This window comes from Rhodococcus sp. 1163 (assembly GCF_002091985.1).
Classification (GTDB): Bacteria; Actinomycetota; Actinomycetes; order Mycobacteriales; family Mycobacteriaceae; genus Rhodococcoides.
In genome coordinates, this window is record NZ_MKKX01000007.1 from 1 (window position 1) to 47,282 (window position 47,282).

Here is a 47,282-nt window from a genome sequence, read left to right on the forward strand (position 1 = left end):
GAAAGTGGTGTGGGCTATGGATTTCCAGTTCGACTCGACCGTCGATGGGAAGGCCATCAAGATCGCGTCGATGATCGACGAACACACGAGACTGTCGGTGCTCAACATCGTGGAGCGCTCGATCACCGCCCAGCGGCTGACCGAGGAGTTGGGTAAGGCGTTCGCGCTGTGGGGAGGGCCGCCTCAAGTGCTGCGAATGGACAACGGACCGGAGTTCATTTCCTATGTGCTGCAACAGTTCTGCCGGGACAGGATCGGTATCGCCTACATCCCGCCGGGCACACCGTGGAACAACGGACACATCGAGTCCTTCAATAATCGACTACGGAAGGAATGTCTCAACCGCAATTACTGGACCAGCCTGCTCGAAGCGAGGGTCGTGATCGAGGACTTCAAGGACGACCACAATAATCGACATCGCCACTCATCGCTGGGCTACCTAACCCCGGCTGAGTATGCTGCCCAATGCACTCACACGCACCAACCCGTGGACTGCGAGATCGACTGACACCAATCACACCGTGGCTCTAGAACGCGGTGGTCCGACTATCGGGGACCTGCCAGGATCGCCACCACAGTTGCTAGGGGAGAACGCGTTGCAGTGAGACGGACTGGCCGCCGTCCGGTCGAGGTGATCTTTAACGACGGTTCACTCTCGTACTATTTCTGTGGCGATTGGAGAGCGTGCGAAGTTGCGATGCATAAAGGACTCTACAATCCGACCCGCCCCTTTCCCGGCGAACCACCACAGCTTGTGTGACCGCGTCCAGGGACCCGGGGCGACGAGAACTTAGGAGGCACACCCGCCTGCCTGTAAGAATCGTGCCTACGAAGTCGGCGATCACTCGCCGTCGTCAACCTTATCGAGCAAGTCAGCAGATTCGGTCGTGAGAGGCCCCTTGGGCGGCGGTCTGATACCGGGCGACCACCGCGGTCGATGGCGGGACGTTCGTAGATCGTCTTGGAAGGCTAAACCGGGCAGGCGTCCCGCCAGCAGCTGGGAACAGGTAGCAATCTCACATTGCCCGTACCTGTCCAACAGCTGTAACGACATGCATTTCGTCTAGAATATGGACGTGGCTAACGTTCAAATACTCAAAGGCGCCGAGATTGCAGACGATACCATTCTCTGGCGCTACATGAACATGACAAAACTTGTTGATCTACTTTCTACGTCCCAGCTCGCCATGCCGCTTGCGTCTATGATGGAAGATCCCTACGAGAGGGATGTGGGACTCGCAAGTGCGGCGCAGCGGTGGCATGATCAAAAAAGTCGTGGCGCGCCTTCCTACTGGCTGGCGGCTGACCAGGATATGCACCTCAAGACGGCAGCAAGACTGCGCTCCGCCACCTACATCACCTGCTGGAATGCTCTCGATACCGAGTCCGCCGCAATGTGGAAGATTTACGGCGAAAGCGGAGGGATCGCAATCCAAACAACCTGGTCTGGGTTGCGAGACAGTTTGGTTAGCGAGAAACATTTTTACGGAGGCAAAGTCATCTACCTCGACTACAACAAAGATGCTTTGCCCACAACCACCCATACTGACGACTACTTCTATAAACGCTCCAGCTTCAGTTTCGAACACGAAGTACGGTTGATATCCCACGCCCCCGATTGCGAGAGATTCCTTTCAGGAAAGGACGAGAAAATTCGATGGCCGAAAGTCGACAAGATCAACATTGACCTCGGCCAACTGGCTCCATCGGTGTACGTCGCCCCCCAGCTTCCAGAGTGGGTACGCGACGCGGTGCAAGCACTCACTCTAAAATTCGGGCACGGGTGGGAAATCAATCAGTCAACGCTATACACACCTCGGGAACCGAACTATTGGCCAGAAGCTCTTAACGCGCGAGGAGAAAACTGATTAATACAGATAGACGGCTGATGCCGGGAGCTCGGGCGAACCGATTCGGACACTGCGTCAACCTCCAGTCCACAAACCGCGTCCGTAACTGTAGATCGAATTTTGGTCGGTTCGGCAAAAACTACCCGAGACAATGCATCTACGATCAGAACCAGCAACGCCTCCGGGGAATAGGAGCTCGGCACCCTGGTAGCGACACGGTATATGCGCGCGGCGCTCAAACGCGTTCGGCCAACTCGGCGGCCTACCGGACAGCGGAGTGCTGCGCACTCTTACCCGGTCGGAACAAACGTCTCGGGTCATTCTGTGTTCATAACTACAGAAGCACTCGATTTTCATGGATGATGCACCCGCGCATGCCTCTCCGCAATGCGGAAATAGGCCCCCTTGGACGGTCGCTCACTCACGCATGCGCAGCGTCTCGCCCGCATTCGAGACAAGACGCGGACACGTGAACCTGCTGAACGGAGTGGCGCCACAGTGACCGTCGATATAAGTAAGAGCCAAGGCAAGACAGTCGAGCCGGTCAACCCGCATGCCGTGATCGCACTCGTTGCAGCGCTTCTGGGACTATTCCCCGTCGCGATCGTGTTCGGCATCCTGGCATTCTGGCGGCCCGCCGCGCGCGGACTAGCCATCGCCGCTCTCGTGCTCGGCGCGATCGAAGCCATCGCGGTAGCGACCGTCGTCTACGGCCTCGGAACCGGACTGACCGCCGACGACTCGACGAACGCAACGGTTTATCAAGACTATTCACTTCCTGCGACACCGCTGGAGGCGCCGCCCACCTCTGTGATCGTTCCATCCCTGACGACTCCCCCACCGGCAGAAACGACCGTCGAGGTGACCGAGGAACCTCCCCTCACCCTCCCTGCCGTCGACGAATCCTGCGATCCAGCAGTCGACAATCACGCCACATCAGCGGACGGCACCTTCCTCAAATGCGCCTACGCAGGACGAAGCACAGCACGGTGGGTGCGCTCGGCACCGATCATCGCCTATGCCGAACAGGGTGAGTCGTGCGATCCATCGGCACGTGGAATCGCAGTCTCCCCGGACGGGCTCGACATGATGTGCATATCCAACGGCACCGGCGACGCCGGCTACTGGGTACCCGGACCGTAATCCCCGCCCGAATCGTGACCCGCCAAGCACCAACCGAGCAGATCGCCCACGAATCAAGCCCCGACCCTGCGTTCGGACTTTTCTCACTCCTTCGCTAGACGAACAACCATTCGGGCCAATACGTTTGTAAATCGTTGACTCGTCGTTGAACTGCGAAGGACACACGCCCGTGCACAAGCCCGCCCGCCTGCCTGCATCACCTCGCCCGCAGCGTCGCTTCGCTCGCCTAGCCGTCGTACCGGTCCTGGCAGCCGCCGTTCTCGCCACAGTCCAGGTAGCCACTGCGAGCGCTGCGCCGGCATCGGCGTGGCATGTCTCGTCCACCATCTCTGTCGGCGACGTCCCGAACCAATTCGCCCTCAGCCCCGACGCCGCGCACCTGTACGTCACCGCAGGCGACGGGATCGACATCATCGACACCGCAACCAACACCGTCATTGCGAGCGCAGCAACCGCGACATCCGTCACAGGGATCGCGGTTGCCCCCACCGGCGATATCTACGCCGTGAGCAGTGTCGGCACTGTCTACGTCATCGACCCGCAAACAAACACCGTCGTCGACGACATCGCCGTCGAGCCGAACTCGATCGGCATGACCGCCTCCGGCGACGCCGTTTACGTCGCCAGCCCCACATCCGGAACGATCTCGGTCATCGACACCGCCACCAACACCGTCGAGTCGACAGTGCCCGTCGGAAAGAACCCAGTCCTGGCAACAGCACTCGATGGCACCGTCTACGTCACCAACGCAGGATCGGGCACCGTCACCGCGATCGACTCCGCCACCGACACCGTTGTCGCGACGATTCCGATCGGAGGGATCCCAGTAGGAATCGCTTCGGCTGCCGGCCGGGTGTATGCCGTCGAAGGCACCAGCCAATCCGTCGTCGTCATCGACACCGCGACCAACACCGTCATCGACACGATCGCGGTCGGCGGCGGCACACTGACCGGAATCGCCGTCACCCCCGACGGATCCACGGTTTTCGTGAACCAATCCGACACCGACACCACCGCAATCATCGATACCGCCGATCCCAGCTCGCGTGACACAGTCCCCGTCGGCGCACGACCCGGCGGCGCCATCGCACTCCCCGACAACACCACTACCTACGTCACCAACGGCGAAGGCGCCTCGGTCAGCGTGCTGACCACCACCGGACAGCCATGCACCGCAATAGCGTGCATCCCAACCGGATCGTTCGGCGGATAGCGTCACACAAACAAAGATTTGAGCACTGGCAATCGCACCCGCTCGTGGGCACCGCAGTCGGTGAGTGCGGCCCGCAAATGTCAGGCCTGATGTCTTGACGCACAGTCGCCCACCGTGACACACGGGGTACTCCGTGCCACCTGCGGTTTCTGCTCGAGGCAGCGAAGTCGACGCGAGGCGTACGGCCAAAAGCCTGATGTCCGCACCGTCCGTTGTTCGCGGCGACCGCTCACCGACACGGTGCTTCAACGCCCTGTCAGCACTGTGCACGTGCCTCCGCCTAAAGTTCGCGTCCGCGAGGCGACTGGACAGTCCCCGGCGCGCACCGTTGTAAAGCGCGCGATCGCCTCCCCGCCAACGGTCCGGGTCACTCGATCACAACGGCAGCCGGCGCATCGACATCTTCCCAATGCTGCGAAGCCCGGATGGCTCAATAGTGAGTCTGGCGGGTAAGCACCGACAGCCAGCTTGCCCGGCAGATCCGTGACGAACCATCAGCGTTCAGGTGAGGCCACGTCTTCAAAATGATGAGTAAGTGATGAGTGGAGCGTCCACAGCCGTCCTTCAGCGAACCGATCGTGGATTCGAGCGCGCAATTACGCAGGTCAGCAGCAAGGCTTCTCGAACTTGACTCCCCGAATAACGCGATTGGGAGTCAAGTCTCCGAAACGCCCTACGCGGCAGAAGAACCCGCAGGTCAGAGCGTCGACCATTTCTGAGAACTTCGCAGACACCCGGGCGACCGCAAACAACAAAAAGTACCCCTGACCAGCTCGAACGCTGCTCAGGGGCACTTGGTGTGCGCCATCAGGGATTCGAACCCCGGACCCGCTGATTAAGAGTCAGCTGCTCTAACCAACTGAGCTAATGGCGCCGATCAGCACCACCGTCGTTCTCTGTGGTGCCGGGGAAAACTTTAACAGGATCGCTGACCGGATGTGAAATCGGCTGGTCAGGGGCGCTTTTTAGCTGAAAATCTTGCGGATGACGAGTACTGCGACTACTGCGCCGACTCCGATGAGGGTGTATTTCACCGGCGGTTCGTTGAGCTTGGCGATCACGGTCTGCTTTGTGCTTTCGACGATGCGCTTGGGGCTGGCGCGGACGCTCAGCTCGTCGAGTGTGCTGGCGAGCTGATTGCGAGCGGCCTCGATCTCGCGTTCGATCCGGTCGGTGTCCTTGGCCACGTGTCCTCCAACTTGTCGCAAAATCGTTCGTCTGTCGTTGTCGAGCGTAGAGCACTGTTGAATTTGGATACTCTTCTCCTGTGACCGACAACAAGAAGCTCGAGCCCGGCGACACTGCACCGGCCTTCACTTTGCCCGATGCAGACGGAAACGACGTCTCTCTGTCCGATTACGCGGGCAAGAAGGTCGTCGTCTACTTCTACCCCGCTGCCAGTACGCCTGGCTGCACCAAGCAGGCGTGCGATTTCCGCGACAGTCTGGCCGAACTCAATGGTGCAGGCCTCGAGGTCATCGGCATCTCCCCCGACAAGCCGGCGAAGCTCGCGAAGTTCCGCGACGCCGAGGGCTTGAACTTCCCGTTGCTCTCAGACCCGGAGAAGTCGACGCTTCTGGCGTGGGGCGCTTTCGGCGAGAAGAAGATGTACGGCAAGACGGTGCAGGGCGTCATTCGTTCGACATTCCTAGTCGACGAGGCAGGCAAGATCGAGGTAGCGCAGTACAACGTCCGCGCTACCGGACATGTTGCGAAGCTCCGCCGAGACCTATCGGTCTGACCGTCCCAGCTTCTGCAGAAACAGGGCTTCGGCGACGGCGATGTTCTCGATTTCCCTTGGGTCGACACTTTCGTTGGGCGCATGGATGCGGCACAGCGGTTCTTCGACGCCCATGAGCACGATCTCGGCCTTCGGAAACGTCTGTGCGAGAACGTTGCACAGCGGGATCGAGCCGCCTTGCCCTGCTGAGGACACCTCCGTGCCGAATGCTTCCTTCATCGCGTCGCTGAGAGCTGCGTAGCCGGGGCCGTCGGTTCGCGCTCGGAACGGCGACCCGATGGCCTCGCGCTCGATACTCACGCGCGCACTCCACGGCACGTGCGCCCGTAGATGCGCCTCGAGTGCATCCTGAGCGGTCTGTGGATCGATACCGGGCGGCACCCTCAGATTGAGGCGTGCGGACGCCGTCGGCGAAATTGCGGCCGCCGAACCGACGACGGGCGGGCAGTCGATCCCCAGGACCGTGAGAGCCGGGCGGGCCCACACGGCATCGGCAACCGAGGCCGAGCCGGCAAGGTCCACCCCGTCCAGGACCCCTGCGTCAGCGCGAAACCGATCCGCTGGATAGTCGATGCCGTCCCACACCTGGCTCGTGTCCAACCCGTCCACGACGGTATTGCCGTGCTCGTCTCGCAGTGTGGACAGCAACTGGATCAGTGCAGCGAGGGCGTCGGGGGCTGGGCCGCCGTACATTCCGGAATGGACTTCGCCATTCAATGTGTCAACTCGGACAACCACATTGGCAATTCCGCGCAATGTCGTCGTCACCGTCGGCCGACCCACCGCAGCATTGCCGGTGTCGGCGATGATGATGACGTCGGATTCGAACAGTTCGGGCCTCGCCTGCACGAGTGCCTCAAGTCCACCGGTGCCCATTTCCTCCGAACCTTCCGAAACCACGGTGACTCCGACGGCGAGGTCGTCGCCGAGTGCGCGCAGCGCCAGCAGATGCATGACCACGTTGCCCTTGCAGTCCGCTGCACCGCGGCCGAACCAGCGGCCTCGAGACTCGGTGAGTTCGAACGGCTCACTGTCCCACAATGATCGGTCCCCCGGCGGTTGGACGTCGTAGTGCGAATACAGCAGCACTGTCGGCGCACCTGCAGGCGCAGGCCGGTGCCCCACGACAGCCAGCGAATCGTCGTCGGTCTCGATCAGCTCCACCGAGTCCATTCCGGCGTCCAGGAATGCGCTGCGGACCCAGTTGGCCGCTGCCACACACTCTTCACGCGGAAACTGACGTTCGTCGTGAACCGATCGGAACGCCACCAACTCTCGTAGTTCGCGCTGAGCCCGCGGCATGTCTGCGGAAATCGCCGATCGAACATCCGACATCGTCACTCCTGACATTCTTACCGACCGTATCTACCCTTGACGATCATTGTGTCATCGTGCAAGGAGGTCGGGCAGAGCGTCAGTTTTCGTGGATCTCCTGTTCGACCCACTGTGCAGTGTGCTGCCAGTGCCGGTCCCAAGCCTCTTGTTCGAGCTGTTCCTGGGATTTCCCTGGCTCGGGAATGATGACCGGGACGGCGAACTCCGGAGGAGCCACCTCACTTTGCGGCACCACAGCGGCCGCCGGGGGGATCGACTGAGCCGGTATCGGGGTGAAAGTTTCTCGTGGCGTCGCGACACCGGTGGTGGGATCGACCGTCCAATTTTCGACTACGGGCGCAGGCAAGAACACCGGTTCCGGCGCCCACGAAGCGGGTGGTGCGGGCGGGGCCGGCTCCGGCGTCAGGGCCGGGGGCTGCTCCGCAACGTTTTCGATCGTACCCAAGTCGGTATCGATTACCGTCGACCTCGGTTTCGCTACCTCCGTGGGGGTTTGGCTCTTCGGCGAATCCGCAGGCAACGTGGATGCCAGCGCAACTCCACCGGACAGGATTCCCACCAACAGCGCTCCGGCCAGCACGAGCTTCTTGCGGGGCGTGGAACGGCGCGCCTGCGGCTGGTGCACCTCCGCGGCGACGACGGGAGGTTGCGACATCAACAACGCGGGAGCAGCAGGTGCTACCGCCGATACCGTCTCGGATTCGTCTTCGGTGTCCGTCACCGGGATGACAACGTCGACAGCGCCATCGGGCGCACCGTCGTCATCGAGGACCGGCGGCTCCTTCCGAACCACGTTCCGTTCCGCGAGCAGTCCCGCACCGCTGGCCGCGATCAGATTGGCGTCGCCGACTCGAATCACCGGCACGCCGAGCCCGAGGGAAAGGATATCGACCACATCTCTGTTGCCCGAGAGGTCTCCGAACAGCGCGACAGACTCGGCCTCGGCACCTGCCTCGTCGAGAACTTCCCACGCCAGCGCCACCGTGCCGCCGATACGCTCGGGGGTCGGCGAATCGAATGCCACCGCCTTGGCGGGCGACAGGGTTTCTTTCGCCACGTCGGCGAGCGAAATCGATACCCCCGACGGGCCCATGTAATAAAGAAGGACTCGCTCGGCGGAGGTGAACTCGGGCGATCTCGCCAGCCACCCCAGCAACGCAGAGGATGCGGAGATCATCGACACCGAATCGACGTCCGACTCCTCGAGCGCCGACTCGAACAGCGCACGCTCTTCATCCGAGCGATACACCACTCCGATGCCGTCCACCGCGACTTCAGCGGCCGCGGCAAGTTCACGCATGCTCTCTACGGCAGCGGTCAGCGATGCTGCGACGCCATCGTCCAGCGCGGTCACCTGGCTTACCGCTACCGAATCTTCCACCCCATCGAAAAGGACGGAGTGCAGGGCACCCGACTCGATGGAAAGACCAATAGTGGCCACGTAAATACTCCTGTGCCTAAGGGTGAGGCTCCCGACATGAGCATCTCCGAGACGAAATCGGCGACGTCACCCTCCACGACGATGAAACTGATACCCGAACCATACCTAAAGATGGTTTTGTTGGCCAGAAAGCAACTCCGGATCTGTCAAAGTATTTTTGGAGAGCAGCACGGTGAGGTGGACTGGGGTTTCTCTGGCTGAAGCCGCCACTCGGTGTCTGTAACTCCGCGTAGTGGAGTAGATGGCGCTCGGGCCGCTAGCCTGGACGCGTGGAGTCCTCTGCTAGCGCCCAGGCTGCGAGACGAATAGACGCAGCGCTCGAATCGACGGTAGAGACACAGGAGCTGATGCCGCGGCGGCGTCCTACCCAAGAACGCAGCCAACGCAAGTTCGACGCATTGCTTGCCGCATCACGGGACGTGCTGAGCGACGCCGGATTCGAATCGTTCACCTGTGAGGAAGTTGCCGCTCGCGCCGAGCTGCCGATCGGCACCCTCTACCAGTTCTTCGCCAACAAGTACGTGATCGTGTGCGAGCTCAACCGGCAGGACGTCGTCGGTGTTCAACAAGAGCTAGCCGACTTCAACGGCGAGGTGCCGTCCTTGGATTGGCTTCGATTCCTCAATAAATTCGTCGACCACATGGCCAATATGTGGATGTCCGATCCCTCGCGTCGGGAGGTGTGGCTCGCCATGCAGTCCACTCCGTCAACGCGCGCCACCGGCGTCATCCACGAACGCGAATTCGCAGACCAGGTCGCCCGCATGCTCGGCCCCCTCACCCCGCGGACACCGAGAGTGCGACGCAACCTGATGGCACAGGTCCTCGTCCACATCGTGTACTCGATGCTGAACTTTTCCGTTCAGGACGGACAGAGCCATGAGGATGCCGTCACCGAACTCAAACGCATCATGACCGCGTACCTTCTCGGCGCCGAGAGGGACAGCAGGCGTTCGGGCGCCTCCACCGAATAGGTCTGCGCTCGGCTCCGCCAGGCTACCGCCTGAAACACGAACGCCGGCCCACTCGTAGCGAGCGGACCGGCGTCGTACTTCTACAAACCTATTCTTCCAAGATCGCCACGGCTGCAGCGATATCACCGTCGTGGGTCAGGGACAGATGAATCTTGACGGTCGGCAGAAACTCGAGAGCCATGCCGTGCAGCTTGATCGACGGCCGCCCCCAGGCGTCGTTGACGACCTCGATGAGCGGGTACGGATTGTCACCGATCTGCGGCGGCCTGGCGAAACGTGAAGTCGCCCAGGCCTTGAGAACGGCCTCCTTCGCGGCCCACCGTGCTGCGTAGTGGCGAGCCGGGTCGGAACTCTTCGTTGCCGAGTGCCGACGCTCCCCCGCGGTGAAGCTGTCGCGGATCATCGTCGTGCCGGCCTTGTCCATCTGCTCGGCGAAGTCGGACACGGTCACCAGGTCGAAACCTACTCCGAGAATAGCCATTACTTGCACCCCGGCAGACCCGAGCGGTAGACATCGTCGTCGCCGAGGCGTGCTGCCTCGGTGAGCAGCATGTCGGCTTCGAGTTCGCGGGACGCCTTCGCCGGCGTCCCGTCATGTCCGAGTCTTCGGTCTTCGGGCCGTTCGTACAGGGCGTCACCTCCGACCATCGCGGAGATCAGCCTGCGCTGACCGGCGATGCGTCGCTCGTTGGCGCGAGCGATGTAGTCGGCGCGACGGCTTGCAGGCACGGCCTCGAGGAAGGCCTGCGGGTGAACCACGGCGATGAGACCGGACACGTGACCGAAGCCGAGGCTGGTCAGCAGTCCTGCCTTCAGCGGTACCGAGTCACCGAAGCGCAGCGGCTCGCGAGCCCACACGAGGTGTTCGAACTCGGTCATCTTGTCGTCGACGCAATCGAGGCTGCGGTTCGGCGGGATGACTCCGTTGCTGAGCACCTGGCAGAGGCCGATCAGCTGGAATGCTGCGGCTCCACCCTTCGAGTGGCCGGTCAGGCTCTTCTGCGAGACGACGAACAGTGGTGCTCCGTCGGTGCGTCCGATCGCCTTGGCCAGGCGGGTGTGCAGTTCGGCCTCGTTCGGGTCGTTCGCCGCAGTCGAGGTGTCGTGCTTGGAGATCACGGCCACATCGTCGGCACTGACGCCGAGTGCGTTGAGTGACAACGCGAAGGACGAATCCTTGCCCCCACGACCGGCGCTGAGCGCACCGAGTCCCGGAGCCGGGATGGAGGTGTGCACGCCGTCGCCGAACGACTGCGCGTACGCAACGACACCGAGGACCGGAAGTCCCATTTCCAGCGCCAGGTCACCGCGAGCGAGCAGAACCGTTCCGCCGCCCTGCGACTCGACGAACCCGCCGCGCCTACGGTCGTTGGCCCGGGAGAATCGACGATCGCTGATTCCCTTCGCGGACATGGCAGCCGAATCGGCGGTCGCGGACATGTCACCGAAGCCGATGATGCCTTCGGTGCTCAGGTCGTCGAAACCACCGGCGACGACGAGTTGCGCCTTGCCCAGCTTGATCTTGTCGACGCCTTCCTCGACGGAGACGGCGGCGGTTGCACACGCTGCGACGGGGTGAACCATCGCGCCGTAGCTGCCGATGTACGACTGAACCACGTGCGCTGCAACGACATTCGGCAGCGCTTCCTGCAAGATGTCGTTCGCACGAGCGTCACCGAGCAAAGTGTCGATGTAGAGCGAGCGCATGGATTCCATCCCGCCCATGCCGGTGCCCTGTGTGTTGGCGACCAGCGTGGGGTGCACCCAGCGCATCAGTTCCGACGGGTTGAAGCCCGAGGAGATGAACGCATCGACGGTGGTCACGATGTTCCACAGTGCGACGCGGTCGATCGAGCTCGCCATGTCCGGCGAAATGCCCCACTTGGTCGGATCGAAGCCGGTCGGAATTTGCCCACCGACGGTGCGGGTGAGCTTCATCTTGCGCGGCACCCGAATCTCGGTTCCGGCCTTGCGAGTGACCTGCCAGTCACCGGACTCCGGGACCGGTGCGATGACGGTGTGCTCGGGATCGGCCGCAGCGAACGAACGTGCGTCGATCTCGGTGCCGACCACGAAGGTCAGATCGTTGTCGAGGAAGACCGAGGTCATCAGCGGCGCAGTGTTGCCGACCATGGCGCCGTCGTCGACGTAGGTGCGGATACCGCACTTCTCGACGACGATGTCGTGGTACTTGTCGGCGATCTCGGCCTCGGGCACGAGGTCACCTGATTCGATGTCGTACCAGCCCGGCTTGGGATCGTTCTCCCACGTGATCAGGCCGGTGTTCCATGCGAGTTCGAGAACGCCTGCGGCGGAGAGCTCCTCGTCGACCTCCATCTCGAAGCGCGTACGCGCACTTCCGTACGGTCCGAGCTCGCCGGCGCCGACGATGACGATCAGGTCCTTCGGATCGACATCGAGCGCAGGCCATGCCGGTGCAGTGGTCGAGGTGGACAAACGCGGCGGAGCGGGCAGAGCCGCAATCACCGAGCTGTCGAGCACTTCCTCTACCTTCTCGCCGGCCGCGTCGGCTGCGGCACGGGAAAGCTCGACGAGGTCGAGCTTCGTGTTCGCCAGTCCACCGGTCAGGTCGGCAAGCAGAGGAGCCTGCGTGGCCTGGCGACGAGCAGCAGGCTCGCACAGCTTCAGCAGCTCGGTTGCCATCTCACTGGTCGACCACGTCCGCACGCCTTCGGCCTCGACGGCCTCGACGATCGGATCGTTTCCGCCCATGAGTCCGGTTCCGCGAACCCACCCGATGTGCGCGTGGGCAATGGACACACGTTCGGCCCAGTTCTTCTCCGAGCCCCACTTGGTCGCGATGGCGTCGAGGGCTGCCTTCGATTCACCGTAGGCACCGTCGCCGCCGAACATGCCGCGGTTCGGCGAACCTGGCAGTACGACGTGCAGGTGGGTGTCGATGTCGTTGTCGTAACCGATCTTCGACAGTCCACCGATGAGACGCTCGACCGACCAGAGCAGAACCCGCATCTCCATCTCGGCGCGGGCGCCGGCGTCGGACAGTTCGCCGACGACGCGAGGAGCAGCGAACGGGAACAGCATGGTGGGTGTGACGCCTGCCTTGACGAGAGTCTTTGCCCCGCCTGCATTGTCGACCTGATCGGAACCGATCCACTCGATGAGTGCGTCTACGTCGGTGTACGAGGCGATGTTGGCCGGAACGACCCACAGTGCTGCACCGGCGCGAGCATTCGCCCGGTAGAGCTCTCGGTAGAACTTCAGGCGCTCGTCGTTGAGCTTGGAGGTGGTGATGAAGACGGTTGCACCGCCCCCGAGCAACTTGGCGGCGATCGCCGCGGCGATCGACCCCTTGCTACCTCCGGTGACGACGGCAACTTCGTCGGACCATTCGCCCTTGTCTTCGGAAGACTGTGCGATGTCCGCGATCCGGCCGTAGAACTCGGCCAGTGTGGTCTTGCGTTCGGCCTGCGCCTTCGACTTCCACCACTGAGCCTGAGCTGCAACAGCTTTACCCGATCCGGCGAAGCTTTCGACGGCGATGTCGCCTGCGGTACCGAGCCACAAGCGGGCCAGGTCCTCACGCGCCGTCGCCCAACGATCATCGACCAGAACGGCCTTGCGCTCGTCGAATGCCGGGGCAACCAGTCGTGGCCAGTCCGAACCCAGTTCTGCGGCAACCAGATCCACCAACGCGGCGTCCGGATCGTCGACAGCCAGGGCGTTCGGAGCATCGGCGAAGCCGAGCTGTTCGAGAACGAGCCGCGCCGCCGAAGCCAGAACCCCGTCGCGTCCGGTGATGTGCTCGGTGAACTCACCGAGAGCAGCCGCATCGACTGTTCCTCCGCCTCCGCCACCGGTCTGCGGCAGCGAGACTGCAACACCGCGACGAGCGGCGACAGCGGCTACCGCCGAATCGATGACGGTGTCGACTGCAGTGCCGTCGGCGAGTGCACCGTCGGCCAGGCCACCGAGTGCGCCGCCGCGGACCGAGGAGCCGTCGCGGGTTCCGAGAGCGACCTCAGCGGTGACGTGATGCGCCCAGCCGTCGCCCAGTTCCCAGACCTTCTTGACGCGATCGGCGATGGAAGCCGGACGACGTCCCGAGGGTCCGAAGACCTTGCGAAGGTGGTCGTTGATCGAATCGCTCAGTACCGGGCCGAAGGGCTTGTAGGTACGGGCGAGCTTGTTGACCGTGCCGGAGAGCGCGCCCATGTCGGCATCGGCTGCGCCGTCGATCGCACCGAGTGAAAGCTCGGAACCGAGGTCGACGAGCAACTGGTTACGACGCGAGGAGACGCCGTCGCACAGTGCCTCGATGGTGTCGGCAGGTCCGATCTGATCGAGCTGCAGTTTGGTCCACAGTCCGATCAAGATCTTGGTTGCGTCCGAAGCGCTGAAGGAGATGTCCTCGGGCCGCGGGCCGCCGGATGGAGCCGACGGTGCGGCCGCAGGAGCCGGCGCAGCGGAAGCGGCAGGTGCAGAGGCGGTCTCGACCGGAGCGGACTCCTCTTCCTCCACCGGCGCGGGGTCGGTGTCGGTGCCGTAGACGATCGCGGCCTCACGTTCGAGGTTGAGCACCTCGACCGGGAATCCGAAGCGGCCCGGCAATTTCAGTGTCTGCGAAGCCAGGTTGGCGACCGTCGGCGTTGCGCCGAGACCGATTTCCACGAAACGCTCCACACCGAGTCCACCGTCTGCCTCTTCGGCGAACAGCAGATCCTGTGTCTCGATCCAACGGACCGGGCTGGCGAACTGCCACGCCAGCAGTTCCGTCAGCACGACGCGGCACAGATCATGCGGGCGTGCGGCCCATGAATCGAAGTCGGCGAGGACGTTGTTCAGGGGCTCGGAAGGAACGAGGTCCGCGATTTCCTGAATGAACGAACGCTCGAGCGAGAACGGCCTGGGCACCAGGTTCGGCACGTAGCGTCCGAGCAGGATCTCCGGGTCGAGATCAGCAGGCAGCAACGTTTCGAGCCGGGTGCGGAAGTCGTCGACTCCCCCACGCAGCACAGTCGAGTGGAACGGTACATCGATGCCGGGCACCACGATGAAGGCGCGCTTGCCGCCGAATTCGGCGACACGGACGTCGATCTCCTTCTCGAGTGCGGCCAGACCGGCAACCGTGCCGGCAATGGCGTACTGCGATCCACGCAGGTTCAGGTTCACGATCTCGAGGAACTCACCGGAAGCCTCGGCGACACCGGCGACGAAAGCGTGCACTTCGGTGTCGGCGACACCCATCTGCGACGGCCGGATAGCTGCCATGCGGTAGTCGCTTCGACCGGAAGCGTCACGCGGAACGAGCGCATGCATGGCCGATCCACGTTGGAAGACAACCTCGAGGACTGCTTCGAGCGGGAGAACACCGGCGACGGCAGCGAGTGCGTTGTACTCACCGACCGAGTGTCCCGCGAGAATCGAGTTCTCGACGAAGACACCGGATTCGCGCATTTCGGCGACCTGTGCGACACCGAGAACAGCCATCGCGACCTGGGTGAACTGGGTCAGGTGGATGACGCCGTCGGGATGGCGGTGAACGGTGCCACGTGCTTTCAGCGTGGTCGGGTTGTCGCGGACGACCGCGAGGATCGAGAATCCGAGAGCCTTACGAGTGTGCTTGTCGGCGCGCTCCCAGACCTCACGGGCGGCCTTCGAGCGCGACCGTGCGTCCAGCCCCATTCCCTGACGCTGAATACCCTGTCCGGGGAAGGCGTAGACGGTCTTCGGCGCCGCAGTGCGAGCCGAGGCAACCATGACGAGTTCGCCTGCGACACGGCAGGACACCTCGATGAGTTCGGCACCATGATCGAATCCGGTGCGGTCGACGCGAATGTCGATTTCGGCTCCGGGGCGGACCATCCCGAGGAAGCGAGCGGTCCATGCGGTCAGGCGACGGGGCGGAGTCTTGGTGTCGGCGTAGTCGATTGCGGTGACGGCCTGCTGCGCTGCGGCGGAGAGCCACATGCCGTGCACGATCGGGGAACCGAGACCGGCGAGTAGCGCAGCCGCATCGGAGGTGTGGATCGGGTTGTGATCGCCCGAGACCTGGGCAAAGGCTGCCATGTTGCGCGGCGCGAGAATGGTGGCCTGACGGCGACGACGACGCGGTGTGTCCTTGGCGTCGGCACTGACCGAGCCTCCGGCGGGAGCCGGATCGGACAGTTCACCCTTGCCGGTGCGTCCGCGGATGGCGAAGCGTTCGACGAGAGTTGCCACGGCAGGCGCGTCGAGACCCTCGCCGAGCATCGCACCGATGGTGGTGGTGACCTCGACTACGCGACCGAGATCGGTGTCGAGTACCTCCCCTGCCTCAGCCTTGACAACGAGAATCGATGCATCACTGGGCAGTTCACCTACCAGGTTGACGCTGTGGTCGAGGTGGACCAGATCCAACATGCCCTCGATGACGTCGACACCCTCAGCCGTGCGAGTGGCGCCGAGGACCGCGAAGACGGCGGGCCAGCATGCTCCGACGAGCACGTCGGGAACAGCCTTGCCACTGACGGTCAGCGAATCGGGCAGGCCCGATCCGGTCACGCCGCCGTGGTCTGCCACGAGATCAGGGATCCACGCCAGGTTGAGACGTGCAACACCGTTCTTCACCTTGGGAAGGTCTTGTCCCGCAGCAATTCCGAGTAGCGAGGACATCGAAGCCTGCGCATCCTCGGCCGTGACGACGGGGGCGCCGCCGTCGACCGTGGAAACGGGAACGGTCAAGCGGATGCGCACCTCCTTGCCGGGGGCGAGCGGAACGGTCAGCTCGACGTGAGTCGAATCCTGCACGGTGAGTGAGGATCCGGTCTGCGGGTGTGATGCGACGGTGTCGGATTCGACGATCCAGTCCGCGGTGTCACCGAGACGCGCAACAGGGTTCTGCGTCATCCGTGACGCCCAGTCGACGTCGGGGGCAGCAAGAACGATGCCGAGCAGACCGGGCGCAATACCTGCGTAACGACGGCTCACAGCGGGGGCCGGTGCACTGCCGTCGGCTACCAACTCGTCGGCGGTGGCTTTTTCGAAGCGATCGAGTAGATCCCCGACCGGCTCGTCGACGCGGGTGATTCCGGCGACGGCAACGGTGCCGGGAATGACGCAGACCTGATCGGCGGAGTACCGCGGATCGTGCGCCTGCCACAGCGAGTCACTGCGCCACCAACGCCGAACGTCACCGTCGACGACGGGAACGAAGTTGATCGGCTTGCCCGGCAGTTTGCAGAGCGAGGTGAAGAAGGTGATGTCCGCCGGGTGCAGAACGACGTCGCCTGCATCGGGGAACTGAGCGAGCAACGAGCGGAGTGCAGCACGCGGACGTTCGAGCGTGTCGACGTCGGCGAAGAGCGTCGGGATCGGGCCGCGGTCGACGGGGTGCAGACGGGCTTCGGTGCGCTGGAGCATCTCGAGGAAGCGGGTGCGCCAAGTGACGTCGAGCCATACCGAATCGGTGGCCTCGGCGAGCGCGTCGGTGAACTCGCCGCCGCAATCGAAATCCTTGCGCTTGTCCGTGCCGATGGCCAGGTCGAGGTAGCGAGTGAGCCACTGCTGGTAGGTCATCGATTCCACGTCGCCGAAGTACGGCTTGGCGGTTCCGTCGAGTGCCGCGATGATCTCCTCGCGACGCTCGGCCACAGCATCGGCGTTACCGGCGACCTCGTCGAGGAGGCGCCCGCAGCGTGAGGCCGCGTTGTCGATCTCGTGGATGTCCGCCCCGAGCTGGCTACGGCCGGAGGCCATTCCGCCGGATGCGGTGCCTGCACCGACCCAGTCCGGGGTTCCCGGTGTGTCGACGAGAAGCTGCTTGACCTCGGGCGAGGTCGTCGCTTCGAGTGTTGCCATGGCGGCGGTACCGACGAGGATTCCGTCGAGCGGCATCTTCGGGTAGCCGGCGCCGAGGGACCAACGGCCCGTGAGGTATTCGGCTGCACGCTCGGGTGTGCCGATTCCGCCACCGACGCAGATCACCAGGTTGGGACGTGCGCGCAGCTCTGCGTAGGTTGCGAGCAGCAGATCGTCGAGGTCTTCCCACGAGTGGTGGCCACCTGCGCGGCCGCCCTCGATGTGGACGATGACGGGGTAGGACGGAACCTCGTTCGCGATCCGGATGACGGCGCGAATCTGCGCGACGGTGCCGGGCTTGAAGCACACGTGCGAAATGCCCGCGTCGGAAAGCTCCTCGATCAGCGCGACGGCTTCTTCGAGTTCAGGGATACCTGCGGTGACGACGACGCCGTCGATGGCGGCGCCTGCCGCTCGGGCGCGCTGCACGAGGCGACGGCCGCCGAGCTGCAGCTTCCAGAGGTAGGGATCGAGGAAGAGCGAGTTGAACTGGATCGCGCGACCGGGCTCGAGGAGCTGCGAGAGTTCGGCGACGCGGTCGGTGAAGATGTCCTCGGTGACCTGGCCGCCACCGGCGAGCTCGGCCCAGTGGCCTGCGTTGGCTGCTGCGGCAACGATTTTCGCGTCGACCGTCGTCGGGGTCATGCCGGCAAGGAGGATAGGTGAACGGCCGGTGAGCTTGGTGAAGGTGGTCTCGACAACTACGCGACCGTTGGGCAAGGTGATCGGCTTCGGTGCGAACTCCGACCACGCCGGTGCAACCTCGGGGGCAGCGCCCGGCGTCAGCAGGTTGCGGTGTCCTCCGCGCGTGGAGGCAGCTACGATGCCCACGCCCTGTCCGCGCAGAGCCGGGGTCGTCATGCGAGTCAGAAGGTCACCTGGACCGAGATCGAGGATCCAGTCGGCACCTGCGTCGACGACGCCGTCGATGGCGTCGACCCAGTCCACGGGTGCAACGAGAATGCTGTGGGCAAGAGTGCGCGCAATGTCCACGTCGAGGCCACAGCGCTGTGCCCATGCAGAGACGAGTTCGACGGCATCGCCCAGTGCGGGGTGGTGGAAGCCGACCTCGACGGGGAGCTGCTCGAAGACCGGCGCGAATACCGAACCGCCACGCTTCTTGGAATCGCGCTCACGCTCTTCCTCGGCAGCGATCTGCTCGCTGCGCTCCTGCACACGAGCGAGCTGAGCAGGCGGGCCTGCGAGCACGACGCGACGGCGTCCGTTGCGGATTGCGAGGACCGCGGAACGTTCCGGTGCGCCGGGGATTGCGAGTTCGTCGATGATCGACGCGAGCCGTTCCGGTTCTACGTTCGAGACCGAAACCATGGGCGCCCGATCGGCAGCTCCGATGATTCCCCTACGACGTGCGACCAGGCCTGCGGCAGCACCGATCAGCTGTGCGACGGCAAGGAGACGTGCGTCCTCGGCACCATCACTCTTGACCGACTCGGCGGCGATGAGGCCCTGTGAATGCCCGATGACGGCGACCGGCGGCGTCTGGGCGGGGTCGAGTCCTTGCAGCTTCAGCGCACGCAGCGCAGCGACCTGGGTCAGGAATACCCCTGGAAGCGATACGGCCGCGGAGGTAAGTGCGGCTTCGGAGGGACCGTAGGTGGAGGCGGCGTCGTCCTCGTCTGCGAGATCTTGTTCGAGCATCCAGCCGATGGGATCGAAGCCGACCGAGCGCACGACGAGGAGTTCGTCTGCAACCGGCGCGAGGATGGCTACGGATTCGTTGACCAGGTCCGTGAGCTCGGGCTCGAGTGCCGAGTCGCGGGCGAGCTCTTCGAGCGAGCTGAGCCATGGGGCACCCTGTCCACCGAAAGCCAGCGCGTAGGGCTCACCGGCCGCGAACCGATCTGCGAGCGTACGAGAACCACCACCGCTCTTTGGCGACCTGCTCGCGCCTTGTCCATGTGATGGTGTGCTCTCGTTGATCGTCAAGTTGCAAGATTCCTCTCGTGAGCACCTCGGATATCGAGGTATTCGTGGATGGCCCTTCGCCGGCGCGGTTCAGCGGCCCCGTGGAGGAGGACCGTCGGGGACCGAGTCACTCTGACCGCGCTTCACCAGGCTAAGACAAAATCATGAGGAAAGCCTCACGTTCGAGTGGACGTCCAACTGCTACCAGCGAGTACGGCCGCTGGAGGCCCTTTACCTACCGTTGAGGCAACTCGCCGGTAACAAACATCGGTGCTGGCACAGCCCGAATGAAAGCAGGCCGAACGTGAGGGAAACCTCAGATTTATCGTTACCTTTTCGTTATATGAGTCTCGTCACACAACATCCCCGCTAGCGCAGTCTCCGAGCTGTCGGTGACCCTGGGTAGCTTCTCGAAGTACATCGACCCATTCTCGAAGTACATAGACCCGGGGGGATTCATGTATTCATCGGTTACACATATATTTTCGCAGCGCGACCGCGAGGCTCTCACCGCCCATATCGCAACATGTGCGACACCAGCGAAGTCGCCCTACTGGAGTCCCGGATGGCCACAGGAGATCGAAGCTGCCCTACTCGACGCAGTCTTTTCCGCGCGGGCAACATACGGCGGCCCCGAGACCGGCGTGCGGCGCGTCGTCTCCCGTTGGCGCGAGTATCGGCAGTGCGAATCTCTGGACGATCCGACCGCGCTCGCCGCGTTCGTGAACAATCCCGAGGAACTCGCCGAGATCCTCGGGAACAGGCAGCGGGTGGCCGGCAACTCCACCACCAAAGCCGAGTGCGCCGCACGCATCGCGACGACATTGACCGGACTCGGCGTGGCACGTGCTGAAGATCTCGTCGATTCGGATGAACTTCGCGCTGCATTCACCGCCGTCCCCGGGGCCGGAAGGAAAACGTGGGAGTGCGCACTGTTCCTCGTGGGCGAGCGCACACCTAACTCGCTGCTGCAGGTGATCGCGTTCACCTCGGACGCGGTCGGCAGAACGCTCGACGGCGAGAGTGCCGAGATGCTTCTCGCCGTGACCGCAGAGAGCATGAACGTCGAACGTGCAGCGCTCGAGCATGCGGTGTGGCGCTATCAACGCCGTTTACCTCTCCCCCAGCGAGGGTCGCAGTTGAAGGCTGCCGGCTAACTGTCGGTGCGGACGTGGCCGCGCCCACTCTCGATCAGCGCGGCCACGCCGTCGAGGATGCAATCGACTCCGAACACGTACTCGTGCACCGGATCAGTCACTGCGCCATACGAAGTCGAGGCAGCGGTTCCCACGCGCGCCGACACCGGGTAGTCAGCGTGATTCATGACGCGCTCCAGGACGGGCGCCGTTGCGGCCCACCACTGTGCATCCGTCATTCCAGATTCCTGGCGAACCTTGTCGAATCGAGCGAGCGCGCGTGCGGTGCCCGCGACATGCGTCAGGACGAGAGTGAGGACCGAATCCATTTCGATGTCAGTGAGCCCGACGCCGTCGATGACGCTCAGCTCTGCCTCGTACTTGTCATTGGTGTGCGGGCCCAACACAGCACGCGCACCCTGCACATCGAGAATCCACGGGTGACGTTGGTAGAGAAGCCAATTGCGCTCCGCGACGAATCGAAGTCCATCACGCCAATTTTCGGTCGCCGAGGCGGGTTCGGCGACACTCGAATACAACGATGCCACAGCAGTGTCGATCATCAGATCGGCAAGTTCCTCGCGCCCCGGAACGTGCGTGTAGAGAGACATTGCACCGACGCCGAGTCGATCGGCGACACGTCGCATGGAAACAGCATCGATCCCGTCGGCGTCCGCGATCTCGATTGCGGCGTCGACGATCGCATCGATACTCAGACCGCTGCGACTCGGTTTCTCGTCCACTCGCCACAGCAGGCCGAGGGTACGCGCTGGATCGAAAACGGTTGCCTTCTTGCTCGCCACGCATCGGACAGTACGCTGTACGCCGAGCCGAGGATGCACCTGCGTTCGAGTCGGAATTCGGCGTTGTAGACTTGCACAGCACTCGCGCGAGTGGCGGAATTGGCAGACGCGCTGGATTTAGGTTCCAGTGTCTCAGGACGTGGGGGTTCAAGTCCCCCCTCGCGCACCACCATCAGTGACGACCCCCACCGAACTACCTGAGGTAGTAGATACTCGGGTACCGTCGGGGGGTGTCGAAAACCCACACTCAACGCCGCCCGGCGCTCATCGCTCTGGTGATCGTCTCGGCGCTCGGTTGCCTGGCCCTGGGCTGGTGGCAGTGGGAGCGTTTCGAATCTGCCGGCGGCAACGGCCAGAACCTGGGTTACGCATTCCAATGGCCTCTGTTCGCTGTATTCGTCGTCTACGCCTACCGCAAATTCGTACAGCTCGAAGACGAGGCCGACGCTCCGCAGGACGCCGAGAACGACGACGTCGTAGAACAGGTCGTGCGTGAAGTTCCCGCGGATCTGCTGCCCCAACGACCGGTGGCGCCGGTGGAGGACGACCTCGAGGATCCCGAGGCCCGCCAACTTCTCGAGTACAACAGCTATCTTGCGGAGCTCGATCGCTCCCGCGAGTCCGACAGGAGCACCAAGTGAGCACGGCACCACAGCAATCTGCATCAACCGAAAAGACGAAGAAGATTGCTTCCGCGCTCCTGCGCTACCGAATTCTCGCGTACACGACCGGTGTGTGGCTGCTTGTCCTTCTCGTCGAGATCGTTGCCAAGTACGGCTTCGGCAACGACAGCTTCGGCTGGATCGGTATCGTTCACGGATGGGTTTACGCGGTCTACCTGCTCTTCACCCTCGATTTGGCCATCAAGGTTCGTTGGCCGGCCGCCCGAACCGTTGGCACCCTACTCGCCGGCACAGTGCCGTTCCTCTCGTTCTTCGTAGAGCATTGGCGAACGACTCAGGTCAAGCGCGACTTCGGCGTCTGAGCAGTCAGCACCGAACTTCGGTGGGATCGGAACCGCGCAACGCGTTCGACACCACTTGCTGTGCAACAGGGTCGTAGGAGATTCCAGTGTGCTCGGTGACGTTGCCTGGGCACAGGTCTTGAAGCACGACGTTCGTGTTTCCTTCTCCGGTCAGCAATGACGCCTCATAGGGCACCACCTGGTCGTAGCGGGTCACGATGGTTGTGTAGTCCACTCCCTGAACAGTGTCACTCCCCTCGTTGAGACGCTGAAGAGCCTCGTCGGGGGGTGGGCCCGGGGTCGGATAGTTCGGCGGCGACAGCGCGACGATTCGAGCTACGGACTCCGCACCTCCGAGAAACCGGACGTAGTAGCGCGGTACGGTCCCACCTTTCGAATGCCCGACGATGGCGACCTTCTGCGCTCCCGTCGTGGTCCGGACGGTGTCGACGAACTGCCCCAGTTCGGCTGCACTGTCCTCGAGAGAACCCAGGCCGCCGAACGGAATCCCTTCGAGCGCTCCGTAATCGAGCGCAAAGACGCAGTAGCCTTCGGCTTTCAAGGCCGGCGCCATCGATGCCCAGTTGTCGTAGGAGTTCTCGAGGAACCCGTGGACGAGCACGACCGGTTCCGGGTGTTCGGCACTCGGGACACACGCGTAGTCGTTGGCACCCGAAGGGCTCGCACCCGGGTGTGCGATGGAGTACAGGGTCGCCTCGGCGAACGAGTTCTGCAGCGGGGACGCTGCTGCCGGAAGCGGTGCGGCAAGCATTCCAGCGGCCACCAGGACCGCGGCCATGACTGTTCGTTTCACCAGACCAGTCTCTACCCGGTAAGCGTCTCGAGTGCAGGAATCAGCAATGTCAACGCACGCCCTCGATGCGACGCGGCATCTTTCTCTTGCGGGCTCAGTTCCGCCGCCGATCTGCCGTCCCCTTCGGGAACGAATATCGGATCGTAGCCGAACCCGTTCTCACCCAACGGCTCTCGCGCGATGACGCCGCGCCATTCACCCCGGACGACGGCCTCGACGTCGCCGGGGACGACCAGCGCGCAGGCAGAGACGAAACCTGCGCCCCGCCGCTCGTCCGGTACGTCGCCCAGCTGCGCCAAAAGCAACGACGTGTTGGCGCCGTCGTCTCCGTGTACTCCGGACCATCGCGCCGACAGCACACCCGGCATACCGTTCAATGCGTCGACCTCGAGACCGGAATCATCTGCAACACAAGCGAGCCCGGTCGCAGCCGCGCCGTCGCGGGCTTTGGCGAGCGCATTTTCCTCGAACGTCGCACCGGTCTCGGGTGCCTCGGGAAACTCGGGCACCTCGTCCAATCCGACCAATTCGATTCCGAGGACCCCGGCGCTATCGAGCACCCGACGCAACTCATGTAACTTCTTGGCGTTGCGGCTCGCGACGAGAAGCTTGGTATCAGCCACCGAACTTCTTCTTCGGTGCGTCGACGGCAGGCTCGGGAAGCACGCCGGGGTACGGCTCGGCGAGGGCAGCCTGCTGCACCTCGAAAAGCTTCTCGATGCCCGCGAGAGCTGAGTCGAGCAGCTTGTCGAGAGTGGACCTCGGGAACGTAGCGCCCTCGCCGGTGCCCTGGACCTCGACGAGAGTACCGGTGTCGGTGGCCACGACATTCATGTCGACCTCGGCACGCGAATCTTCCTCGTAGGGCAGATCCAGCCGAACACGGCCGTCGACGACGCCGACGCTCACCGCTGCGATGGCACAGGAAATCGGCTGCGGGTCCGCGAGTCGACCGGCCGCACGCAGGTAGGTGACGGCGTCGGACAGTGCAACGAATGCGCCCGTGATGGCCGCGGTACGAGTGCCGCCGTCGGCCTGCAGTACGTCGCAGTCGATCGCGATGGTGTTCTCACCGATGGCGGCAAGATCGATGCAAGCGCGCAGCGACCGCCCGACGAGGCGGGATATCTCCTGAGTCCGCCCACCGACCTTGCCCTTGACGGACTCACGTCCGCTGCGGGTATGGGTTGCTGCGGGAAGCATCGCGTACTCGGCGGTGAGCCAACCGAGGCCCGAGCCTTTACGCCAGCGAGGAACACCCTCCTCGACACTCGCGGTGCACATGACCCGCGTGTTTCCGAACTCCACCAGCACCGATCCTGCCGGGTTGTCGGTGAATCCGCGGGTGATCTTGATGTTGCGGAGCTCGTCGTCCGCTCGGCCGTCTTCTCGTCTGGACACGGCAGCAATCTTAACCCTGGCCTAGACGGTGAAGACATCGCCCGGCAGGACGGCGTGCACCGGACCACTGAACTCGGCCTTCGCTTCCGCGATGACATCTTCCCGGGAAGTCCACGGCGGAATGTGAGTCAGCAACAGCTCACCCACGCCGGCCTCACGTGCCAGCTGCCCAGCCTCGGTCCCGGACAGGTGGATACCTTGCGGGCGGTCGGAGCGGTGCGTCCATGATGCTTCCGACAACAGCACGTCGGCACCGTGGGCGAGATCGCGGACTGCCTGACACATCCCCGTGTCCCCCGTGTACGCGAACAGCTTCCCCGCCCCTGTCGTGATCCGCATGCCGTACGACTCCGGCGGGTGATAGACCTGGCGGGTGTGCACGGTGAGCTGTCCGTGTTCGATGGTTCTGCCGTCCTGCCAGCGACGCAGATCGATCGTGTCGGACATGTCGTCGATCTGGCCACCGCATTCGGCAGAGGCGACGCCGAGCCGGAAAGCGGTGTCTTTCGGCCCGTATACGAGCGCGCGCCCCGCAGGCGGATTCGGGTGGTATCTGCGCCAGACCAGGAGCCCCGGCACGTCGAGGCAGTGATCTGCGTGTAGATGCGACAGGAACACACTGACGTCACCGGGATCTGCATACTTCTGCAGCGCACCGAGCACGCCGGGACCGAAGTCGAGTACGACAGGCGATGTTCCCGGTTCGTCGAGCAGGTAACCCGACGCGGGGGAATCAGGCCCTGACACACTCCCCGAACATCCCAGGACGGTAATTCGCATGTATGTCATGCTGCCACGTCGATGCCCGGCACCGAAACGTTCGACACGTTTTTACGAAGTCAACCACCCATGTGCGCGTTGTGGGGGTGTCGGCGGAGGGGCTCAGCCGAGAGATTTCTGCTTACGTGCCTCGCGGGCATCGGAGGACAGGACCCACGCCGCAAGGACTCCTCCGACGGCGCCGAAGAGGTGGCCTTGCCACGACACCCCAGGTGTACTCGGCAATACGCCCCACAGCGCGCCGCCGTAGATGACGAACACCACGACGCCGACGGCAAGTTGCCCCAAGTTTCTGGTGAAGATTCCCCGCGTCAGCAGATAGGCGATCCAACCGAAGATGAGAACCGAGGCGCCGATGTGGTTGGAGTTGCCGCCACCGATCAACCACGTACCGACACCCCCGACGACCCAGATGATGCCCGTGGCCATCAACCCACGCGCCAGACCGGACAGCAGAACGAGGAATCCGAGGATCAGAACCGGGAGGGTGTTCGCGATCAGGTGGGCCCAGTCGTCGTGCAGCACCGGCGCGAACAGAATTCCCCACAAACCGTCCACACTGCGCGGGTTGATCCCCGCCTGCTCGACGCGACTACCCGAGGCGACGTCGATGATCTCGATGACCCACAGCAGCACGACGAACGAGCCCATCAACATCGCGGCCTGCTGCCACAGTGGGCGTTTGGGTGCGGTAGCGGGAAGGTAAGGGTTCGTCGTCACAGAACTAGGCCTTTCGTCCAGCCCCGACATCCACGCGCCGAGGAGGTGGTCTGCCCTTCGAAGTCTACCGCTGTGGTCAGGGCGCAAAGGCCGACGGGAAAATCTGACGGTACGTCGCAATACCGGCAATCGAGGTCGCGTCGAGCAATGCACGCACGATGGCCCGCTCGACGACATCGGCCGCAACCGCGCACACTGCGGCAAGAACCGGCAGGTCGGAGGAGAACGCCTTGGGCATGGCAGTTTCCGTGACGACCTTCCTCGTGCCGGTCGACAGCGCGAAAATCGTGTCGCCGTCGAGTGGGGAGTGGGCAGGTCTGATCGCCCGTGCCAGGCCGTCGTGAGCGGCGACGGCCACCCGTTTGCACGACGCCGCCGTCAGATCGACATCGGTGCCTACGACGCCGATCGTCGTGTTGAGGGCGGTGCCCTTGGGTGCGAGTGCGTTGGCGTTCCACACCTCGTGCACGTCGGGTTTGCGCATCCGGTACGCACCGGGCCCTTCCGACCCGACTCCCCACGGAAGTCCGGTTCGGGGATCGAACACCGAACCGACCGGGTTGGTGACGATCAGTGCGCCGACGGTGACGCCGTCGGCAGGTCCTCCCTCGATGACGGTGCTCGCCGTGCCGACGCCGCCCTTGAGCACGCCCGCGCGGGCACCGACGCCCGCGCCCACCGAACCGGTCGCGAAATCGGCTCGAGCGGCGGCTGCTGCGCGATATCCGAAGTCGGCGGTCGGCCGGATGGACCAATCCCCTACCGGCAGATCGAAGATGACGGCCGCAGGAACGATCGGTACCACTTGGTCCGGGCTACCCATGGCAATTCCATGTCCGTGCTCTTCGAGCCACCGCATGACACCGTCGGCGGCGGCGAGTCCGTATGCGCTTCCACCGGTGAGGAGAACGGCATTGACCTGCTGCACCGAATGGCTCGGATCGAGCAGATCGGTTTCACGGGTGCCGGGACCACCTCCCCGGACGTCGACGGCGGCGACGGCGCCGCCGAGAGCGCGGATCACCGTGCATCCTGTGGCCGCGCCGTACCCGAGTTCGGCAGCCGGATCGATTTCATGGTGATGGCCCACCAGTAGGCCTGACACGTCGGTCAGTGCATCCTTCGGACCCGTCCCCAACAGGTACTCCTACGGAATGAGGACCTGGACGAGCGAATCCTGCATCCAGGTCAGCCAGTGGTACACGTCCAGATGGGGAGCTCGTGGATCCCCCTCGTCGAGAACCTCAGGGGTGTCTGCGTCGATACCCAGTGTAGTTCCGAGCGCCAACCTTACGTCGTTGAGACCCATCAGCCAGGACTCTGCCTGCGCGGGGGTCAGGACGACTTTTCCGCCGTTCGTAGGAATCGTGTCGAGCATGACTCGGCTTGCAGCGAGCTTGTCGTCGATGATCTCCGGCTCGTGCAATCCGCGAAGCGCACCGTTGAGGTTTGCGGTGTCGGAGTTCGAATCCGGGCGATGGAAGTCCGGCAGCAGCCGCGCGAGCGCTGCATCTTCGGGTGGACTACTGTGGCCGGTTCGTAGACCCGTCATCGCCGCCAGCTCGTCCGTCGGGGCATCGGCTTCTCGATCGCGGAGAAGACCGACTACCGACTCCACGAGCGACCTGAGCACAGTTGCTTCCCTGGCGTCCATATCCGAGCGGATCTTGACCCCGCTGAGTGAGTTCTTTCTGCTCCACATGCGCACTGCGCTCTTCTGCCCCGTCCTTGGATGCCGGCCTGCTGTCTCGAAGCCCGGATGTTGCTTGCTGCCTCTATTTGTCCTGTTGCCCCTACTTGTCCTGTTGCCCTACTTGTCCTGTTGCATGGTGGCCCACAAACCGGCCGCGTGCAGTTTGCGGACGTCGTTCTCCATCGCATCGCGCTCACCGCTGGAGACGACTGCCTTGCCTTCCGAATGAACCTGCATCATCAGGTCGGTGGCTTTCGCTTTGCTGTATCCGAACAGCTTCTGAAAAATGAAGGTGACGTAGTGCATGAGGTTGACCGGGTCGTCCCAGACGATGGTCACCCAGGGCACATCGTGTGCCTCGTCCCGTGCCACCACTTCTGTTTCCGCTGGTACCGCTTGGGGGGATGCCGCCGACGGTGAAATCGACGAGTTCGGTACCGCGACCGCTCTGCCCACGGTCGGTCGTGCCGTCGATGAAGCCATACCTCTCAGGGTACGACGAGAGAGCCGTAGTACACACCTTCGCCCCTACGCCTCGTACTGTTGTCTCTGTGACCGACGCCTCGATCTCCAAGCCGGACTTTTGCGACCATGAACGCAGTTCCGCGCTGATGACGGACCAGTACGAATTCACCATGCTCTCGGCCGCGCTCGCCGACGGTTCTGCGCACATACCGTGCAGTTTCGAGGTCTTCGCGCGGCGGCTGCCGAACGGCCGGCGTTACGGCGTCGTCGCCGGTACCGCCAGGTTCCTCGAGGCACTGACGCGATTCCGCTTCGGGCCTGCCGAGATCGAGGCGCTCGCCGCCTTCCTCCCGACCAAGACCCTCGAGTGGCTGGAGAATTATTCTTTCGGCGGGGACGTGGACGGCTACCTGGAGGGCGAGCTGTATTTTCCCGGCTCGCCGGTGCTGTCGGTACACGGAACCTTCGCCGAATGCGTCGTTCTGGAAACTCTTACCCTCTCGATTCTCAACCACGACAGCGCAATAGCGTCGGCGGCCGCACGCATGGCGAATTCTGCGGGTACGCGCCCGCTCATCGAGATGGGTTCGCGTCGCACGCATGAAGAAGCCGCAGTCGCGGCCTCTCGCGCCGCCTACATCGCCGGATTCACCGCGACGTCGAACCTCGAAGCAGTACGACGCCACGGTGTCCCCGGAGCCGGAACTTCGGCGCACGCCTTCACCCTCCTCTACACCGACGCCGATGGTCCGAACGAGAAAGCCGCCTTCGCCGCGCAGGTTCGCAGTCAGGGGGTCGGCACGACGCTGCTCGTCGACACCTACGACATCACTGCCGGTGTCGCCAATGCCGTCGAGGTCGCCGGTACCGGCCTGGGCGGAGTACGCATCGATTCCGGTGACCTCGGAGTGCTCGCCCGGCAGGTCCGTCGTCAACTCGACGACCTCGGTGCCACGGAAACGAAGATCGTCGTATCGGGTGACCTCGACGAGTATGCAATCGCCGCATTACGTGCCGAACCGGTGGACAGCTACGGCGTCGGAACCTCGCTGGTGACCGGATCGGGGGCGCCGACCGCGGGCATGGTCTACAAGTTGGTCACGGTCGACGGCCGTCCCGTCGCCAAACGCAGCAGCCACAAGGAGTCCCGCGGGGGCGCCAAGGCCGCGATCCGAACCACACGCGCCACTGGAACTGCGGTCGAAGAAATAGTGTATCCAGTGGGCAGCACGCCGGTGATCGACGACGGACTCGACGCCATCGAATTGTGTAAGCCCCTGGTACGCGGCGGTGTGCAAGAACCGTCGCTACCGGGACTGGGCGCTGCACGAGAACTGCTCGCACAGCGTCTCGTCAGTCTCCCCTGGGAAGGACTCAAACTTTCGCAGGGCGAACCTGCACTGTCGACGCGGTTCATCGCAGCCCCCGCCTGAACCGTCGCCCGCGGCGGTGGCCGGACGGTGTCGATGGCCATCCGGTCGGTGAGTGGCAGTAGTCTTCTGCGGTGCCGTCGAAGTCCGAGCTCCCCACAGTTCCCGCCCTACTGAAGGTCGCGGTGCACTCGCTGGGAGGTAAGGAACGCAGCAATCAGCTCACGATGGCATCGGCCGTCGCGCACTCGATCGACACCGGGGAGCACCTGGCCGTACAGGCTGGGACCGGGACCGGTAAATCGCTGGCGTACCTCGTACCGAGCATCAGACATGCTGTCGAGTCCGGGCGCACCGTCGTCGTCTCGACGGCAACCATCGCGTTGCAACGTCAGCTCGTGGACCGTGACCTCCCACGACTGGCGGATGCACTGAAGGATGCGATCGGTAGGCGGCCGAAGTTCGCAATACTCAAGGGCCGCAACAACTATCTGTGCATGAACAAGATTCACACCGGAGCATCCGAGGAGAAGCCCGACGCCGAACTCTTCGACGCGTTCGCCATCTCACGCCTCGGCCGTGAGGTCGTCCGGCTCACGCAGTGGTCTTCCGACACCGATACCGGCGACCGTGACGACGTCGTCCCCGGCGTCAGCGATCAGGCATGGCGGCAGGTCAGCGTCACCGCACGTGAATGCCTCGGCAAGTCTCGATGCCCCGTCGGCGAGGACTGCTTCGCCGAGCGCGCACGCACCGAAGCGTCCCAGGTGGACGTAGTGGTCACCAACCACGCACTGCTGGCCATCGATGCCATCACCGGAATCCAGATTCTTCCCGAGCACGACGTGGTGGTCATCGACGAAGCGCACGAACTCGTCGATCGAGTCACCGGCGTTGCAACTTCGGAACTGTCTGCCGCCACGGTCACCGCTGCTGCTCGCCGGTGCGGCAAGCTGATCGAAGAGGAGATCGTCGACGCACTCGACGGCGCGGCGGACAACTGGGCTGCCATTCTCGACAGCCTCCCACCCGGCCGATGGTCGGCCCTCCCGGACGGGGTGGGACCTGCACTGGCCTCCGTTCGAGACTCCGCCTGGGCCGTTCGTACCGCGATCGGTCCGCAGAAGCAGAGCATGGCAGCCTCGGACCCGGAAGCCGCCGCCGCGCGCAATGCGGCCCTCGTGGCCATCGACGAAGTCCACGACAGCGCGGTACGAGTGCTCACCGCCTTCGACGAACCGGACCCGGCCAAACGTAAGGACGTCGTCTGGCATGCAGTCGACGACTTCCGTGGGAACGTCAAACGCACCGTCCGAATAGCGCCACTGTCGGTCGGGGGTCTACTGCGCAGCCGACTCTTCGCCGAGTCGACCGTGGTGTTGACTTCGGCGACGCTGACTGTCGGTGGCTCGTTCGACGGTCTCGCCATCAATTGGGGTCTTCCGGCCGAGAATTCTGCACGCAGCGACACGGCCATGGCGTCGGGCGCACAGCCGCCGTCGGACACCGCGTCGATTCATTGGAATTCGCTCGACGTCGGATCCCCGTTCGATCACGCGAAGGCCGGCATTCTGTATGTGGCCAAACATCTTTCGCCTCCCGGCCGTGACGGACTGTCCACCGAGTACTTGGACGAGATAGAGGCATTGGTCAGTGCTGCCGGTGGCCGGACACTGGGTCTGTTCTCCTCGATGCGCGCGGCGAAGACTGCCGCCGAAGCGATGCGCGAGCGGCTGGACACACCGATCCTGTGCCAGGGTGACGACTCCACGGGCGCGTTGGTCACCAAGTTCGCCGAGGACGAGGCAACCTCGCTCTTCGGCACCCTGTCACTGTGGCAAGGAGTGGACGTTCCCGGTCCATCGCTCAGCCTGGTGATCCTGGATCGGATCCCGTTCCCCAGACCGGACGACCCGCTCCTGGTGGCTCGGCAACAGGCAGTGGAGTCCCGTGGCGGCAACGGCTTCCTCTCGGTCGCCGCCAATCATGCCGCGCTTCTGCTCGCACAGGGCGTCGGCCGGTTGCTGCGCAGCGTCGACGACAGAGGCGTCGTCGCCATGCTCGACCCCCGACTTGCGACGGCTCGCTACGGCGGCTACCTCAGGGCCTCGCTTCCCCCGTTCTGGGAGACGTCCGACCCTGAGGTAGTGCGCAAAGCCCTCACCCGCCTTTCCGGAAGGTAGCCAACTTCGCGGAACGGGTTACGGATTCGGCGATTTCACCAAACCCAATTCGGCGTCACCGGCCAACAACGGATGGTGCGGCAGCACTCGTACGGTGTAACCGACTGCCCCGCTGACCGGCAGAGCGGTGTCGGTCTCGAAGACCTCCCCGAGCGAGTCCGTTCCTGAATGCGTCATGACCACAGTTCGGGTGTCGATCAGATCCTCGTCGTCGGTAACCCGGCCGAGCACAGCCTGAACGACGACGTCCGACGGCGAAAGACCTCCGAGTCGGACGTACGCCCGCAAGGTGAGCTTCGCGCCGATGACCGGGGTGTCGGGCAGGCCTTCGCTGTCGACCTGGACGACCTCGACGGAATGCCACGCGTCCTCGACCCGTCGGCGATACGCTGCGACGTCCTTCGCGCCTGTGTACTCGTCGCGGTCGACTGTGCGCGCCGCGGTCGCGGCCGGTGCGTAGTAACCGAGCGTGTAGTCACGAACCATCCTCGACGCCAGCACCTTCGGCCCCAGATGCTCGAGGGTGTGGCGAACCATCTCGATCCAGCGAGTCGGCACACCGTCGGTGCGGTCGTAGAATTTGGGCAACACCGACTGCTCCAGCAACTCGTAGAGCGCCGAGGCTTCGAGGTCGTCGCGGCGGCTCTCGTCCGTCACGCCGTCGGCAGTCGGTATGGCCCAGCCGTTCTCGCCGTCGTACATCTCGTCCCACCATCCGTCGCGGATGGACAGGTTGAGACCACCGTTCAACGCGGACTTCATGCCTGAGGTTCCGCAGGCTTCGAGTGGGCGAAGGGGGTTGTTGAGCCAGACGTCGCAGCCCCAGTAGAGGTATCGAGCCATCGACATGTCGTAGTCCGGTAGGAACACGATGCGATGGCGAACATCTGCGGCATCGGCGAACCGAACTATCTGCTGGATGAGAGCCTTGCCACCGTCGTCCGCAGGATGGGACTTTCCGGCAACGACCAATTGCACTGGACGGTCCGGGTCGAGGAGAAGCCTCTTCAGTCGTTCCGGTTCGCGCAGCATCAACGTCAGACGCTTGTACGTCGGCACTCGTCTCGCGAATCCGACCGTCAGTACGTTCGGATCGAAAACCCCTGAGGTCCAACCAAGTTCAGCCTCGGTCGAGCCTCGCTCCACACACGATCGATGCACCCGACGGCGAACTTCGTCGACGAGTTGACCCCGAAGATCGTTTCGCGTCGACCACAGCTTTTCGGACGGGACGTTCTGCAACTGTTCCCAGCCGCGTGCTTCCTCCAGCGCATCGGCACCGACGGTGTCGTTCGCCAGTTCCATCCACTCGCGCGCGGCCCAGGTAGGCGCGTGAACACCATTGGTGACCGAACCGATCGGTACCTCCGATACGTCGAATCCACGCCACAGATCGTTGAACATGCCCCGGCTGACGATCCCGTGCAGCTTCGAGACACCGTTGGCACGTTGGCCCAGACGAAGGCCCATATGCGCCATGTTGAACACCGACCGGTCGGGCTCACCGCCCAGCGCCAGAATGCGGTCCATCGGCAAACCTGGCAGCAAGGCCGAGTCGGCGGAGGCGTCGCTGCCGAAGTAGTGCCGGACCAGATCGGCCGGAAACCGGTCGATGCCCGCGGGCACCGGCGTGTGGGTGGTGAACACGGTTCCCGCTCGCACCGATGCGAGGGCGGAGTCGAAGTCCAATCCCTTGCCGGTGACGAGTTCGCGGATGCGTTCGGCACCGAGGAACCCTGCGTGCCCCTCGTTCATGTGGAACACCTCGGGGTCCGGCAAACCGTGCGCGTGCGTGTAAGCACGAATGGCACGTACCCCGCCGATTCCGGCCAGGATCTCCTGCTTGATGCGATGATCCTGGTCTCCGCCGTACAGGCGGTCGGTCACACCTCGAAGTTCCGGATCGTTGTCCGCGATATCGGAGTCCAACAACAGCAAGGGGACGCGTCCCACCTGCGCGATCCATACCCGGGCTCGCAGGACCCGCTCTCCCGGCATCGACACGTGAATGAGGACCGGCGCATTGGACGAGTCGGTGAGCAGACGCAGGGGCAGGCCCTGCGGATCGAGCGATGGGTAGCGCTCGGACTGCCATCCGTCGGCGGTCAGTGACTGCCGGAAGTATCCGGATCGGTAGAGAAGGCCGACTCCGATCAACGGCAGGCCCAAGTCGGACGCGGCTTTGAGATGGTCGCCCGCAAGGATGCCGAGTCCGCCCGAGTAGTTGGGCAGGACCTCGCTGACACCGAACTCCATCGAGAAGTAACCGATGCCGGTGGGCAGCGAAGAATCGGTGCGCTGCTTCTTCTGGAACCAGAGTGGACGAGTCAGGTAGTCCGACAGATCGCCGGACACTACCGCAAGGCGGTCGACGAAAGTCGGATCGTCTGCAAGTTCTTCCAGGCGCTTCGGCGCGACCGCTCCGAGCAGAGCGATGGGATCGCGATCGAGTTCGACCCAGAGCGCTGGGTCGATTTCCTCGAAGAGTTGTTGAGTAGGTGGGTGCCACGACCAGCGGAGGTTTGTCGAAAGCTCCGCTAGGGCATTCAGACGCTCGGGCAGGTGGGCTCGGACAGTGAACCGACGCAAGGCTTTCACGAAACGAACACTACCCACGTTGTCCGTGCATGGCCGGACTCACCGGTGCTACCGGTGGGGAACGACCGACGGACAGCCGAAAATCGCCGACGGAGGCCGCTGACACAGGCACAGCGCCGCTGTCTGCACTACGGTTGTTCACGAGAGCACGCCGACCATCAGTTACTCGGCCGTCGCACCCGATGCGACCGGCCGAACGGAGCGAAGAACGGAGTGTGAAGTGACAGGTCGACTCGGTATCGACAATGTCCTTCCAGACACGAGCACCGGAAAATACCCCGCGAAAGCGGTGGTAGGCGAAGCATTTCCGGTTTCGGCGGATGTGTGGCGAGAGGGTCACGACGCGGTTGCCGCAACGCTCGCAGTTCGTGGCCCCGGAGTTCGGACCCCACTGCGTATCACCATGACCCCGGGTAGCGAACCCGATACGTTCGACGCACTCTTCACTCCGAGCACCCCCGGTTACTGGATCTGCCGAATCGAGGCGTGGAGCGATCCCGTCTCGACGTGGAAGCATGCACTCGAAGCCAAACTGGGCGTGGGTCAGAGCGCCACCGAGCTGGCCAACGACTTGGAAATCGGTGCACGTGTATTCGAGCGCGCCGCCAAGGGTGTGCCCAGCGAGGAACGAGCGCTTCTCGTCGACGTCGTCACTGCGCTGCGCGACACCGCCCGTCAGCTTCCGGCTCGCGTCGCGTCGGCGTTCACACCGGCAGTGGCAGATCTTCTGCACGAGTACCCGCTGCGCGAGCTGGTGACGCGTTCCCCCGCCATCAATGTTTGGGTGGATCGCAACCGCGCGCTCAACGGCGCCTGGTACGAGTTCTTTCCCCGGTCGACAGGTGGATGGAACGAAGATGGCACACCCCGTCATGGCACGTTCGCCACATCCATCGAACAACTCCCCCGCATTGCCGGCATGGGATTCGATATCGTCTACCTTCCACCGATCCACCCGATCGGTGAGATCAATCGGAAGGGACCGAACAACACGCTGACCCCGGCGCCACACGACGTCGGTTCACCGTGGGCCATCGGTTCCAAAGACGGCGGACACGACGCAATCCATCCCGAGCTCGGGACCGAAGACGACTTTCGGGCGTTCGTCGAAGCTGCCAATGCACTCGATCTCGAGGTCGCACTCGATTTGGCGCTTCAGGCAGCCCCGGACCACCCGTGGGCAGCGACCCATCCGGAGTGGTTCACGGTCCTTCCCGACGGCACGATCGCCTACGCCGAAAATCCCCCCAAGAAGTACCAGGACATTTATCCGGTCAACTTCGACAACGATCGCCGCGGCATCTACAACGAGGTTCTGCGCGTCACTCGACATTGGATTGCGCTGGGAGTCAAGATCTTCCGAGTGGACAACCCACATACCAAGCCACCAGATTTCTGGGAATGGCTCATCGCCGAGATCAAGAAGTCTCATCCGGAGGTGCTGTTCCTCGCCGAGGCTTTCACCAGGCCTGCGCGGATGTACGGGTTGGCCAAGCGTGGCTTCACTCAGTCCTACACGTACTTCACGTGGCGGGTTGCCAAGTGGGAGCTCACCGAGTTCGCCGAGGAGCATGCCCGACGCGCAGACGATGCGCGGCCGAATCTGTTCGTCAACACCCCGGACATCCTTCACGAAAGCCTCCAGACCGGTGGGCCCGGAATGTTCGCGCTTCGTGCTGCGCTGGCGGCAACCCTGTCGCCCACATGGGGGGTGTACTCGGGTTACGAATTGTTCGAGCACCAAGCCGTACGTCCGGGCAGCGAGGAGTATCTCGATTCGGAGAAGTACCAACTCCGTCCCCGAGACTTCGAAGGCGCACTGGCCCGAGGCGAATCATTGGAGCCGTGGTTGGCGACGCTGAATTCGATCCGGCGGGCGCACCCGGCTCTACAACAGCTGCGCAACATCCATTTTCACCATGTCGACAACGACGCGCTGATCGCCTACTCGAAGTTCGATCCGGTCACCGGCGACTCGGTTCTCGTGGTGATCAACCTCGATCCGTTCGGACCGGAAGAAGGCACCATCTGGTTGGACATGCCTGAGCTCGGACACGACTGGCATGACAGCCTCACCGTCACCGACGAAGTCAGTGGCCAGCAATTCAATTGGGGACAGACCAATTTCGTCAGATTGGAACCGTGGAAGTCAGTGGCGCACATCTTGGCGCTACCGCCGATTCCGTATCCGGCACGGCTCGAACTGGCATACCGCGGCAACCGGAAGTGAGTGGGAAAATCGTGACCGACAACCCGACGACAACCGATATTGCCTCACCGAGCAGCAATGATCTCGATTTGCTCGCCCAAGGCAGACATTACGATCCGCACTCGGTGCTCGGCGCACACCCAGTGCCCGGCGGAACGGCCATTCGCGCCCTCAAGCCGAACGCGGAGTCGGTTGTCGCGCGCATCGGCGGCGTCGACCATCCGTTGACTCATGTTGCGCACGGCGTGTTCAGCGTCGTCGTACCGTTCACCGATTCGATGGACTACCGACTAGTCGTCACCTGGCCCGGCGGATACACCGCCGAGTCCGCCGACGGTTACCGGTTCCTCCCCACGCTGGGAGAACTGGACCTGCACCTGTTCGGCGAGGGTAGGCACGAGCGGCTGTGGGACATCCTCGGTGCCCACGAGCAGAACTACACCACCCCGGACGGCGACGTCAGCGGCACCTCGTTCGCAGTGTGGGCGCCGGCTGCCGCGGGCGTGACCGTAGTCGGAAGTTTCGACGGGTGGTCGGGTCAGAGTTGGCCTATGCGTGCGCTCGGATCCACCGGTGTCTGGGAGCTGTTCGTTCCCGATGTCGGACCTGGAACCATCTACAAGTATCGCGTTCACGGGTCCGATGGCGTTGTGCGTGACAAGGCGGATCCGATGGCATTCGCTACCGAGATTCCACCTGCCACCGGATCGATCGTCGCCGGCTCCACGTTCGAGTGGTCCGACGACGACTGGCTTGCAGCACGCGCGGAGATCGAGCCGACTCAGGCACCGATGAGCGTCTACGAAGTGCACTTGGCCTCCTGGCGCCCCGGCCTGGACTACCGCCAATTGGCTGTGCAACTGGCCGAGTACATGCTCGAAACCGGATTCACCCACGTCGAATTGTTGCCGGTCGCCGAGCACCCGTTCGGTGGGTCGTGGGGCTACCAGGTGACGTCCTACTACGCCCCGACCTCACGGTTCGGCAGCCCCGACGATTTCCGCTTCTTCGTCGATCACCTGCACGAGGCAGGGATCGGCGTCCTCGTCGATTGGGTGCCCGCTCACTTCCCGAAGGACGAGTGGGCATTGGCCCGTTTCGACGGCGGCCCGCTCTACGAGCACGGGGATCCTCAACGCGGCGAGCAACTCGACTGGGGCACGCTGGTCTTCGACTTCGGTCGTCGCGAGGTACGGAACTTCCTGGTCGCCAACGCGCTGTACTGGCTCGACGAGTTCCACATCGACGGATTACGCGTCGACGCCGTCGCATCCATGATCTACCTCGACTACTCCCGTCCCGAGGGTGGTTGGACGCCGAACATCTACGGCGGCCGCGAGAACCTCGAAGCGGTGTCGTTTCTGCAGGAAATGAACGCGACAGTGCACAAGAAGCACCGGGGCGTCGTCACCGTCGCCGAAGAGTCCACTGCGTGGCCCGGCGTCACCCGTCCGACCAGTGTCGGTGGCCTCGGCTTCAACATGAAGTGGAACATGGGCTGGATGCACGACACGCTCGACTTCCTCGGGCGCGATCCGATTCACCGCAGCTTTCACCATCACGAGATCACGTTCTCGTTGGTGTACGCGTGGAGTGAGAATTACCTCTTGCCGATCAGTCACGACGAAGTCGTCCACGGCAAAGGCACGTTGTGGTCACGCATGCCCGGGGACAACTTCACCAAAGCTGCTGGGATGCGCGGTCTGCTTGCGTACATGTGGGCACACCCCGGCAAGCAGTTGCTCTTCATGGGTCAGGAGTTCGGTCAGACCCGTGAGTGGTCCGAGGAGCGCGGGCTCGACTGGTACCAACTCGACGACCATAACGACGACGGTCTGCACCGCGGGGTACTGAACTTGGTCAGTGACCTCAACTCCGTCTACCGGGCGAACTCTGCTCTCTGGACTCTGGACACGTCCCCCAGCGGGTATTCGTGGATCGATGCCAACGACACCGAGAACAACGTGCTCAGCTTCTTGCGCTACGGCGCGGACGGATCTGTTGTCGCGTGTATCTTCAACTTCTCGGGAGTCGTACATGGCGACTATCGTGTCGGACTACCGGAGCCTGGTCGCTGGATCGAGATCCTCAATACGGACGCAGAATCCTACGGCGGTTCGGGGGTCGGCAATCTCGGAGAAGTAACCGCAACATCGCACTCGTGGCACGGTCGACCGTCTTCCGCACAGGTGGCGCTTCCCGCCCACGGCGCGATTTGGATAAAACTGGAGCGTTGAATGAGTGGCGGTCGTACCCGACACACACTGTGGATGACCGCCGTGATCACCATGATGGTAGTGAGTGGATGTGGTTCCTCGGTCGAAGGCCGGGCAGTGTCGATCTACGACAACCCTTTCACCGTGGCTGGGTTACCGGTCACGGATGGGCCGAGCGGGCCGCGTCCGGGAGCACCGCACTCGACGCTCGAGGTGCGCAATGCCGAGGGCACGGATTCCGACATTCTCGCCACTGACGCCATAGACGACATCCAGCGGTATTGGGCACAGACCTACCCGGAACTGTTCAAGGGCACCTTCGCCCCTGTGTCGGCACTCATCTCCTGGGACGCAGGCGAAGACGAGGACGAAGGCATCAGGTTCTGCGGGGACAGGACCGGCGGAATTCCCAACGCTGCGTACTGCTCTCGCGACGACACCATCGGCTGGGATCGAACGATTCTGCTGCCCGCATTGATCGACGCCTTCGGTCCGATGTCGGTCGTCATGGTCATCGCACACGAATACGGCCATGCCGTGCAGTATCAGTCCGGTCTGATCGGCGAGGAAACCCCGACGATCGTTGCCGAGCAGCAGGCCGACTGCTTCGCCGGTGCCTTCGTTCGGCATGTCGCCGAAGGGGATTCGACACATTTCACCATCAACACCTCCGACGGCCTCAACGGCGTACTCGCCGCAACCGTCGCAGTCCGCGACGTCGATCCCAACGATCCGGATTCGGTCCACGGCACCGCCTTCGAACGTGTCACCGCAGTACAGATCGGATTCACCGACGGAGCGGCGGCCTGTACCGAGATCGACGAAGCCGAGATCGAATCGCGCCGAGCGGATCTCCCCCAGCAGTTCAGCAACGCCGCCGACGACGGCGAGCTTCCGGTCACCGTGGAGACGCTGGAGGCATTCGTCAGGTCGTTCGAAAGCCTGCTGACACTGCAGAACCCACCCACCGTCACCTATGCCGGGTCGGACACCGATTGTCCGGACGGCACCTCGACCGAGCCGGTGTCGTACTGCGCCTCGACCAACACCATCGGCGTGGACGTCGACGCCCTCGCCGAGCTCGGCACCGCCGAACGTCCACGGCGCGGAGACGTCATTCCCCTCAACGTATCCGGCGACTACAGCGCGTATGTGCTGTTCGCTTCGCGATACACGCTTGCCGTCCAGAACGAGGCAGGCCAACCGCTCGACAACCCACAGACTGCGTTGCGATCGGCCTGCCTGGCCGGTGTCATCACCGCAGGCTTGAGCGCCGAGAACCGAACCAGCACTTCGGAGTTGGAAGTGTGGCTCTCCCCTGGCGACCTCGACGAGGCCGTGTCGGGCCTACTGAGCGACGGATTGACTGCCAGCGATATCGACGGAGTGACCCTTCCCAGCGGATTCTCTCGCGTCGACGCATTCCGGTCGGGTGTGCTGGGCGGACGCGAGCAGTGCAACACCCGCTACCGCTGACCAGCACATAGCCGAAAATCAATACAGCGCAGAAGCCAGCTTTCGACGGGCAGCCACCACGATCGGGTCCGCAGCATCGAACAACTCGAAGAGTTCGAGTAAGCGCGTCCGCAGTTGCGTGCGCTCGTCACCTGCGGTCTTCTTGATGCCGGCGATGAGCCGTGCGAACGCAGCTTCGGGTTTCTGCTGAGACAGCTCGACGTCAGCAGCTTCGATCTGAGCCGTCACGTCGGACGGCGCCGAATCTGCGCGTTCCACGGCGTCGACATCGACGTGTTGGACTCGTGCGAGAAAGCGCACCTGCCGAAGCGCAGCAAGCGCCTCCGTGTTCGACGGCTCGGCGTCGATGATCGCCTGATATGCAGCTTCGGCAGCGACGAAGTCCCCCTCGTCTATTGCCTCCTCGGCAGCGACGAAACGCGGATCCTCCGGCTCGGGTTCATCCTCGCCCGCGTCGCCGCGCGCGTTGGGCGGGCCGGTGAGTTTGCCCGCCGTCGCCTGCTCGACAGCCTCGAGCCATTTGCGCAGCTGTTCATCGGGCTGCGAGCCCTCGAAATCAGCAAGGGGCTGTCCAGCTGCTACCGCGATGACCGTCGGAATGGCCTTGACGCCGAAGGCTTGCGCAATCTGAGGGTTGCTGTCGACATCCACCCGCGCATGCACCCAAGCACCGCCCGCCTCGAGCGCCAGCTGGCCCAGTTGCCGAGTCAGCGCAGCAGATTGTGGCGACCGAGCCGATCCGAGATCTACGATCACCGGGACCTGCGAGGACCGCTGCAGGACCTCCGCCTCGAAGTTGGCAGTCGTCACATCGACGATGGGAGCCAATCCTGCTGAAGAGTCGTCGCTTCCAGCGGCAGGCGGCGGCGCCGGACGATCCTTCAGAGCGGAGAGGTCGACGGCCCCTGCGATGGATGCCGGGACGGCAGTTGGCGGACGGGCTGAAGAGTGAGAACCGGGACGAGTCACGCCCTACAGTTTGTCACTAACGGTGAAGACTCACTACTGCTGGTACTCGCGAGAACTACGAGGGCGTGCCTGCGCCCCTGGCGAGAGCAGGTTCGGAGGAACTCAGCTCGGCGAGACGGCCTGTTCGCGTGGCCCAGATCTCGAAGACGACGGTACCGAACGGCGGAATGCTGGCAAGAAGGGCGAGCACGCTGGTCTTGATATCCCAGCGGAGTTTGACTGCTGTCAGGATCGAGATCAGGACGTAGATCACGAACACCGCGCCGTGTATCGGTCCGAAAATTTTGACACCGATCTCGTTGCCGTCTGCAGGCAGCCATTTGAAGGCCATTCCAACCAAGAGTCCCAGCCAGGTAAACGCCTCGAGTACTGCGAAAAATCGGAATCGCTTGGCCGTGGTGCTCAGATCGAAGAAGGTCAGCATGCGCCCCATTGTGCCCGATCGACTACGACAGAGCGTAGTGGGTCTGGTCTCACTTCGACGCCCGAGCAGAAGCAGCGAGCGCGAAATGAGACCAGACCGAACGTCAGGACTTCGGTACTCGAACGATCAGCGCATCGCCCTGTCCGCCGCCACCGCACAATGCTGCCGCGCCGATTCCTCCGCCACGTCGTCCGAGCTCGAGGGCGAGATGCAGCGCGATACGTGCACCGGACATTCCCAGGGGGTGACCGATAGCGATTGCCCCACCGTTGACGTTGACCTTGGCCTCGTCGATGCCGAGTTCACGGGTGGAGGCGATACCTACTGCAGCGAAAGCCTCGTTGATCTCGATCAGATCGAGATCCTTAGGATCGATCCCTTCCTTGGCGCACGCCTTGGCGATAGCCCGAGCGGGCTGGCTCTGCAGCGAGGAATCCGGGCCTGCGACGACACCGTGCGCACCGATCTCGGCAATCCACGTCAGCCCGAGACTCTCTGCCTTGTCGCGGCTCATGACGATCACAGCTGCAGCACCGTCGTTGATGGTCGACGCATTGCCCGCGGTGATCGTGCCGGTCTTGCTGAACGCTGGCCGAAGCTTGGCGAGGGTATCGGTGGTCGTATCGGCGCGGATGCCTTCGTCCTGGGACACCACGATCGGGTCGCCCTTGCGCTGCGGGATGCTGACCGGAACGACCTCGTCGTCGAAGATCCCGTTCTTCCATGCCGCAGCCGCGCGCTGATGAGACGTGGCCGCGAACGCGTCCTGTTCCTCACGAGTGCTGGCAGTGGGGCCTTCGTTGCGTGATTCGGTGAGTCCACCCATCGCCTGATCGGTGAAGACGTCGTACAGGCCGTCGTAGGCCAGATGATCGCGCATCGTCACGTCGCCGTACTTGTAGCCCGCGCGAGACTTTTCGAGCATGTGCGGCGCCTGGGTCATCGACTCCTGACCGCCGGCAACGACGACCTCGAACTCGCCTGCCCGGATCAGCTGATCAGCGAGGGCGATCGCGTCGACCCCGGAAAGGCACACCTTGTTGATGGTCAGTGCAGGCACGTCCATCGGAATACCGGCGGCAGCAGCGGCCTGGCGAGCAGGGATCTGACCTGCACCTGCGGTGAGAACCTGGCCCATGATGACGTACTCGACGAGTTCCGGGGCGACACCGGCCTTCTCGAGCGCACCCTTGATCGCGATACCGCCGAGGTCCGAACCGGACATATCCTTCAACGCCCCGGACAGCTTGCCTACCGGTGTGCGAGCCCCGGCGATGATGACAGAAGTGGTCACAATGTTCCTCCAACCAATTGCACGAAAAGTGAGTCGTCGATCTCTACAACAGCCCCAGTGAGCGATTCGATCCAGCTGACGCTAACGTCGACTGCATGACCTCCACCACGCAGTCTCCCACGGGTGCCCCACTCCGATCCGACCTGGTGACGGCTATCGACCACGTCGGCGTCGCTGTGCCGGACCTCGACGTCGCCATTGCCTGGTACACCGAACATCTCGGAATGGTGGCAACACACGAAGAAGTCAACGAGGAGCAGGGCGTCCGCGAAGCCATGCTGTCCTTTCCCGGTGCCACTTCGGCGTCGGCCGCACTTCAGTTGCTCGCACCGCTGAACGAGGAGTCGACCATCGCCAAGTTCATCGGCCGTAGCGGACCCGGCCTGCAGCAACTGGCATACCGGGTCAGCAGCATCGAGGAAATCTCTGACGAACTACGCAGTCGTGGAGTTCGGCTGCTCTACGACGCACCTCGTCGCGGCACCGCAGATTCACGGATCAATTTCATTCACCCCAAAGATGCCGGTGGCGTACTCATCGAATTGGTGGAACCATCCGAGATATCAGTTCATTGACCCACCGTATGGCCCTGAAAACCTGGCAAAGGTAAGTTGACCGCCATGGCAAACGAGCAAGATCGCACCGGGGTGCAACTTCCTTTCTCTCTCGTACGAAAAGGATTCGATCGCGACGAAGTCACCAACTACTTCGAACGGTTCGACGCCGAGCTTCGGCTGACTACCGCGGATCGCGATGCCGCTGCAGCCCAAGCCCGCGACCTGGCCAAACAACTCGATGATGCTCGTGACGAGATCGACGAACTGCGCAAGGACATCGACCGACTGTCGGTGCCTCCTACCACTGCAGAGGGAATGAGTGACCGGATCTCGCGGATGCTCAGACTCGCATCCGACGAGGCCTCCGAAGTTCGGGCCAAGGCGCACGCCGAGTCCGAGGAGATGGTCTCGGTCGCCGAGCAAGAAAGCGCGCGTCTGCGCGGCCGTCACGAATCACTCGTCGCGGAGTTGGAGGAGCGTCGTTCTGCGCTGGAAACCGAGCACGAGCAGACGATGGCTCAGGCGCGTACCGAGGCAGCACGCGTGGTGGAGGCAGCGCAGTCCGAGCGCGATCAGCTCGCCGCCGAGTCCGAGGCCAAGCGCGCCAAGGTTCAAGAGGATTTCGAGATCACGATGGCCGACCGCCGCACCAAGATCCTCGCGGCTCTCGAAGACCTGGAAGCATCGAGCAAGGCCGACGCTGCACACCGCATCGAAGAGGCCACGAAAGAATCGACCCGCCGACTGCAGGCCGCGACCGAACAGGCCGAACGACGGATCGCGCACTCGAAGGAACTGGCCGAGGAACTACGAGTACTGCGCAGCCGAGTGCTCGCTCAGCTGCTCGGTATTCGTGGCCAACTCGACTCCGTGCCCGCAATGCTGGCGTCGGTCAACCGCGAGAGCGAACTGCTCGACGCAGCCGAGCCCACCGCTTCCACGAAGGCCAAGGACGACGCGGTCGATCTCGGGAAGGAAAAGGCCTCCACGTCATCCTGAGTCGCCGGGCGCTGGCTACGACCAGCGCCTGGTCAGGCCCCTCGTGCCGCGGCCAGACCAACACCCTGTGTGCCAATGCCGTCGGTCCTCCGGGCCTCCCAGGTCGTCCGACGGCCACGCGACCACGTGCGCGACACCCGGCCGCACCTCGTGATCACAGCCTGGACAGCGATACGTCTTCGTGGCTCTGTTTCCGGGCACCGTCCGAAAAGTGAATTCCTCATCGGACCATCCCGCCGGTCCGCCCTCTACCCGGGCGCCGCCGAGAAGCGAATCCGGAGATCCTGCTGCTTTCTTGCGGACCGCTTTGCGGTCGTGGTTCCGTCGAGGCACAGTACGAGTGTAAGAGAAACGTTCGAGCGACTGCGACGGCACACGAATCAGAACAGGCGGAACTCGGTGCTTTCGGTCCCTCGCAGCACGTCGTAGTCGAGCGTCACGCATCGGATTCCGCGGTCGACGGCCAGTGTTTTGGCTTGTGGCTTGATCACTTGTGCCGCGAACACTCCACTGACCGGCGATAGCACCGGATCCCGATTCAGCAGTTCGAGATAGCGTGTCAACTGCTCGACCCCGTCGATTTCGCCACGCCGCTTGATCTCCACGGCCACCGTTCCTCCGTCGGCATTGCGGCAAAGAAGATCCACCGGCCCAATGGCCGTCATGTATTCGCGACGCACAAGCGTGTAACCGGTACCGAGTGTCTCGACATGCTCGGCGAGCAACTCCTGAAGGTGGGACTCGACCCCGTCCTTCACCAAGCCGGGATCGATACCAAGCTCATGACTCGAGTCGAGCTCGACATCGTCGATCGTGATTCGAAGTTCCTCGCCGGCCTTGTTCGTCACGACCCACTTGATCGTCTCGCACTCGGTCGTCTCGGCCATCCAACACGGCGGGCTCATCCAGTTCAACGGCTTGTACGCGCGATCGTCCGCATGCACACTCACCGAGCCGTCGGACTTCACCAGAAGAAGCCGACGTGCAGGGGGAAGATGGGCAGTGAGGCGGCCGACATAGTCCACTTGGCAACGAGCAATTACGAGACGCACTCGCCCACCCTAAGCCAGAGCGCCCGCTAGTCTATGACCACCATGCCGCAACCGAGACGATCCGTCGCGCCTCTCGGATCCCGCCTACTCGGCGACATATCCGAATCACCCCGTCGCCGTCGTATACGTGTGCAACTGCTGCTGACTACGTTCCTGCTCGGGGCAAATCTGATCGGCGCCGTCATCGTCGTCACTTTGGTCAGTGTCGTCGTTCCCGGGCCGGATGTTCTCGTCGAGAAATATTGGTGGGTCAACTTCATAGTCGTTCCGGTATACGTCTTACTGTCCTTCGTCGTCGGGGTGCTATGGGGGACGACGAGAGCACTCCGAGCACTCCGGTGGGCAGTCGAGGACCGTCCGCCGACACGCCGAGAACAGGTCAACACGTTGTCGATGCCTTGGCAGTTGACCCGAGTGCAGATCCTTCTGTGGACCGTCGGCCTGATTCTGATCACCACAATCGACGGCATCATCGATCCTCAATCGATTCCCAAGGTGGCATTCACTATCGGTGCAGGCGGAACAGTTGTCTGCGCTTTCAGCTATCTGTTGAGCGAATTCGCGTTGCGCCCCGCTGCCGCCCGCGCACTCGAGGCAGGCGATCCACGGCGGATTCGGATCGCCGGAGTGATGGGCCGATCGATCCTCTCCTGGATCCTCGGAACCGGAGTGCCAGTAGCGGGTCTGATGATCATCGCGATCTTCAGTTTCATCCGGCCGTACTACACCGCATCGGGTCAATTGGCAGTCGCGATTCTGGCGCTGGGCGGAATCACGCTCATCTTCGGGTTCTTTCTGACACTTCTCGGAGGATTTGCCACGACCGCACCCATCAGCAACGTCAGATCCGGGATGGCAGAAGTCGAACGCGGAAACCTCGACGTCCATCTGGCTGTATACGACGGAACCGAATTGGGTGAGCTACAAAGCGGCTTCAACAGAATGGCAGACGGAATCCGCGAGCGTGAGAAGATCCGCGACCTCTTCGGCCGCCACGTCGGACAGGAAGTCGCAGAGGCTGCTCTCAGCAAGACCTCGGAACTGGGCGGCGAAGAACGCGACATCGCGGTGTTCTTCATCGACCTGGTCGGTTCGACGGAGCTTGCCGCATCCAGTCCCCCGAAAGAGGTCGTCGACCTTCTCAACCGCTTCTTCGCGGTCGTCGTCGACGAGGTCGACGACCACGGTGGCTTCATCAACAAATTCGAGGGCGACGCCGCCCTCGCGATCTTCGGTGCGCCCGGCGAAATGTCAGACCATTGCGGTTCCGCACTAGCGGCGGCCCGAAAAATCAGTACCCGATTGCTCGACGAAGTCCCCGAATGCAGTGCAGCAGTGGGCGTTGCATCCGGCCGAGCCGTGGCCGGCAACGTGGGAGCGAAGTCGCGCTTCGAATACACCGTCATCGGTGACCCGGTCAACGAAGCTGCCAGATTGTCCGAACTCGCCAAGAACGCTCCTGGTGCCATCCTCGCATCGAAGGCAACGGTCGACAACGCCACGCAGGCAGAAGCGTCGCTCTGGGACCTCGGCGACAGCGTCACATTGCGCGGACGATCAGTTCACACCGTCCTCGCCAGCCCGAAGCAGCCGGCCGAGTCGGATCGGGGCTCGTAAGGAGGTGTGAGGGTGAGTGTTGCTGCGCCACCCCCCTGATTGCTTCAATGGTCCATTCATACGATCAGATAGCGTCGGTGCGCCATCGAAGCAGTGCCGTC

37 protein-coding genes and 2 tRNA genes are annotated in these 47,282 nt (G+C 63.3%); 18 read left to right on the top strand and 21 right to left on the bottom strand.

The genetic code is table 11. From position 1 onward, the window contains the following. From BJD99_RS01555 to BJD99_RS01570, 4 genes are all read left to right on the top strand, one after another. On the top strand, positions 1-508 hold a 508-nt coding region (locus tag BJD99_RS01555), incomplete at its 5' end, for an integrase core domain-containing protein (RefSeq protein ID WP_143541995.1). A 568-nt stretch (positions 509-1,076) separates the two neighbouring features. After that, the gene (locus tag BJD99_RS01560; protein ID WP_143541996.1) at positions 1,077-1,868 is read left to right on the top strand and encodes a DUF2971 domain-containing protein; all 792 of its coding nucleotides are present in this window, start codon (positions 1,077-1,079) and stop codon (positions 1,866-1,868) included. Between the two features lie 480 nt (positions 1,869-2,348). After that, on the top strand, positions 2,349-2,993 hold the full coding sequence (locus tag BJD99_RS20860; RefSeq protein WP_179142140.1) for a DUF4190 domain-containing protein: 645 nt from the start codon (positions 2,349-2,351) through the stop codon (positions 2,991-2,993). A 169-nt stretch (positions 2,994-3,162) separates the two neighbouring features. Further along, the gene (locus BJD99_RS01570; RefSeq protein ID WP_084345063.1) at positions 3,163-4,206 is read left to right on the top strand and encodes a hypothetical protein; all 1,044 of its coding nucleotides are present in this window, start codon (positions 3,163-3,165) and stop codon (positions 4,204-4,206) included. Positions 4,207-5,006: 800 nt separating this feature from the next. Here BJD99_RS01570 and BJD99_RS01580 read toward each other — a convergent pair. Beyond that, positions 5,007-5,080 (bottom strand) — tRNA-Lys (locus tag BJD99_RS01580). 91 nt (positions 5,081-5,171) lie between these two features. Beyond that, positions 5,172-5,393, bottom strand: coding sequence for a DUF3618 domain-containing protein (locus BJD99_RS01585; protein WP_084345065.1), 222 nt, complete (start codon positions 5,391-5,393; stop codon positions 5,172-5,174). A gap of 80 nt (positions 5,394-5,473) precedes the next feature. Here BJD99_RS01585 and bcp point away from each other — a divergent pair, with 80 nt between their 5' ends. Next, the gene (gene bcp / locus BJD99_RS01590) at positions 5,474-5,947 is read left to right on the top strand and encodes a thioredoxin-dependent thiol peroxidase (protein WP_084345066.1); all 474 of its coding nucleotides are present in this window, start codon (positions 5,474-5,476) and stop codon (positions 5,945-5,947) included. Here the strand turns inward: bcp and BJD99_RS01595 are convergent. Both BJD99_RS01595 and BJD99_RS01600 read right to left on the bottom strand, forming a co-directional pair. Next, on the bottom strand, positions 5,936-7,282 hold the full coding sequence (locus BJD99_RS01595; RefSeq protein WP_084345090.1) for a dipeptidase: 1,347 nt from the start codon (positions 7,280-7,282) through the stop codon (positions 5,936-5,938). The genes bcp and BJD99_RS01595 overlap by 12 nt on opposite strands. Before the next feature lie 79 nt (positions 7,283-7,361). Beyond that, on the bottom strand, positions 7,362-8,723 hold the full coding sequence (locus BJD99_RS01600; protein ID WP_256895310.1) for a hypothetical protein: 1,362 nt from the start codon (positions 8,721-8,723) through the stop codon (positions 7,362-7,364). Positions 8,724-8,992: 269 nt separating this feature from the next. Between BJD99_RS01600 and BJD99_RS01610 the strand changes: the two genes are divergently transcribed. Further along, positions 8,993-9,697: a TetR/AcrR family transcriptional regulator gene (locus BJD99_RS01610; protein ID WP_179142141.1), complete on the top strand. Its 705-nt coding sequence runs from the start codon at positions 8,993-8,995 to the stop codon at positions 9,695-9,697. Positions 9,698-9,785: 88 nt separating this feature from the next. Here BJD99_RS01610 and BJD99_RS01615 read toward each other — a convergent pair whose 3' ends face one another. Next, positions 9,786-10,178: a holo-ACP synthase gene (locus tag BJD99_RS01615; protein ID WP_084345069.1), complete on the bottom strand. Its 393-nt coding sequence runs from the start codon at positions 10,176-10,178 to the stop codon at positions 9,786-9,788. Further along, entirely contained in the window at positions 10,178-19,462 is a 9,285-nt protein-coding gene (locus BJD99_RS01620) for a type I polyketide synthase (RefSeq protein WP_084345070.1), read from the bottom strand. Before BJD99_RS01620 ends, BJD99_RS01615 begins: the two co-directional genes overlap by 1 nt. Before the next feature lie 437 nt (positions 19,463-19,899). Here BJD99_RS01620 and BJD99_RS01625 point away from each other — a divergent pair, with 437 nt between their 5' ends. Beyond that, positions 19,900-20,598: a hypothetical protein gene (locus BJD99_RS01625; RefSeq protein ID WP_084345071.1), complete on the top strand. Its 699-nt coding sequence runs from the start codon at positions 19,900-19,902 to the stop codon at positions 20,596-20,598. Here the strand turns inward: BJD99_RS01625 and BJD99_RS01630 are convergent. Then, complete coding sequence (locus tag BJD99_RS01630) at positions 20,595-21,380, bottom strand: TetR/AcrR family transcriptional regulator (RefSeq protein ID WP_084345072.1); 786 nt, start codon at positions 21,378-21,380, stop codon at positions 20,595-20,597. The two genes, BJD99_RS01625 and BJD99_RS01630, sit on opposite strands and share 4 nt — an antisense overlap. Before the next feature lie 84 nt (positions 21,381-21,464). On the opposite strand from BJD99_RS01630, the gene BJD99_RS01635 reads away from it, so the two are divergent. The 3 genes from BJD99_RS01635 (at position 21,465) to BJD99_RS01645 (ending at position 22,365) form a co-directional block, all read left to right on the top strand. Beyond that, positions 21,465-21,549: transfer RNA gene (locus BJD99_RS01635), tRNA-Leu, on the top strand. A 61-nt stretch (positions 21,550-21,610) separates the two neighbouring features. Continuing rightward, positions 21,611-22,021: a transcriptional regulator gene (locus BJD99_RS01640; RefSeq protein ID WP_084345073.1), complete on the top strand. Its 411-nt coding sequence runs from the start codon at positions 21,611-21,613 to the stop codon at positions 22,019-22,021. Next, on the top strand, positions 22,018-22,365 hold the full coding sequence (locus BJD99_RS01645; RefSeq protein ID WP_084345074.1) for a DUF3817 domain-containing protein: 348 nt from the start codon (positions 22,018-22,020) through the stop codon (positions 22,363-22,365). Before BJD99_RS01640 ends, BJD99_RS01645 begins: the two co-directional genes overlap by 4 nt. Positions 22,366-22,369: 4 nt before the next feature. Here BJD99_RS01645 and BJD99_RS01650 read toward each other — a convergent pair whose 3' ends face one another. The 8 genes from BJD99_RS01650 to clpS form a co-directional block, all read right to left on the bottom strand. Further along, on the bottom strand, positions 22,370-23,158 hold the full coding sequence (locus BJD99_RS01650; protein ID WP_256895314.1) for a triacylglycerol lipase: 789 nt from the start codon (positions 23,156-23,158) through the stop codon (positions 22,370-22,372). An 11-nt stretch (positions 23,159-23,169) separates the two neighbouring features. Continuing rightward, a complete protein-coding gene (rdgB, locus tag BJD99_RS01655; RefSeq protein WP_084345075.1) occupies positions 23,170-23,781 on the bottom strand; it encodes an RdgB/HAM1 family non-canonical purine NTP pyrophosphatase in 612 nt (203 codons plus the stop codon). After that, positions 23,774-24,559: a ribonuclease PH gene (gene rph, locus BJD99_RS01660; RefSeq protein ID WP_084345076.1), complete on the bottom strand. Its 786-nt coding sequence runs from the start codon at positions 24,557-24,559 to the stop codon at positions 23,774-23,776. The genes rdgB and rph overlap by 8 nt, the downstream gene beginning before the upstream one ends. Before the next feature lie 21 nt (positions 24,560-24,580). Then, entirely contained in the window at positions 24,581-25,339 is a 759-nt protein-coding gene (locus BJD99_RS01665; protein ID WP_179142142.1) for a cyclic nucleotide-degrading phosphodiesterase, read from the bottom strand. A gap of 102 nt (positions 25,340-25,441) precedes the next feature. Beyond that, positions 25,442-26,089 carry a rhomboid family intramembrane serine protease gene (locus BJD99_RS01670; protein WP_179142143.1) on the bottom strand — a complete coding sequence of 216 codons (648 nt, stop codon included), beginning with the start codon at positions 26,087-26,089 and terminating at the stop codon, positions 25,442-25,444. A 46-nt stretch (positions 26,090-26,135) separates the two neighbouring features. After that, on the bottom strand, positions 26,136-27,200 hold the full coding sequence (locus BJD99_RS01675) for a P1 family peptidase (RefSeq protein WP_084345078.1): 1,065 nt from the start codon (positions 27,198-27,200) through the stop codon (positions 26,136-26,138). Positions 27,201-27,206: 6 nt separating this feature from the next. After that, positions 27,207-27,767 (bottom strand): DUF2017 domain-containing protein, encoded by a 561-nt coding sequence (locus BJD99_RS01680; protein ID WP_084345079.1) that lies wholly within the window; start codon positions 27,765-27,767, stop codon positions 27,207-27,209. 102 nt (positions 27,768-27,869) lie between these two features. After that, the gene (gene clpS, locus BJD99_RS01685) at positions 27,870-28,235 is read right to left on the bottom strand and encodes an ATP-dependent Clp protease adapter ClpS (protein ID WP_256895315.1); all 366 of its coding nucleotides are present in this window, start codon (positions 28,233-28,235) and stop codon (positions 27,870-27,872) included. A gap of 128 nt (positions 28,236-28,363) precedes the next feature. Between clpS and BJD99_RS01690 the strand changes: the two genes are divergently transcribed. Both BJD99_RS01690 and BJD99_RS01695 read left to right on the top strand, forming a co-directional pair. Beyond that, positions 28,364-29,650, top strand: coding sequence for a nicotinate phosphoribosyltransferase (locus BJD99_RS01690; RefSeq protein WP_256895327.1), 1,287 nt, complete (start codon positions 28,364-28,366; stop codon positions 29,648-29,650). Between the two features lie 71 nt (positions 29,651-29,721). Further along, the gene (locus tag BJD99_RS01695) at positions 29,722-31,770 is read left to right on the top strand and encodes an ATP-dependent DNA helicase (RefSeq protein ID WP_084345081.1); all 2,049 of its coding nucleotides are present in this window, start codon (positions 29,722-29,724) and stop codon (positions 31,768-31,770) included. Between the two features lie 18 nt (positions 31,771-31,788). Here BJD99_RS01695 and glgP read toward each other — a convergent pair whose 3' ends face one another. Further along, on the bottom strand, positions 31,789-34,368 hold the full coding sequence (glgP, locus tag BJD99_RS01700; protein WP_084345082.1) for an alpha-glucan family phosphorylase: 2,580 nt from the start codon (positions 34,366-34,368) through the stop codon (positions 31,789-31,791). A gap of 220 nt (positions 34,369-34,588) precedes the next feature. Here glgP and BJD99_RS01705 point away from each other — a divergent pair, with 220 nt between their 5' ends. The 3 genes from BJD99_RS01705 to BJD99_RS01715 are packed head-to-tail and all read left to right on the top strand — an operon-like array spanning position 34,589 to position 40,269. Continuing rightward, the gene (locus BJD99_RS01705; RefSeq protein ID WP_084345083.1) at positions 34,589-36,598 is read left to right on the top strand and encodes a maltotransferase domain-containing protein; all 2,010 of its coding nucleotides are present in this window, start codon (positions 34,589-34,591) and stop codon (positions 36,596-36,598) included. 11 nt (positions 36,599-36,609) lie between these two features. Continuing rightward, positions 36,610-38,814, top strand: a complete 2,205-nt coding sequence (glgB, locus tag BJD99_RS01710; RefSeq protein ID WP_084345095.1) for a 1,4-alpha-glucan branching protein GlgB — start codon at positions 36,610-36,612, stop codon at positions 38,812-38,814. After that, positions 38,815-40,269 (top strand): metallopeptidase, encoded by a 1,455-nt coding sequence (locus tag BJD99_RS01715; protein WP_084345084.1) that lies wholly within the window; start codon positions 38,815-38,817, stop codon positions 40,267-40,269. An 18-nt stretch (positions 40,270-40,287) separates the two neighbouring features. Here BJD99_RS01715 and BJD99_RS01720 read toward each other — a convergent pair whose 3' ends face one another. The 3 genes from BJD99_RS01720 to BJD99_RS01730 all read right to left on the bottom strand — a co-directional run bounded on the left by BJD99_RS01720 (position 40,288) and on the right by BJD99_RS01730 (position 42,956). Then, the gene (locus BJD99_RS01720; protein ID WP_084345096.1) at positions 40,288-41,181 is read right to left on the bottom strand and encodes a tetratricopeptide repeat protein; all 894 of its coding nucleotides are present in this window, start codon (positions 41,179-41,181) and stop codon (positions 40,288-40,290) included. 112 nt (positions 41,182-41,293) lie between these two features. After that, entirely contained in the window at positions 41,294-41,662 is a 369-nt protein-coding gene (locus tag BJD99_RS01725) for a DUF3817 domain-containing protein (RefSeq protein WP_084345085.1), read from the bottom strand. A gap of 103 nt (positions 41,663-41,765) precedes the next feature. Further along, positions 41,766-42,956: an acetyl-CoA C-acetyltransferase gene (locus BJD99_RS01730; RefSeq protein ID WP_084345086.1), complete on the bottom strand. Its 1,191-nt coding sequence runs from the start codon at positions 42,954-42,956 to the stop codon at positions 41,766-41,768. A 95-nt stretch (positions 42,957-43,051) separates the two neighbouring features. On the opposite strand from BJD99_RS01730, the gene mce reads away from it, so the two are divergent. After that, on the top strand, positions 43,052-43,531 hold the full coding sequence (gene mce, locus BJD99_RS01735; protein WP_084345087.1) for a methylmalonyl-CoA epimerase: 480 nt from the start codon (positions 43,052-43,054) through the stop codon (positions 43,529-43,531). A gap of 45 nt (positions 43,532-43,576) precedes the next feature. Next, entirely contained in the window at positions 43,577-44,512 is a 936-nt protein-coding gene (locus BJD99_RS01740; RefSeq protein WP_084345088.1) for a hypothetical protein, read from the top strand. 15 nt (positions 44,513-44,527) lie between these two features. Here BJD99_RS01740 and BJD99_RS21135 read toward each other — a convergent pair whose 3' ends face one another. Then, entirely contained in the window at positions 44,528-44,845 is a 318-nt protein-coding gene (locus BJD99_RS21135) for an ATP/GTP-binding protein (protein ID WP_084345097.1), read from the bottom strand. Positions 44,846-44,892: 47 nt separating this feature from the next. Continuing rightward, entirely contained in the window at positions 44,893-45,564 is a 672-nt protein-coding gene (gene nucS, locus BJD99_RS01750) for an endonuclease NucS (RefSeq protein WP_084345089.1), read from the bottom strand. A 42-nt stretch (positions 45,565-45,606) separates the two neighbouring features. Here nucS and BJD99_RS01755 point away from each other — a divergent pair, with 42 nt between their 5' ends. Next, entirely contained in the window at positions 45,607-47,181 is a 1,575-nt protein-coding gene (locus BJD99_RS01755; RefSeq protein ID WP_084345098.1) for an adenylate/guanylate cyclase domain-containing protein, read from the top strand. Positions 47,182-47,282: the final 101 nt, after the last annotated feature.

Bases quoted from the DNA above. Each gene is read 5' to 3' on its own strand.
- BJD99_RS01715 (WP_084345084.1), top strand. From the start codon at position 38,815: ATGAGTGGCGGTCGTACCCGACACACACTGTGGATGACCGCCGTGATC.
- BJD99_RS01725 (WP_084345085.1), bottom strand. From the start codon at position 41,662: ATGCTGACCTTCTTCGATCTGAGCACCACGGCCAAGCGATTCCGATTT.
- BJD99_RS01625 (WP_084345071.1), top strand. From the start codon at position 19,900: ATGTATTCATCGGTTACACATATATTTTCGCAGCGCGACCGCGAGGCT.
- BJD99_RS01670 (WP_179142143.1), bottom strand. From the start codon at position 26,089: ATGTCGGGGCTGGACGAAAGGCCTAGTTCTGTGACGACGAACCCTTAC.
- BJD99_RS01615 (WP_084345069.1), bottom strand. From the start codon at position 10,178: ATGGCTATTCTCGGAGTAGGTTTCGACCTGGTGACCGTGTCCGACTTC.
- mce (WP_084345087.1), top strand. From the start codon at position 43,052: ATGACCTCCACCACGCAGTCTCCCACGGGTGCCCCACTCCGATCCGAC.
- BJD99_RS01740 (WP_084345088.1), top strand. From the start codon at position 43,577: ATGGCAAACGAGCAAGATCGCACCGGGGTGCAACTTCCTTTCTCTCTC.
- BJD99_RS01595 (WP_084345090.1), bottom strand. From the start codon at position 7,282: ATGTCGGATGTTCGATCGGCGATTTCCGCAGACATGCCGCGGGCTCAG.
- clpS (WP_256895315.1), bottom strand. From the start codon at position 28,235: ATGGCTTCATCGACGGCACGACCGACCGTGGGCAGAGCGGTCGCGGTA.
- BJD99_RS01665 (WP_179142142.1), bottom strand. From the start codon at position 25,339: ATGCGAATTACCGTCCTGGGATGTTCGGGGAGTGTGTCAGGGCCTGAT.
- BJD99_RS01690 (WP_256895327.1), top strand. From the start codon at position 28,364: ATGACGGACCAGTACGAATTCACCATGCTCTCGGCCGCGCTCGCCGAC.
- BJD99_RS01755 (WP_084345098.1), top strand. From the start codon at position 45,607: ATGCCGCAACCGAGACGATCCGTCGCGCCTCTCGGATCCCGCCTACTC.